The 57671-nt window shown below is 50.4% G+C and carries 48 protein-coding genes, 1 tRNA gene, 3 rRNA genes and 2 riboswitches (2 of these 54 cut by a window edge); of the genes, 9 read left to right on the top strand and 43 right to left on the bottom strand.

The features are described 5' to 3' along the window. Positions 1-410, bottom strand: partial view of a YwhD family protein gene (locus QNH46_RS00525; protein WP_283926478.1) — the 5' portion only. The gene continues 124 nt to the left of window position 1, outside the view; only the first 410 of its 534 coding nucleotides appear in the window; its start codon is at positions 408-410; its stop codon lies off the left edge, out of view. 198 nt (positions 411-608) lie between these two features. On the opposite strand from QNH46_RS00525, the gene QNH46_RS00520 reads away from it, so the two are divergent. From QNH46_RS00520 to QNH46_RS00495, 6 genes are all read left to right on the top strand, one after another. Further along, positions 609-2594: a M1 family metallopeptidase gene (locus QNH46_RS00520; RefSeq protein WP_283926477.1), complete on the top strand. Its 1986-nt coding sequence runs from the start codon at positions 609-611 to the stop codon at positions 2592-2594. A gap of 205 nt (positions 2595-2799) precedes the next feature. After that, the gene (locus QNH46_RS00515) at positions 2800-3624 is read left to right on the top strand and encodes a hypothetical protein (RefSeq protein ID WP_283926476.1); all 825 of its coding nucleotides are present in this window, start codon (positions 2800-2802) and stop codon (positions 3622-3624) included. A gap of 220 nt (positions 3625-3844) precedes the next feature. Beyond that, a riboswitch (cyclic di-AMP (ydaO/yuaA leader) is annotated at positions 3845-3982 on the top strand. A 5-nt stretch (positions 3983-3987) separates the two neighbouring features. After that, positions 3988-4479, top strand: coding sequence for a C40 family peptidase (locus QNH46_RS00510; protein WP_283926475.1), 492 nt, complete (start codon positions 3988-3990; stop codon positions 4477-4479). A 198-nt stretch (positions 4480-4677) separates the two neighbouring features. Then, a riboswitch (cyclic di-AMP (ydaO/yuaA leader) is annotated at positions 4678-4816 on the top strand. A 4-nt stretch (positions 4817-4820) separates the two neighbouring features. Further along, positions 4821-5297, top strand: a complete 477-nt coding sequence (locus QNH46_RS00505; protein WP_155613506.1) for a C40 family peptidase — start codon at positions 4821-4823, stop codon at positions 5295-5297. Between the two features lie 343 nt (positions 5298-5640). Then, positions 5641-6138 carry a GNAT family N-acetyltransferase gene (locus QNH46_RS00500; protein WP_155613507.1) on the top strand — a complete coding sequence of 166 codons (498 nt, stop codon included), beginning with the start codon at positions 5641-5643 and terminating at the stop codon, positions 6136-6138. A 245-nt stretch (positions 6139-6383) separates the two neighbouring features. Further along, the gene (locus QNH46_RS00495; protein WP_213595495.1) at positions 6384-6743 is read left to right on the top strand and encodes a c-type cytochrome; all 360 of its coding nucleotides are present in this window, start codon (positions 6384-6386) and stop codon (positions 6741-6743) included. 81 nt (positions 6744-6824) lie between these two features. Here the strand turns inward: QNH46_RS00495 and QNH46_RS00490 are convergent, their stop codons facing one another. Together QNH46_RS00490 and QNH46_RS00485 are read right to left on the bottom strand one after the other, a co-directional pair. Continuing rightward, a complete protein-coding gene (locus tag QNH46_RS00490; protein WP_213595493.1) occupies positions 6825-7133 on the bottom strand; it encodes a 4a-hydroxytetrahydrobiopterin dehydratase in 309 nt (102 codons plus the stop codon). A gap of 218 nt (positions 7134-7351) precedes the next feature. After that, on the bottom strand, positions 7352-7645 hold the full coding sequence (locus QNH46_RS00485) for a hypothetical protein (protein WP_283926474.1): 294 nt from the start codon (positions 7643-7645) through the stop codon (positions 7352-7354). A 193-nt stretch (positions 7646-7838) separates the two neighbouring features. Here QNH46_RS00485 and motA point away from each other — a divergent pair, with 193 nt between their 5' ends. After that, positions 7839-8642 (top strand): flagellar motor stator protein MotA, encoded by an 804-nt coding sequence (gene motA, locus QNH46_RS00480; protein WP_213595489.1) that lies wholly within the window; start codon positions 7839-7841, stop codon positions 8640-8642. Next, the gene (motB, locus tag QNH46_RS00475) at positions 8626-9414 is read left to right on the top strand and encodes a flagellar motor protein MotB (RefSeq protein ID WP_213595487.1); all 789 of its coding nucleotides are present in this window, start codon (positions 8626-8628) and stop codon (positions 9412-9414) included. Before motA ends, motB begins: the two co-directional genes overlap by 17 nt. A 67-nt stretch (positions 9415-9481) precedes the next feature. Here motB and QNH46_RS00470 read toward each other — a convergent pair whose 3' ends face one another. Both QNH46_RS00470 and QNH46_RS00465 read right to left on the bottom strand, forming a co-directional pair. Next, positions 9482-10186 (bottom strand): pseudouridine synthase, encoded by a 705-nt coding sequence (locus tag QNH46_RS00470; RefSeq protein ID WP_283928305.1) that lies wholly within the window; start codon positions 10184-10186, stop codon positions 9482-9484. 70 nt (positions 10187-10256) lie between these two features. Further along, positions 10257-12137, bottom strand: coding sequence for an ATP-binding protein (locus QNH46_RS00465; protein ID WP_283926473.1), 1881 nt, complete (start codon positions 12135-12137; stop codon positions 10257-10259). Positions 12138-12471: 334 nt separating this feature from the next. Between QNH46_RS00465 and tadA the strand changes: the two genes are divergently transcribed. Next, the gene (gene tadA, locus QNH46_RS00460; protein WP_283926472.1) at positions 12472-12963 is read left to right on the top strand and encodes a tRNA adenosine(34) deaminase TadA; all 492 of its coding nucleotides are present in this window, start codon (positions 12472-12474) and stop codon (positions 12961-12963) included. 100 nt (positions 12964-13063) lie between these two features. On the opposite strand, the gene QNH46_RS00455 is transcribed toward tadA, so the two are convergent. From QNH46_RS00455 to QNH46_RS00270, 38 genes are all read right to left on the bottom strand, one after another. Further along, positions 13064-14131 (bottom strand): DUF6612 family protein, encoded by a 1068-nt coding sequence (locus QNH46_RS00455; protein ID WP_283926471.1) that lies wholly within the window; start codon positions 14129-14131, stop codon positions 13064-13066. 106 nt (positions 14132-14237) lie between these two features. Beyond that, positions 14238-15065, bottom strand: a complete 828-nt coding sequence (locus tag QNH46_RS00450; protein ID WP_283926470.1) for a YitT family protein — start codon at positions 15063-15065, stop codon at positions 14238-14240. Positions 15066-15499: 434 nt separating this feature from the next. Next, positions 15500-15652 carry a small acid-soluble spore protein P gene (locus tag QNH46_RS00445; protein WP_283926469.1) on the bottom strand — a complete coding sequence of 51 codons (153 nt, stop codon included), beginning with the start codon at positions 15650-15652 and terminating at the stop codon, positions 15500-15502. A 491-nt stretch (positions 15653-16143) separates the two neighbouring features. Then, positions 16144-16232: transfer RNA gene (locus QNH46_RS00440), tRNA-Ser, on the bottom strand. A 62-nt stretch (positions 16233-16294) separates the two neighbouring features. After that, complete coding sequence (gene serS, locus QNH46_RS00435; RefSeq protein ID WP_283926468.1) at positions 16295-17578, bottom strand: serine--tRNA ligase; 1284 nt, start codon at positions 17576-17578, stop codon at positions 16295-16297. 163 nt (positions 17579-17741) lie between these two features. Next, complete coding sequence (gene pdxT / locus QNH46_RS00430; RefSeq protein ID WP_283926467.1) at positions 17742-18326, bottom strand: pyridoxal 5'-phosphate synthase glutaminase subunit PdxT; 585 nt, start codon at positions 18324-18326, stop codon at positions 17742-17744. A gap of 48 nt (positions 18327-18374) precedes the next feature. After that, positions 18375-19256: a pyridoxal 5'-phosphate synthase lyase subunit PdxS gene (pdxS, locus tag QNH46_RS00425; protein ID WP_213595474.1), complete on the bottom strand. Its 882-nt coding sequence runs from the start codon at positions 19254-19256 to the stop codon at positions 18375-18377. Positions 19257-19433: 177 nt separating this feature from the next. Next, complete coding sequence (locus tag QNH46_RS00420) at positions 19434-20846, bottom strand: D-alanyl-D-alanine carboxypeptidase family protein (protein ID WP_283926466.1); 1413 nt, start codon at positions 20844-20846, stop codon at positions 19434-19436. Positions 20847-20983: 137 nt separating this feature from the next. Further along, positions 20984-22441, bottom strand: coding sequence for an IMP dehydrogenase (guaB, locus tag QNH46_RS00415; protein ID WP_283926465.1), 1458 nt, complete (start codon positions 22439-22441; stop codon positions 20984-20986). Between the two features lie 323 nt (positions 22442-22764). Next, positions 22765-23352 (bottom strand): ATP-dependent Clp endopeptidase proteolytic subunit ClpP, encoded by a 588-nt coding sequence (gene clpP, locus QNH46_RS00410; RefSeq protein WP_283926464.1) that lies wholly within the window; start codon positions 23350-23352, stop codon positions 22765-22767. 48 nt (positions 23353-23400) lie between these two features. After that, positions 23401-24561 (bottom strand): RNA polymerase sigma factor, encoded by a 1161-nt coding sequence (locus tag QNH46_RS00405; protein WP_283926463.1) that lies wholly within the window; start codon positions 24559-24561, stop codon positions 23401-23403. A gap of 388 nt (positions 24562-24949) precedes the next feature. After that, positions 24950-25066: ribosomal RNA gene (gene rrf, locus QNH46_RS00400) — 5S ribosomal RNA — on the bottom strand. 138 nt (positions 25067-25204) lie between these two features. Then, a 23S ribosomal RNA gene (locus QNH46_RS00395) occupies positions 25205-28134 on the bottom strand. 369 nt (positions 28135-28503) lie between these two features. Then, positions 28504-30059: ribosomal RNA gene (locus QNH46_RS00390) — 16S ribosomal RNA — on the bottom strand. Together the 16S, 23S and 5S rRNA genes form the textbook arrangement of a ribosomal RNA operon. 101 nt (positions 30060-30160) lie before the next feature. Beyond that, positions 30161-30325, bottom strand: coding sequence for a hypothetical protein (locus QNH46_RS00385; protein ID WP_283926462.1), 165 nt, complete (start codon positions 30323-30325; stop codon positions 30161-30163). A 146-nt stretch (positions 30326-30471) separates the two neighbouring features. Continuing rightward, positions 30472-31980, bottom strand: a complete 1509-nt coding sequence (gene lysS / locus QNH46_RS00380) for a lysine--tRNA ligase (RefSeq protein WP_283926461.1) — start codon at positions 31978-31980, stop codon at positions 30472-30474. 140 nt (positions 31981-32120) lie between these two features. Then, entirely contained in the window at positions 32121-32597 is a 477-nt protein-coding gene (gene greA / locus QNH46_RS00375) for a transcription elongation factor GreA (RefSeq protein ID WP_155613557.1), read from the bottom strand. Positions 32598-32956: 359 nt separating this feature from the next. Then, a complete protein-coding gene (gene dusB, locus QNH46_RS00370; protein WP_283926460.1) occupies positions 32957-33958 on the bottom strand; it encodes a tRNA dihydrouridine synthase DusB in 1002 nt (333 codons plus the stop codon). A gap of 69 nt (positions 33959-34027) precedes the next feature. Next, positions 34028-34234 (bottom strand): helix-turn-helix domain-containing protein, encoded by a 207-nt coding sequence (locus tag QNH46_RS00365; RefSeq protein WP_155613531.1) that lies wholly within the window; start codon positions 34232-34234, stop codon positions 34028-34030. Continuing rightward, the gene (gene folK, locus QNH46_RS00360; protein WP_283926459.1) at positions 34186-34734 is read right to left on the bottom strand and encodes a 2-amino-4-hydroxy-6-hydroxymethyldihydropteridine diphosphokinase; all 549 of its coding nucleotides are present in this window, start codon (positions 34732-34734) and stop codon (positions 34186-34188) included. Before folK ends, QNH46_RS00365 begins: the two co-directional genes overlap by 49 nt. 8 nt (positions 34735-34742) lie before the next feature. Then, positions 34743-35105, bottom strand: a complete 363-nt coding sequence (gene folB, locus QNH46_RS00355) for a dihydroneopterin aldolase (RefSeq protein WP_155613533.1) — start codon at positions 35103-35105, stop codon at positions 34743-34745. Between the two features lie 117 nt (positions 35106-35222). After that, positions 35223-36059 carry a dihydropteroate synthase gene (gene folP / locus QNH46_RS00350; RefSeq protein ID WP_283926458.1) on the bottom strand — a complete coding sequence of 279 codons (837 nt, stop codon included), beginning with the start codon at positions 36057-36059 and terminating at the stop codon, positions 35223-35225. 19 nt (positions 36060-36078) lie between these two features. Continuing rightward, positions 36079-36966 (bottom strand): aminotransferase class IV, encoded by an 888-nt coding sequence (locus QNH46_RS00345; protein WP_283926457.1) that lies wholly within the window; start codon positions 36964-36966, stop codon positions 36079-36081. Next, complete coding sequence (gene pabA / locus QNH46_RS00340) at positions 36963-37544, bottom strand: aminodeoxychorismate/anthranilate synthase component II (protein WP_213595393.1); 582 nt, start codon at positions 37542-37544, stop codon at positions 36963-36965. Before pabA ends, QNH46_RS00345 begins: the two co-directional genes overlap by 4 nt. Next, on the bottom strand, positions 37541-39124 hold the full coding sequence (locus QNH46_RS00335) for an anthranilate synthase component I family protein (RefSeq protein WP_283926456.1): 1584 nt from the start codon (positions 39122-39124) through the stop codon (positions 37541-37543). The genes pabA and QNH46_RS00335 overlap by 4 nt, the downstream gene beginning before the upstream one ends. A gap of 181 nt (positions 39125-39305) precedes the next feature. After that, entirely contained in the window at positions 39306-40244 is a 939-nt protein-coding gene (gene cysK / locus QNH46_RS00330; RefSeq protein WP_155613538.1) for a cysteine synthase A, read from the bottom strand. 258 nt (positions 40245-40502) lie between these two features. Beyond that, a complete protein-coding gene (gene hslO / locus QNH46_RS00325) occupies positions 40503-41393 on the bottom strand; it encodes an Hsp33 family molecular chaperone HslO (protein ID WP_283926455.1) in 891 nt (296 codons plus the stop codon). Between the two features lie 70 nt (positions 41394-41463). Further along, on the bottom strand, positions 41464-42228 hold the full coding sequence (locus QNH46_RS00320) for a type III pantothenate kinase (RefSeq protein WP_283926454.1): 765 nt from the start codon (positions 42226-42228) through the stop codon (positions 41464-41466). A gap of 6 nt (positions 42229-42234) precedes the next feature. Further along, positions 42235-43101 carry a carboxylating nicotinate-nucleotide diphosphorylase gene (nadC, locus tag QNH46_RS00315; protein WP_283926453.1) on the bottom strand — a complete coding sequence of 289 codons (867 nt, stop codon included), beginning with the start codon at positions 43099-43101 and terminating at the stop codon, positions 42235-42237. Then, complete coding sequence (gene nadB, locus QNH46_RS00310; RefSeq protein ID WP_283926452.1) at positions 43091-44707, bottom strand: L-aspartate oxidase; 1617 nt, start codon at positions 44705-44707, stop codon at positions 43091-43093. The genes nadC and nadB overlap by 11 nt, the downstream gene beginning before the upstream one ends. Positions 44708-44746: 39 nt before the next feature. Continuing rightward, a complete protein-coding gene (gene nadA, locus QNH46_RS00305) occupies positions 44747-45685 on the bottom strand; it encodes a quinolinate synthase NadA (RefSeq protein ID WP_213595381.1) in 939 nt (312 codons plus the stop codon). 987 nt (positions 45686-46672) lie between these two features. Beyond that, on the bottom strand, positions 46673-48817 hold the full coding sequence (gene ftsH, locus QNH46_RS00300) for an ATP-dependent zinc metalloprotease FtsH (protein ID WP_283926451.1): 2145 nt from the start codon (positions 48815-48817) through the stop codon (positions 46673-46675). Between the two features lie 102 nt (positions 48818-48919). Next, positions 48920-49459, bottom strand: coding sequence for a hypoxanthine phosphoribosyltransferase (gene hpt, locus QNH46_RS00295; protein ID WP_283926450.1), 540 nt, complete (start codon positions 49457-49459; stop codon positions 48920-48922). Positions 49460-49520: 61 nt separating this feature from the next. Beyond that, on the bottom strand, positions 49521-50954 hold the full coding sequence (gene tilS / locus QNH46_RS00290; protein WP_283928304.1) for a tRNA lysidine(34) synthetase TilS: 1434 nt from the start codon (positions 50952-50954) through the stop codon (positions 49521-49523). A 57-nt stretch (positions 50955-51011) separates the two neighbouring features. Beyond that, the gene (locus QNH46_RS00285) at positions 51012-51953 is read right to left on the bottom strand and encodes a serine/threonine protein kinase (protein WP_430691913.1); all 942 of its coding nucleotides are present in this window, start codon (positions 51951-51953) and stop codon (positions 51012-51014) included. After that, positions 51937-52680, bottom strand: coding sequence for a vWA domain-containing protein (locus QNH46_RS00280; protein ID WP_283926448.1), 744 nt, complete (start codon positions 52678-52680; stop codon positions 51937-51939). The genes QNH46_RS00285 and QNH46_RS00280 overlap by 17 nt, the downstream gene beginning before the upstream one ends. 153 nt (positions 52681-52833) lie before the next feature. After that, a complete protein-coding gene (locus QNH46_RS00275) occupies positions 52834-56574 on the bottom strand; it encodes a non-ribosomal peptide synthetase family protein (RefSeq protein WP_283926447.1) in 3741 nt (1246 codons plus the stop codon). A 77-nt stretch (positions 56575-56651) separates the two neighbouring features. Beyond that, positions 56652-57671 carry the 3' portion of a methyl-accepting chemotaxis protein gene (locus tag QNH46_RS00270; protein WP_283926446.1) on the bottom strand. It continues 744 nt past the right edge of the window, so 1020 of the gene's 1764 nt are visible here — the last part of the coding sequence; the start codon falls outside the window, past its right edge; it ends in the stop codon at positions 56652-56654.

The raw sequence follows: 57671 nt of genomic DNA, 5'->3' as shown, positions 1-57671 counted from the left end.
CTGCGCTTTAGAGCATAGTCCATCTTGTTGACATGATCGGCGAGAATCTTCCATCCGCGGCGCGCTTCCGTATCGATCAGCATTTCACAGGCGGTCATCCCGCCGTAAAATTGCCCCAGCTCCAGCGTCCGGTCCACGGCTACCCATACGATCCATACTTGGCGTCCGTTAGGAACGTCCTCCTTATTCGTCGAGAACTTGATGCCCTTCTCCACCTTACTCTTGGCATGCATGGCGCCGATATCGATGTAAGCTTCGTTCCCGTCGATGATGACCGGCGACATGCTGTTCAAATCGATGGAGCCTGCACCGAATCCTTTATGCTTGCTTTTGTCATCGTTACTAATAATATTTAAGGCGAATATCTTCTTGCCCGTCTTCTGTGAAGTATCTTTATCTTTATTATCCATAATTCCCTCCACCTGGCTTGAGCGGTCGCTTGATCAGAACCTGAGCAGCGTTCGCCGAAGGCAGTTTCTGCATGTTTTCTTTCCCTATAGAGAATGCTTGTTCAGCCGACGTACACATTAATTTTATTTTAGCTAATAATCTCCCAAATGCAAACATATACATGCTGTAGATGCTTGTCAACAGGAGGTATCCATGGTATGACCCGTCGATCGATAATAATTAGTATGGCTATTCTTACCTTGTGTCTTTTAGGCGGTTCCATCATGTACATGCTTCATGACGACCACACGGACGCCCCCTCATTTGCCCCGCAGCAGAGCAAGACCGCCTCAGTGAAAGCCTCTTCTCCCCCGCAGGAGAGTATACAGCAGCCGACAGCAGAAATACTCAGCAACCGGGTTACAGAATACCATATTGACGTCAAGCTGAATGAACAGGAGCGAACGCTGACTGGCACCCAGACGCTATCCTGGACCCATCCCGGGAAAAAAACGGTGAACGAGCTCTACTTTCATCTATATCCCAATGCCTTCGCTTCCTCAGAAACTACATTTATGAAGGAATCCGGAGGACGCCTGCGTGGAGATGTTATGCCGAAGGATGGCTGGGGCTCCATCGAGCTGACCGATATCCGGACGATGGACGGCATTTCCCTCCTGCACCGAATTCAGTATGTCCAGCCCGATGACGGCAACACCAAGGACAGGACGCTTGCCAAAGTGCGTCTGCCCATGTCGGTGCAAGGCGGCGAGACCATTACGCTCAAGATGAGTTTCACCGTGAAGCTTCCTAAAGTTTTTGCGCGAATGGGCACCGCCGGTGACTTTGTGATGGCCGGACAATGGTTCCCCAAACTGTGCGTATACGAACCTGTCTCAAGAAGGGGAAGAAGCACGGAGGGCTGGAACCTGCACCAGTATCACGGGAATTCGGAGTTCTATTCCGATTTTGGCATTTACAGCGTGAATATCGACGTTCCCAGCGAGTATAAGGTAGCTGCTACTGGATTTCCGACCAAACCTGCGATACAGCGGGGCGAACGCAAAATCGTCCAGTATTACGCGGATGATGTGCATGATTTCGCCTGGGCCGCTTCGCCAAGCTTCATCTACGCCGAAGAGCCGTTCTCTTCGGAGGAGGTGCCAGGGGTGCGGATCAAGCTGTATCTCGATCCAATCCACAAGGACTTGAAGGATCGTTACTTCTATGCCGCTAAGGTTGCATTATCCAATTTCAGCAAATGGTATGGAAGCTACCCCTACTCCACTTTATCTATCGTTGTACCCCCGGCTGACGGGAATGGTGCAGGGGGAATGGAGTATCCGACCCTGATTACGGCGTTCGGGGCGACTGGCGACTCCCCGGGCTATGACGAGCTGGAGCGCACGGTCATCCATGAAATCGGGCATCAATTTTTTTATGGAATGGTGGCCAGTAATGAATTTGAAGAAGCCTGGCTGGACGAGGCCTTCACTTCCTATGCCGAGGACCGCCTGATGGAGCAGGAGTTTGGGATCACGACCAGCCTGCCGATTCAAGCTGCATTGATCCCCGACCCCAAGCCGTTGACTCTGCCTTCCTGGGAGTTCGGCACAGCGGATACTTACGCTAGGAATGTCTATCACCGCGGCAAACTCGTTCTTCTGGACATCGAGCGGCAGATCGGCAACAAAGCCATGAATCGGGCGCTGTCCCTCTATGCGCGTAAATATCGGTTCAAGCATCCGACCACGGCGGATTTTCAGCGGGTGCTTGAGCAAACGACGGGACGCTCCTGGAAAAATTATTTTAACCAGTATGTATATGATGGAAAAATGGCGGACTATGCCATAGAGAACATCGATATCTATCAGGTCCGGCAGGACAGCAATGCTCTGTACGAGGCCGTCGTAGACATCGCCCGCAAGGGCGGAACCTATGCGAAGGTGCCGATCCTCTTCACCTTCCAAGACGGGCATACCGTACGGAAGGTACTAGACGGGAAGGAAGAGCGTTCCCAATTGAAATTATCCTACAGGGAACCCCTCGCCTGGGCCATGCTCGACCCGGATTACACGCTGGTGCTGGAGAACAAACATATTAATAACTACTTTAAAGCCAGCCTGGACGAGAAGGTCAGCACACGCGCCAATGTCACCGTAACGAAGCTGCTCGAAATGCTGACCAGCTCATTCCTATGGTAAGCAGCTTACGATGCAAGTTTTGTTCGATGCCTATTCGGAGCAGTGTTGCTCACAAAACTTAGGTTTACGCTTCCGATGCAAGTTTTGTTCGATGCCTATTCGGAGCAGTGTTGCTCACAAAACTTAGGTCTATGCTTCCGATGCAAGTTTTGTTCGATGCCTATTCGGAGCAGTGTTGCTCACAAAACTTTGAGGAGGGAATACCATGCCCTATATTCGCAATGGGTGGAGCAGCGTCAAAAGACAGTTCCCCTCCGTCATCATTCTGTTCCTATATCAACTGCTGTGGGGAGTATTTCTATATCGGCTGGTCAATACGGCCGTGGTGCAGGTGCTGCACCGCTACCCTGACCCTCCCCCCCACGATCTAAGCCGGATTCTGTTTGTCATCGAGGGGCAGAATAGATTTTGGCAAATTCCCGAGGTTCATCATTACTTATGGATAGTCATCGGCATGGTTTTGCTTCGCCTGCTGCTCACTCCACTTGTTCAAGCGGGAATCTTGTATGGACTGCTTCCTGGGGAGGAACGGGCGCCTGGCCTCCCGCTTTTCCGGGGCATGCAGAAATTTTGGAAACCTGTGACGCTGTTCTACTTCATAGAGCTAATGTTGATTCTAATCCCGATGCTGTGGCTCTTGCCCAAAGCTTACGCATCCCTGTCTCCCATTCTCCAGGGAAACGGCAGCCACATCTCAGCTGCCCTCATCGCTATGCTTTATGCTGTCGGCTGGCTCTGCTATAGCTGGTTCATCCGCCAGACGGTGCTGTTCCTGCAATTCGGCTACTTATTTAGAGGCAATGCCTGGCCGTCCCTGCTCCTTTGCTGGAAGCATCTTCTTCCCGGACTTGGCATCTCCTTTATTCTCGCAGCCACTTGCTCTATCATATTTATCTTATTCGGTACAGTATCCTGGATCTGGACGGGTCTGCTGGCCCTTATTTTGCAGCAAGCATACCCATTCTTCCGCAGTTTTTTCAAAATATGGAAAATATCCTCGCTATATTGTCTATGGCAACAAAAAAGTTAAAATTTCTTCATCTTCTTTCCTCCTTAGAGCCACAAGGCCTCCGCGCAATCGCGGGGGCCTTATTCTATGCTTGCTATATAATTCTCGCAATTTAACCATTGCCAAATGATCCCTGCCTTGTTACAATAACAACAGTACTTTTTAAGTAACAGATTTGTAATCATTTCTGTCATAATTCACAAAGATGCAGACAGCATTGTCGAATAAGTTACAAAGGGTGTTAAAATCACAGCCGAATTCCCGTCACCGGGGAAACGGGGGAACCACTTTGGGTGAATTGATCTCGCTTCAGAGGGATCATAGGGGACCTTCAAACCGAATCCTTAAGCTAACCTCGTAGGCATTGGAAGGAGCATAACTTCTTTGAAGAAAAAGTTGGCTGTAGCTGCTGTAAGTTTGTCCATCCTGTTCACCTTAGGGGCTGGCAGCGCTTTCGCAGACTCTAAACTGGATTCAACCATCGAGTCCGCACTGGGCACGAAATATGTATCTGGCGGTACGAGCACCGACGGCTTTGATTGTTCCGGATTTACCTCTTACGTTTTCAAGAGCCTTGATATCAAGCTTCCTCGCACATCAGCATCCCAATACAACATGGGAACAGCTGTCAAGAAGGATGAGCTGAAGGCTGGAGATCTCGTATTCTTCAACACTTCCGGTAATGGAATATCCCACGTTGGTGTTATGGTTGATGGCGAGAGCTTCGCTCACGCTTCAACGAAGAAAGGCGTAATCATCAGCAAATTAAGCGAAGATTATTATGTCAAACGTTATGTCGGTGCCAAACGCATCCTGAGTACAGACAAGTACGAAGAGGTTGCAGTGGATAGCCACGATCATGACGATGTAGAATAATACGTCCAGAAAACCTGTAACGGTTCTTGCCGAACCCACCTACAGGTTTTTTTTATTCCTAAATGGCACAGGATAACTTTACCAACATACTGCAGCAGAGCCTTTCTTGCAAAAGATGGCCGTTTTTGTTAGAATAACCAAAGTGATAAGTTACAATCTTGTCATTATTGTTGCAAGTCGTTTCGTTTCGGGTGCATACAACTTGATAAGCCGAATTCCCGGCACCCGGGAAACGGGGGAACCATTTATGGGTGAATTGATCTCGCTACATAAGAGATGATAGGGAACCTTCAACCGAATCCTTAAGCTAACCTCGCAGGCCTTGGAAGGAGCACAACATCTTGAGAAAGACTTTGACAGCAGCGGCGACGAGCTTGGCTATTCTTCTTACGATGGGGACAGCAAGCGCATACGCCGACTCGGACACGACATTGAACAAGGCGGTTAATGCCGTCTACGGAACACCTTACAAGCTCGGAGGAACGACCGCAAAAGGTTTTGATTGCTCCGGATTTACAAGCTACGTCTTTAAGAAAATGGGTGTTAAACTAGCCCGCGTCTCGGCGGCGCAGTACAAACAGGGTACGCCTGTTGCAAAGGATCAGCTCCAGGAAGGAGATCTCGTATTCTTTAATACCACCGGCAAAGGAGTATCTCACGTCGGTATTTATATCGGCGATGGAAAGTTCGCTCATGCCTCTTCTTCTAAAGGAATCCGCACTGACAAATTAAGCAACAGCTACTACAAGAAACGTTACGTCGGAGCGAAACGGATCCTCAGCAAATACGGCTATGCTACCCACGCCGCTCAATCCTAATCACTCAACCTCATTTATGTCTACTGCTTTTACTTCACCGCCGCGACAATTCCTGCCAGAATTGTGGCGGCATTTTGTTTGGAATTCCATCGGTCTACCTTAATAACGAAGAGCTAGGGAAAAAGGTTGCAGTCATCCGCGCCATAGGTACTATTTTTTTGACGCCTTGCTAAACCGTTTACACTATAAATGGATGACCCTTCCTCATAATTCCCTTGACCATCAAAAATCTCTTGGCTAGAGCCTTTACAATAAAATAAAATCCCGTTACAGTGGTGGTAAAACGTTCGCGCCGGCGAAGTTCCATGGCACGGCATTTCCCATTTGTACAAGGAGGCGCAAGATGGATAAACGAGATATTCAGTTTCAGATCGTTCCTATGGAAGAGCATCATGGGGAAGCAATCAGTACTTGGCGCTACGATTCTCCCTATGATATCTATAGCTGGCTGCCTTGGGAACAAATGAAGGCTCTTGATGTTGAATTCGGCAATCCGGTCTTACGGGCCGAGCAGTATGTATCCGTTCTGGACGAGGAAGGAAATTTGGCTGGATTCGCCCAGTATTTTCCCATGGAGAATGTCACCAGACTCGGAATCGGAATGCGGCCCGATTTATGCGGCCAAGGTTTGGGTAAGTCGTTTGTATTAACGATCGTTAAAGAGGCGCAGCGGCGCGCACCGTCCAACGTCATCGATCTTGAAGTGCTCACCTGGAATACGCGGGCCATCCGCGCTTATCAGAAATCGGGGTTTGTTATTACCGATCTGTACGAGAAAATGACCCCAGGAGCAATATCCAAGCCGTATTATTGTATGGTATATCGGGGTGAGCGTTTATAGCATGGTCTGCCAAAGCGTCTGAGGACGCCTTTAAGGCGGTTCAGGCATAGATATGCCCATCTTACACTTCCCTTCCGAAAGACGCCGTATGGCTTGATTCTGGCGCGCTGTGAGGATGCTCATAATATATTGTGAATTTTGAACGATTATACGTGGAATTCGTTGCTTTTTTTGTCACAAATGCTATGATCAAAGGGCGTGTTCCGTTATAATAATAAGGTAGCTTACATAGGAGGGACGATTAAATGCAAAAGTGGGTTATGAGCGGGCTATTCTTTGTCGCGTGTGCACTAGCCCTGGTGCTTATTTTTACTTTGCCCGGCAAAGATCAGGTAGCACAAGAAAATAAGACGCAAATGCCTGAAGTCACGTTAAACGCAGAGCAAGCGGAAGCCGTCATCAAAGCAAACTGCATCAGCTGTCACGGGGATCAACTGGAAGGCTTGGCTGGGCCGAATTTGCAGCATATTGGGGCCACCTTGTCAACCGAGCAGCTTTATAAGATTATTTCGAAGGGTAAAGGCTCTATGATGCCTGGCTTCAAAGATAAGCTGCAGGATGAGGAAATTGCGAACGTCGCGCTCTGGCTTGCAGAGAAGAAATAATGAGCATGATACAAATACGCCCACTAGGAAACGAAGCGTTCCCGGTGGGCGTGTCTCGTATTTAATCCATGACCATCACAGCTATAAGCTTTTTTCGGGTGAATTCATTTTATCGTATGCTTCATTGTATTGCTCGGCTTCCTTAATATCTATGGCCGTGATTCCACCTGCTTCCCATGATGTCAAACGAAGCGTAACCGTTTTGTAATCAATCGTAATAAAAGGATGGTGGTTAAAGGCCTCTGAGATCGCCGCGACCTCGTCCACAAAGGCTATGCCCTTCATATACTCGGAGAAGGTAAATTTGCGAACGATCCAGCGTCCCTCCTCCAGCTCCCATCCCTCCAACTTTTCCAAATGCGCCTCAACTTCTTGTGGTGTAAACGGCATGTTTTTTTCCTCCCTGTTCTTTTTCAAGAACTTCCAAAACTATGTAGTACTTCCTGTACCTTTAATGCACACGGCTTTATTAGGTAGTTATTAATTTTACTTTTGGATTATTGTTATTCTTCCCAGGCCATATTCATGCCTAAACCAGGAGATGATTGGCTGTTCCTAACTTCATATTTTACCACGCCCCAAGGCGCATGCAAAATCATTTCATTCCGCTAAACCAGCTTCACCGATGTCAGTTCCTCTTCGCCGATCAATATGTTAATGCGATGTGCCTCCGGGTCATAAATAACAACCGCGCTGCCCACAGTGATCACCGGCTCGGAGCCAAGTCCGAAGAACAAATCCTCAGCCAGCGCCTCCAGCACCTCATGCTTCTCTTCCTTGGACAGACCCTCCCATTCTGCAGGCTCCATCTCAAAAAAAACATAGCAATCCGGAATACGGCCAACTGCCTCCGTAAATTCCGCCAAAATATATTCATATTCCCTTCCGTGCTTTACTCCCACGGGCGATTCGCTCCCTTCACGATCTCCTAAATAAGCCATTGTCTTATTATAAACGAAATTACCACTTAAAAAAAAAAGGATTTCTGTCGATAAAAAAGATAACCGTTTATTTTATAGGATGGTTTCTGTCTTTTCGCAAGGATGCTTAAGGACGAAAGCACGGTTTCAATTTATCTCAAGGACGAGGTGTATAATGGAAATTTCATCACTCATCGGTATTATTCTCGGTTTAGTCGCCGTAGTTCTGGGGATGTTCCTTAAAGGAGCTCCAATCGTCAACTTGGTTAACAACCCGGCGGCGTACATCATTATCTTGGTAGGAACCGCAGCGAGCCTGTTCATAGGCTTCCCTTCCTCGGAATTGAAGAAGATTCCAAAGTTGTTCAAGAAATTATTCGTCAAGCAAAAAATGATCAGCAAGGCAGAGCTCATCTCGCTCTTTATGGAATGGGCTACCGTTACCCGGCGCGAGGGGCTCCTGGCGCTCGAATCCAAGGTCGAGGAAATTGACGATGATTTCCTGCGCAACGGTATGCGCATGATCATTGACGGCAATGACCAGGAGTTTGTCAGCGATGTACTTGCGGAAGATATTGCAGCGACCGAAGAACGGCATCGGGCAGGTGCGCTCATCTTCTCCCAAGCCGGAATGTATGCTCCGACCCTCGGGGTACTAGGGGCCGTTATCGGGCTGATCGCTGCCCTTGCAGATATGTCCGATATGGATTCATTAGCCCATGCGATCGCAGCCGCCTTCGTAGCGACCCTGCTCGGTATATTTACCGGTTATGTGCTATGGCACCCTATTGCGAATAAGCTGAAGCGCCTTTCGAAGCAGGAAATCGAAATCCGCCTGATGATGGTGGAAGGACTGTTGTCCATTCAATCTGGTGTCTCAACGATTGCCATCCAACAAAAGCTGGCTGTATTTCTGACTCCATCGGAGCGCGCCGGTCTATTAGACAAGGTAGGTGAATCCGGTGAGCAAAAAGACTAGGCATGAGCCTCACGAGGAGCATGCTGACGAATCCTGGCTAATTCCTTATGCTGACCTGATGACGCTCCTGCTGGCTCTATTTATTGTCCTCTACGGCATGAGCTCTACGGATGCCAAGAAATTCGAGGAAATGAGCCAAGCGTTCAGCAGCGTCCTTACCGGCGGAATTGGCGTGCTTGATCAGAACGCCTTCGAAAGCAACACCAAAACGAATCCGATAGCTAAAGACTCATCCGAAGGCTTGATGAAGAAAAATGAGCTCATGCGCAAAGAGCAAGCGAACCTGGAGGCGCTCAAGAAGCGTCTGGACAATTACATTAAAGAAAACGGACTCACGACACAGCTTGATACGCAGCTCAATCATTCACGCCTTATGATTACGATTAGCGACAACGCCTTGTTCGCGTCCGGCGACGCTGAAGTGAAGCCGGAAGCCCGGAAACTCGCCAAAGCCATTTCCACGATGCTGGAGCAGTTCCCGGACTACGAGGTCGTTGTATCTGGACATACAGACAACATTCCGATTTCGACGAGCGAGTTCCCGTCGAACTGGGACTTGAGCTCAGGCCGCGCCCTGAATTTCATGAAAATTCTGCTGCTTAACGATAAGCTCAATCCGAAAATGTTCAGCTCGACCGGTCAAGGGGAATATCACCCTGTCGCCTCGAACAAAACAAGCGAAGGACGTGCCAAGAACCGCCGAGTTGAAGTATCGATTATCCGGAAATACCAAGAAGAATCGAAAACAGGCATTCCGGCGATTAACAAATAACCGCTTGCCAAGCTGATGAACACTCAGGCCCTGTTAGAGGCCTGGGTGTTTTGTTATGAACAGCTCCTTATTTCAATTCATAATTTAGCGCAGCCCCGAGCTCCTGCTTCTCTTGCGACGTCAAATCACGCCATGTCCCGACCTGCTGGTTCCCCAAATGAATATTCATAATCCGAATGCGCTGCAGCTTCCGCACTTCATAACCGAGCGCACTACACATCCGGCGGATTTGACGGTTCTTCCCCTCAGTCAGAATAATCCGGAATACCCGTTCCGTCATTCGGGTGATTTCGCACGGCCTGGTCTTCGTGCCGAGAATCCGCACCCCTTCGCTCATTGCTTTCAGGAAAGACGGGGTAATGGCTTTATTTACTGTAACGATATACTCCTTCTCATGCCGCCCCTCAGAGCGCAAGATTCTATTCACAATATCCCCATCACTGGTCAGCAATATTAATCCTTCAGAGTCTTTATCAAGACGCCCAATGGGAAATATCCGCTCCTCATGCCCTACGAAGTCCACAATATTCCCTTGGATATGCTGCTCCGTCGTACTCGTGATCCCGACGGGTTTATTGAGGGCAATATACACATGCTTCGATGACTTCAGCGTCAGCGGCTTCCCGTTAATCCTTACGTCGTCTCCCTTCTCGGCCTGGCTGCCAAGCTCAGCGGGCTTCCCGTTAATCGTAACTTGACCGGACTCTACCAGCTTGTCTGCTTCCCGCCGGGAACAATATCCCGTCTCACTAATGAACTTGTTGATTCTCACCTTCGTTGTCACCCCGTATGCGATCTCTGATCTCTTGCTAGAACTTCATGTCTCAATAACCCTGAAAATACTATGCATCCTGTGAAAGCCCTTCCTTACCGAGCCTTCGCGGCAAAGTAATCGTGACGACTGTTCCTTTGCCGACCTCGCTCTCGATATGAAAACAGCCCTTATGGGATTCGATGATTCTCTGGCTGATCATCAGACCAAGCCCCGTTCCCTTCTCCTTATTCGTATAGAAAGGCTCTCCAAGCTTCTGCATCCGTTCTTTAGGGATGCCTTCGCCTTCGTCTATTACTCGAATGACAGCGAGATCCGGCTCATCGGAATAGAGCATTAACGTAATTTTTCCTCCGGACGGCATGGCTTCCATGGCATTTTTCAGAACATTGATGAACACCTGCTTTAATTGGTTCTCTTCACAGTGTACCAGAATCGCCTCCGACGAGAAATGAACACTAAATTCAACGTTATGTAAGTGAGCCTCACTATCCAGCAAGGAAACGACGTCACCGAGAGTATAGCGCACATCCTTGGTTTGATAGTTTACGGCCTGCGGCTTGGCTAAAATCAAAAACTCACTTACGATCAGATTGATTCGATCCAGCTCGGACAGCATAATGTCCGTATGGAGCGGGTTGATCGTTTTGGAATGCTGCTGCATCTGCAGGAAGCCCCGAAGCGTTGTTAGCGGATTACGGATCTCATGAGCTACGCCGGCGGCTAATTGCCCTACCGTGGTCAGCTTCTCTGACCTCCGCAGCAGTTCCTCCATCCGGTTATGCTCTGTCATGTCTCTGGAGATGCAAATATAAGCCGATATCCTTCCGAACTTGTCGAAGATCGGAGACTCGCTGATACTGACCTCCACGAGACTCCCATCTTTGCGTTTGCGTACGGTTTCGGACAGAATAACGGATCTGCCCCGTTCCAGCTCCCGCTGCCACTCTTTCCTATCCTGCTCTAAAAATGGCGGAATATAATCCAGCTTCCGATCTACGATCTCCTCGCTCTTCCAGCCGTACAAACATTCAAAAGCCGGGTTAACCCGCAGGATTCTTCCCTCCAGATCAATCAAGTGTATCGCATCAGCAGTCTGGCTAATTATGGACTCCAGGTATTCATTCATGGAGCGGATTTCTTCATTTTTCTGCTCCAGCTCTGCTGTATAATGGCCAAGACTAACCGCCATAGTATTGATTTTCTGACCGAGCAATCCAAGCTCATCCCGGCGATTTACCCGCATCCTCGTCTCAAATTTTCCCGATGAGAGCTGGTTGACCTTAATCAGAATATCCTGAATCGGCCGAATAATTTCACCCGCCAGAATATAACTTGCAAAAATGACGATTTGCAACAGCACTAGGGAAATCGTAACCTGGCTGAACATCTGCTTGGAAATCACCGATGAGATAGGCTCATAGCTGGACACGATCCGGATAACGTACGGCCCTTTATTTACAGGCGAAATGGGGACAAAACTCTCCAGCACCCTTTCCCCGTTGATCGTGGTGTCATAAAGAAGGCTCTCCCCCTTGCGGATGATCTCCCTGATCGCCGTTTGGTCCATCCTGTCATTTACATAGCTATAAGTCCCAAATAACAGCTTGTCGCCGCCTTGGAAGGTCTCGGGATCCATGCCCGTTATCTCAAGCAGGTGCTCGTTAGAACGTAAAGTCTCCTGAGTAATTCGTTCTGGACTAGTCATCTGAAGCATGCCTTCCGCCATGACGCGACTGATATTCCCCTGATTGTGCCTCTTTATGTACTCATTGACGGAGCGACTCTGTTCGACAGCCAGCGCGATCTGGCGGGCGGTAACCATCATGTTGGCCTCGCTCAAATTCCTTAAGTTATCCCGGGTTGAGAAGTAACTTAAAGCAATATTTAAAGAAAGCAGAATTAATGCGAAAAACGACATGATCAGAGACAGCTTTGTTTTTATTGACAAACTTCCCCCCACCCTTTTGAACCGTTTGGTGATTTTTGGAATTAATCTATTTCTATCATCATAACTGTAACGACATGTTTTGCAAAGACGTTGATATTCCCACTCTCTTTCCCTACAATAAGTAAAAATACCTATAAATCAGCCTAAATTGACTGGGCTCAAAAAGTTATGCACATGTTATGAACATATCAACAGATATAAAGTCCTTGTTGTGTATAATAGTGGGGATAAATCGGCGGTTATGCACAGACTTACCCACAACATGTTAACAACGAATATTTGTTCGTTGGACAGGTCTTTTTTCTCATTATTTTGAAGGAGTTGACCGTTTCCCATGGATTCATCTTATCCTGTTACCCCGCCTGCCTCTACTTATTCCGATGAACACTGGATGCAGGAAGCGATTAAAGAGGCGCGCAAGGCCGAAGCGATTGGGGAAGTCCCCATTGGCGCTGTGATCGTGCTTGGCGATGAAATTGTCGGAAGGGGACACAACCTGCGCGAAAGTATCCGTGATGGCACGGCACATGCCGAAATGATCGCCATCCGGGAAGCGAGCCAGACTTTGGACGCTTGGCGCCTGCTGCATTGCCGGCTTTATGTGACCTTAGAGCCCTGTCCGATGTGTTCGGGGGCGATCGTGCAATGCCGTATTCCCCGCGTCATTTACGGGGCTGCTGACCCCAAGGCGGGATGCGCAGGAACGCTTATGAATTTGCTCCAGGAGCCCCGTTTTAATCACCGTACCGAAGTGACCTCGGGGATATTGCGGGAGGAATGCGCTTCTTTGCTTACGGAGTTTTTTCGGCGGTTGCGCAGGAAGTAACCCCATCCATAATGAAAAAGAAGGGCGCCTCACGGTCTATGCAGACCGTGGAGACGCCCTCTTTGTTGTGCATGTTCGAACTGTTTTGCTTATTTGGCTCTTAGTAACCTAGCGCATCCATTTCCTGCAGGAATTCATCCATTGTCATGACATCCGTAGGGATACCGATGCTGAATGTCGGCTTTTGGTTAATGCTCGTAAATTGGCTCTTCATTTGCAAGGCCAACTGGATTTTTTCCTTCGTATCCGGATCACTGAATGCCACATCCATGTTCATCTCTTGATAAGAAGGATAGTTGTCCTTATCGATGGCCGTGTTCATATTGAACTGGTTAATTGTCAGGTAGCGCTGCATTTCGTCCAGAGTTGTCTGGAGTTCGTTTTGATCCATTTCTTCGAGGCCCTTCTTCGCTTCCTCGATATCCTCCGGCGTTAACTGCATCATGGCGCGGTATTCATCCTTAGCGATAATATCCAGTACCTTCGGCAGCGCCTCTTGCAGCAGAATGCTGATTGCTTCCTTGGCCGTATCATTCGTTACGTAGAATTGAACGACCTGCTTAGCCTTAAAGCCTTCTGGAAGTTCAATGTCTTTCGGGTCAATATCCTTGATAAATTTCTCATTGTCATACTCAGATAGAATTACATTCGCAATTTCGGCCACAAATTTTTGCGTTTTTTCGGTGTCGAGCAAATCCGGGTCGAACTCTTCCCCGCTGTACTCCGCCAATTCCTTCAGATCAAGCTCAAGGAATTTGCCAACGGCTTTCTCCGGCAGAGGGAGGAATGGAATGCTTGGTATTTTAACATAAATCTTGTCCTTGGTCGTTACGAATTGCAACGTAATTGTTGTTGAGAAATCGCCTGTCAGCTTCACTTCCAGCGAAGCTTCCGACTGCATCGGCTCTTTCTGGTACACCTGAGTTAAGTTAATCTCAGCGTCCTTCAGCATAGAAAAAACTACACCCATCTCGGGAGACGATTCCCCCTCGAGCTTAAGGTCGGTAATTTTGATCTGGCTCTCAGAGACATAGGAATCCATGTTGAGCGCAGTTACTGCCGCGCTTTTCAGCGCTTCTTTCGGCTCCTTCTTTGCGCCGCACCCGGTTAGAACCAGCGTCACAGACATAAGTAAAATAAGGACCGACATAAAAAACTTTCTTGACATACTAATTTCTCTCCCCTTCAAAGATGACAATACATAATATTTTTGCTAAACCACTTGCTATATTAACCATAATTGCGAAGGATTGAAACATAAATTATGAATAATTCTAATGAATCGCCTTTTTCTTAAAACGTCCACCCTTCACATCATGGATATTCCCCACTGCCAGAAAAGCATTTTCGTCAAAATGGTTCACGATATCCTTAAGCTTGGCTTCCTCTAATCGGGTAATGACGCAAAATATCACCTTCTTTGGATCGCCCGAAAAACCGCCTTCTCCTGATAGGTAGGTTACTCCCCGTCCTAAACGACTCAAAATCGCTTCGCCAATCTCATCAATCTGATCGCTAATGATCCACACTGATTTGGATTCGTTTAAACCATCCACAACGATATCTATAGTCTTAAAAGCAATATAATACGCCAGGAGCGAGAATAGTGCCCTCTCCCAAGTAAATACGAAGCCTGCTGAGAGCAAAATGAAAAAGTTCATGAACATGATGACTTCCCCGACCGAAAACGGCGTCTTGCGTGACACCAGGATCGCGACGATCTCCGTGCCATCGAGAGATCCTCCAAAGCGAATAACCAAGCCCGTCCCGAGTCCAAGCAAAATGCCGCCAAACACGAATGCCAGCAAAGTATCCTTTACAAAAGGTTCCACCGGATGCAGCACCGCCGTGCCTACCGACATGACCGCAATCCCAATCAAGGTGGAAATCGCGAAGGTTTTGCCGATCTGCTTGTATCCAATAATCAGAAAAGGCAGGTTGAACAGAAACAAGAACATACCTAAAGGGACACCCGACAAATAGAAAGACATAATGGAAATGCCCGTAATACCGCCGTCTGTAATTTTATTCGGAACCAGAAACAATTCCAGGGCCACCGATACAATCAATGCGCCGATTACAATAAAAAAGGCTCTGAGCATAATGCTGCCAATTGAACGCTGCTTATGCTTACGAATAGATTGAGGTGAAATGGAGACCGGAGGAATAGAACCTGCATTGTCAAATTCCAATACGCATCACTATCCTTTCACTTTGACTACGAAAAGCTTCTCTTCTATTATGACATTATTTGAACCACATGTCCTGTAATTATTGCAAATTAGAAATAAACCCCTCAGCCAGAGGCTGAGGGGTCGAGAGGAGCGGATCGTGGTCTTTCCGATTGGATTCAGTTTCAGACCAGATTCAGAATTCAATTTGACCTCGATTCAATGGTTGGTGATCGGTTATGCTGTCATGCGATTACAGCCGTTTACCGTATAATTCGTTCTTTTAGAACTCGCTAACGTTTGACCTTTGCTCCTCTTCGTCCTGGTATAACAGCGTTGCGCAACAGGAATTAACTACATATTGCTTAACTGCCCTGAGGATTGTTATGACTAACGTGATTCCGGTTCTTGACCTTTTTTGAACCCGCTAACGGCTCAGGTCCCCCGTTTCCTCGCTCTCGGCCCTGATTGGTGTCGGGCTGGGTTCCCGATGTGGTATAGGACTTTGGTTTACTCATGTACGCTGCATCCCCCTTTGCTTATCGAGTTTGGTTGGTTTCATTTACCCTTAAGGTGTGGGGAACCCGATCTATTTATGCATGGTGATCCTTGGATGGCTTCTCGGGGTAGATTCCTTGGAATGGACCCTTGGGGTGGCATTTCTAGGCCCAGTACCTGCGTGGCGAAGTGGCGGCTCGACGAAAGGGCAACCTTTCGTAGTAGTTTGTAATGTCGTGCCCCTTCTCCTTCGCTCCCTGCGTGCGATCCGAGCCACGGGGCTTGCCTTCCCGCACCATCATATCAAACGGCCTACCGAGGTATTGCAGAGAAGACATAGCCTTACTAAGCGGTAATTCTCTTACGACCATCAGCCCCTTGACTCTAGGTTAATACTTTCTAATATCAGCAAAAAACCGCCTCCCCAGCGGGAAGCGGCATAATCACTATTTCTAAGTTATCGCTAACGAAGCCGACGCTCCGACGAACCTTCGCGAGTTCTCAATAAATCTGGCGGAGAGGGTGGGATTCGAACCCACGTGGGCTTGCACCCTAACGGTTTTCAAGACCGCCCCGTTATGACCGCTTCGGTACCTCTCCAAAAGGTGAATCTGATTAGCGTAACAAATCAGATTCTACCATAGAGTTTATTCGCATGCAAGTTATTTTTTGCTGGTAATGTATTCAATATTACCCATGTATGGACGCAGAACTTCCGGTACTTCAACACGGCCGTCTTCCGTCTGGTAATTCTCCAGAATAGCGGCAACTGTGCGTCCTACGGCGAGTCCAGAACCGTTCAAGGTATGCACGAATTCTGGTTTGGCTTTAGCCTCCGGACGGAAACGGATATTCGCACGGCGAGCCTGGAATTCCTCTACGTTAGAGCAGGACGAAATTTCGCGGTAAGCGCCCGCCTCCGGTAGCCACACTTCGAGATCGTATGTTTTGGCGGCTGTAAAACCTAGATCCCCCGTACAGAGTGCCAGCACGCGGTATGGAAGCTTCAACAGCTGCAGAACGCGTTCTGCGTTAGCTGTCATTTTCTCCAGTTCTTCATACGAGTGATCCGGATGAACAATCTTGATCATCTCCACCTTGTTGAACTGATGCTGGCGAATCAGACCGCGAGTATCGCGGCCAGCCGCACCCGCCTCCGACCGGAAGCAAGAGCTGTATGCCACATAATTCCGGGGAAGATCCTCTATGCCCAGTATTTCATCGCGATGGAAGTTCGTTACGGGCACCTCTGCTGTCGGAATCAAATAGTAACCATCCTCAGTCAGCTTAAACAGGTCCTCCTCGAACTTCGGAAGCTGACCCGTACCGTACAGGCTGTCGCGGTTGACGATATATGGCGGCAGCATTTCTTCGTAACCGTGCTCATTACTGTGCAAATCCATCATGAAGTTGATCAGCGCACGCTCAAGACGAGCCCCCAGCCCTTTATAAAAGGTAAATCTCGAACCAGCTACCTTCGCTCCTGCCTCGAAATCCAAAATCCCGAGATCCGTGGCGATATCCCAATGCGCCTTTGGCGTGAAATCGAACTGCCGGGGCTCGCTCCAACGGCGAACCTCCACATTCTCTTCCTCGGAGCCGCCAACTGGAACATCTGCATGAGGAATGTTAGGAATGGAGAGCATCAGCTCATCGATCTGTGCTTCAAGAGCCCGGACTTCGTCATCCAGCTCCTTAATACGGTCACCCACCTCACGCATTTCGATGATCAGCTCGTCCGCATTTTCCTTATTTTTCTTGCGCTTGGCGACTTCGGCCGATACCATGTTACGACGGTTCTTCAGCGATTCGCTCTCCTGCAGCAATTCGCGGCGTTTGCCGTCCAGCGGGGCGAAGCCCGATATAAGCTCCAGCGACTTACCTCTGTCCTTAAGCGCCTTCTCGACGCGTTCGAAATCATTTCGCATTATTTTTACATCTAACATGGGTTGTCCCTCCTAGAATCGTCCCCCGGACCGCCTCGCTCGGCTCGCATGCTTCAATGGAGCAAGACAGGCCGTCATGGGATCACCAGAGAACTCGGGTGTCCTCCGTTAAAACAAACAAACCTTAACCCTTGGGAAAGAGTCAAGGTGTCTGATCAGCCCTTTACTTGGCAGCCGTTTTGTTAGCCTGAATCATTTCTGTAAAATATTTATGCAGCGAGGCATCGTCCGTCAGCTCCGGATGAAATGATGATACCAGCAAATGCCCCTGACGTGCCGTTACGATTTCATCGTTATAAGTCGCCAGCACTTCGACGCTTTCGCCAACCTCCGTGATTAACGGCGCACGTATAAAGACTGCGCGAAGCGGCTCCTCAAGACCTTTGACCTCCAGGTCAGTCTCAAAGCTCTCCCGCTGACGCCCAAACGCATTACGCGATACGCTGATGTCCATCACACCCAGATGAGGCTCTTCGCCGCCTTCGATCTTCTTCGCCATTACTATCAAGCCAGCGCAGGTGCCAAAAAGAGGCTTGCCCTCGCTGGAAAATTGCTGAATAGCTTCGATGAAGCCATACTTTCTCATGAGCTTGCCGATGGTTGTGCTCTCCCCGCCGGGGATGATCAAACCATCGATATCCAGGAGCTGCTCGGGCTGCTTCACAGCAACGCCCTCAGCTCCCGTGCTCTCAATGCTTCTTATATGCTCCGCAACAGCGCCTTGCAGCGCCAGTACTCCCACCTTCATGGAGAAACCTTCTTTCTATCTGACTCAAAAAAGGGATTGCTCTGCCAATTACCAGCCGCGATCCGACATGCGCTCGGCCGGGGACAATTTGGAAATTTCGATGCCTTTCATCGGCGTGCCCAGGTTCTTGGACACTTCAGCAATCAATTTATAATCGGTATAGTGCGTTGTAGCTTCAACGATCGCACGAGCGAATTTCTCAGGGTTTTCGGATTTAAAAATACCTGAGCCTACGAATACACCGTCAGCGCCAAGATGCATCATCAACGCCGCATCAGCCGGAGTGGCTACACCGCCAGCTGCGAAGTTCACGACAGGAAGCTTTCCGTTCTCATGAACTTCAAGCAATAGCTCATAAGATACGCCCAAGTTCTTAGCCTCTGCATACAACTCATCCTTGGACATATTCTGTACGGAACGGATTTGGCTGTTAATCAGGCGCATATGGCGAACAGCTTCGACAATGTTGCCTGTTCCCGGCTCACCTTTCGTACGGATCATGGATGCGCCCTCGCTGATGCGGCGCAGCGCTTCGCCGAGATCCTTCGCTCCGCAAACAAATGGAACGGTGAACTCACGTTTGTCAATGTGGAACACCTCGTCTGCCGGCGTCAGCACTTCACTCTCGTCCAAATAGTCTACCCCGAGAGATTCCAAAACTTTCGCTTCTACGTAATGCCCGATCCGTGCTTTGGCCATAACCGGAATAGAAACGACTTTCATGACTTCTTCAATAATCGTAGGATCAGCCATACGGGCTACGCCGCCAGCCGCACGAATATCAGAAGGAACGCGCTCCAATGCCATGACAGCCGTTGCTCCAGCCGCTTCGGCGATCTTCGCTTGCTCCGCATTCATGACGTCCATAATGACGCCGCCTTTTTGCATTTCGGCCATACCTCTTTTTACACGTGATGTTCCTGTTTCCATGTCCACGCCTCCCGATTTTAATCTAAATATATCCCCATGTTAGGAGGCCAAGGCGCAAGACCTTGTCCCCATAAACATTACTTCTGTCTCAATATCGCAAGCGATAATCTAACTTGATATTTTACAATATTTACGCCAAATATACAACCCGTTTACTCGGGATTTATGTTTCACTTACTAGAAAAGATTTTTGATTCCGTTAAACAGATCCTTGAAAAAATCCCCGATCGCACGCAGAAACAGCTTGAACCAGTTCGCCTTATCCGCATCCTGGGCGGTAATTAGCTTCACTGTCTTCTCTACAGGCTCATCAGAGCCCGGAACTTTGTAGGAGTACGTCACAGTCCCCACTTCTGTTCCTTGCTTCAGAGGCGCCACCAAAGCCGTCTCCTCATTCAGAGACACCGTTGCTTGCAGGCTGCTCATATCCGCACCCTTAGGCACAACGAAGCTTACGCCTTGATCCGTAACGACAGGAACATCCACATTCTTCGCTTTCTTAACGGTAACCGTCTCGGCTCCTTCTACCGTCGTCTTAGGGGCAACGACCTGCTTAATTTCAAAATTGTTGAACCCGTAATCCATCACTTTGCGCGTTTCAACGAAACGTACATCCTCGGCCTTCATCGTCTTTGTAGCCTGCGTTCCCATAACGACACTGATCAGCCGCATTCCGTTCCGCTCGGCCGTGCCGGTAAAGCAGCTGCCTGCTCTGGAGGTATGCCCGGTCTTCAAACCGTCCATCCCCTCATAGGCAAATTGTCTGAAGTTGGTTACATTCTTGTTCGCTTCGAGCATGTAGTTCCAGTTCACCATCGGCTTCTTGTCGCGAGGGCGGAACGTATATTCTTGAATCGTTGTAAATTCAGTAAAATCTGGATGGTCAGTCACGATGTATTTAGCAAGAATTGCTGCATCCATAGCCGACATTACCGTTTCCTTGTCATTTGCCGGCTGAAACTCCTTAGGCATATCTCCAATATCCAAACCTGTAGAGTTTGCAAAATAAGTGTTGGTCATTCCCATGCGCTGGGCTTCGTCATTCATCATCTTAACGAATGCTTGCTCAGAACCGGCGACATGCTCTGCCAGCGCTACAGTTGCATCGTTCGCCGATCCCACCGCCATGGCAATGTATAATTCCCGGATTGTATGCTGGTCGCCTTGCGCCAGGAAAATCCGTGAACCAATCGTCTTCGATGCGTTCTCCCGTACGGTTACTACGTCGTCCCAGCTAAACTTCCCTTGCTTGACTAAGTCTGCAACAATGTATTCCGTCATCATTTTGGTCATACTTGCCGGAGGCAGCGGTGTATCTCCATTCACATTTAATAGAACTTGGCCGGATACCGGCTCCATTAATATCGCAGATTTAACATTAAGTTCAAGAGATTCCACGGATGGAATGCTAGAGCTGATTTGCTCTACTACAGGTTTGGTAGACGTCGTCGCTTCGGTTTGCTGACCTTCAGCAAGAACCATCGCCGGCACCGTAGATAGACATAACATATTCAGTAAAAGAACAGAGGCGACGCTTTTACGAAGGATTTGCCGTTTCGATGTTCTAGGTTTCTTTTCTTTCAATTTCACTGCACTTAAAGCTCCCCTCATACTCGTTCGATGTTCGATTGCTTTATCTATTCTATCACAGCGCAATACGCAAAAAAAGACAGGCCGGGCAGAATTCGCCCAGCCTGTGTTGGAAAATAGTGGTGTGGTGATTATTTTTACAAGGAATAGTTCGGTGCTTCCTTCGTAATTTGCACGTCGTGCGGATGACTTTCGCGAAGGCCTGCTCCCGTAATACGGATGAATTTCGTATCGTTACGAAGCTCATCCAAGGTAGCTGTTCCGCAATATCCCATTCCTGAACGTAAACCGCCTAACAGTTGATGAACCGTGTCGGACAATGGCCCTTTGTAAGCGACGCGCCCTTCAATGCCTTCCGGTACCAGCTTCTTGTCGTCATCCTGGAAGTAGCGATCCTTACTGCCTTGCTTCATTGCTCCAAGGGAGCCCATCCCTCTATACACTTTGAATCGGCGGCCTTGATAAATCTCCGATTCACCAGGGCTTTCTTCCGTACCGGCAAGCAAGCTTCCCAGCATAACTGCATGTGCTCCGGCAGCAATGGCCTTCGTGATCTCTCCGGAATATTTAATGCCTCCGTCGGCGATGATCGGAATGCCATATTCGCGAGCAACCGATGCGCAGTCGTATACGGCGGTAATTTGTGGAACACCGATCCCGGCGATGACACGTGTCGTACAAATCGAACCTGGTCCGATACCTACCTTGACGACAGAAGCGCCTGCCTCGATCAAATCGCGGGTTGCTTCGCCAGTCGCTACGTTGCCGGCGATAATTGTAAGTTCCGGATACCGTTTGCGAAGCTCACGTACTGTGTCCAAAATGTTAATATGATGCCCGTGCGCGGAATCAACCGTAATAACGTCAACGCCTGCCTTAACCAAAGCCTCCGCCCGTACAAAGGAATCGGAGGATACGCCGATAGCCGCTCCGACAAGCAGTCTGCCTTGCTCATCTTTTGCCGCGTTCGGGAATTGGATCGCCTTCTCGATATCCTTGATTGTGATCAAGCCTTTAAGCGTATTGGATTCATCCACCAGCGGCAGCTTCTCGATTTTATGCTGCTGCAGGATAACTTCGGCCTCTTGAAGGGTCGTGCCCACAGGAGCTGTGACCAGATTCTCGTGCGTCATGACTTCGCTAATCTTGATGTTATAATCATGCACAAACCGCAGATCCCGGTTCGTCAAAATTCCGACTAACTTCTGCTCCTCGTTTACGATAGGTACACCGGAGATCCGGTACTTGCCCATCAACTCCTCGGCATCCGATACCAACCGATCCGGCGTAAGGGAGAATGGGTTTGTGATAACGCCGCTTTCCGAGCGCTTAACCCGATCTACTTCCTCAGCCTGCTGCTCTACTGGCATATTCTTATGAATGATGCCGATGCCGCCTTCCCGGGCAATGGCAATCGCCATAGCCGCCTCCGTTACTGTATCCATTCCGGCGCTGATGAGCGGCATGTTCAGCTTAACCTTATCGCTCAGCTTCGTAGACAAATTTACCTCTTTCGGAAGGACCTCCGATTTACGAGGGACGAGCAGCACGTCATCAAATGTTAAGCCCTCTTTGTCAAATTTACTTTCCCACACCTTAGTTTTTCCTCCCTTATATTCTATTCCTCGTCGACCGAATTCCCTTATATATCAAGGCCGGAAAGACACTTACGAAAATATATTATTGTACATCTTAGCAAAGGGCATATAGCCTGTCAAGGACAAGCGCCAGGAAATTACACCAGACTTTCACAGGCACACGAGTGTCCACGGGAGGGATACAATACACTGTTTTCCGGTATTCTCCGCCGATCTATTGTTCCCCTATTGCCGCTAATATCATTCCAGTTAAGAAAATCGTCCACCCTTGCATATGAAAAAGAGCACTGTCAAAGACAATGCTCTCGTACAAACCCTGCTTACCCGGCCTTTGAAATCACCTGATCGATGACGCCATATTCAATCGCTTCTTGCGCGGACATGAAGTAATCCCGATCCATATCTTTGGCTATGCGCTCCAGCGACTGGCCCGTATGCTCGGCGGCAATCGCGTTTAGTCTCTCCCGGGTACGTAGAATCCGTTTAGCGCTAATTTCGATGTCACTGGCTTGCCCTTGGACACCGCCATGCGGCTGATGAATCATTACCTCGCTATTTGGCAAGGCGAACCGTTTTCCTTTAGTGCCCGACAACAGTAGAATTGCCGCAAAAGAAGCAGCCATGCCGGCGCAAATCGTCTGAACGTCAGGTTTGATGTACTGCATTGTATCGTAAATGGCAAACCCTGCTGAAGTGGAACCGCCAGGGCTATTTATATAGAAATGGATATCCTTCTCGGGATCCTCAGCCGCAAGCAAAAGCATTTGTGCAGTTATGCTATTGGCCACCTGGTCATCAATCGCTGAACCGAGAAATACGATTCGATCCTTAAGCAGCCTGGAATAAATATCATAGGAGCGTTCTCCGCGGCTCGTTTGTTCGATGACGTACGGAATAAATGTACTCATTTAATCAACCCCTTGGATAATTAATATTTAAGACATGTACGTCCTTCTTTAGGCAGCTGCCCATACGAACATTTGCCTGGAAACCGCGGCTTTTAGATCATCCTGATGTCGAGCATTTTGCTGCCTATGCTTCTGCAGAACGGGTGGCTGCAGCTGCTCGAGCGCGGTGGATTCATTCATGAGCAGGAGCAGTGCCCGTGGATTATGCTCCCGGAATGCCTTTAAGTACGCATATACGATTTGCTCATTATGCGGGGTCGCATGTGCTGAGCCGCTTCTTTTTCCTAACCGTGAGCCTTTATCTGTTTCCATACTCTCTCGCTCCGATCTAAGCTTCGTCCGGGCGCGGTGAAGCAATGCTTTAACAGCTCCTTCGGTCGTAGAGAGCAGTTCCGCCGTTTCTGCGGCCGTGTAACGAAATACATCTATAAGCATTAACGTAATGCGCTGATTGATAGGGAGGCGGTTTACGATTGTTTCCATGGCCGTCCAGAGGGAGGCTACATCCGCCTCATCTGCCTGGAGCTCATCAGCTGCTGTCTGGTCCATCGAATACAACTCTGCACCAGTTCTATTTTTGCGACGTCCATCAATGTATATATGGTTAGCAATTTTGTATAGGTACGACTTATTGACGCTGAAGTCGCTGCCCTTTTCAAGAGAAATTCTCCAAACCTTCAGCCAAGTTTCTTGGACAAGATCTTCCGCCTCCCAGGATGTAGCGACCAGGGACCGGCAATATTGACTCAGTGCCCCCTGATAAGATTGAACCCATTCCAGAAAGCTGTCATGCCTTGTCTCCAATTGGAGGCTAGCAGTGGATCGCTGATCTGCACCCACAAGGTTAAGGTTTGGTTGCTGGTGCTGCTTTGACTGTTGATGATGCGGGTTTAATCGCTGTTGTTGCTTGAATTGTTGACGTGGCTTCAATTGTCGGGATTGTCGGCGGATATTGGATTGCTGCAGTGCCTTTGATGGCTGCATGGATCTTGCATCCTGATGCAGCTTCGGCATCGGTTGTTTCATATGTTTGACTTGTGGCACGAACTTCGTTCTCGACAAAGGTTTGTATGGGTGCACAATTACTGTGCCTTTTACGGGCCTCATATTCTCCAGCTGCTTTGGTTCTTGCAAAAGCTCCGCTTCCTGTACGGACTTCATTTGTTCTAGAGTTCTAAATGGCTGCATCGTTGTGTACTTGCTGCTCATTACGCTTTACACCTCCCTACACACTTAATCATTTTTCTATTTACTTATATAAACGACAAAAATGCATAGATCGATACGATCATAATTATAAAATATTTTCGCCATTCATTTTGATTGCCCTCTTTCGGACCCTGGTTCCGCTATTTCGCAAAAATGCTGGCTTTTCTGGACCTAACGGACACAAGGGAGCCTATTGATGGAAAATCCATGGCTTCGACGGCTATTTCCACTGAATAGCGCCTTCTGTGTCCGTTGGCTTGCCGATTTAACATAAAAACAGCAAATAGCGGATCTCTTGTCCGTAAGAACGTGTTCGACGCAATGCAAACAACACTTAGAAAAACAAAAAAGCACTGCTGATCTTTGGATCAACAGTGCTTTTTCAGTTGCTTGGCGACGTCCTACTCTCCCAGGACCCTGCGGTCCAAGTACCATCGGCGCTGGAGGGCTTAACGGTCGTGTTCGAGATGGGTACGTGTGGAACCCCTCCGCCATTGCCACCAAACGTGTTCAGATGACTTGATCACCTGAAAACTGGATACGAAACTTCATTTGCGTGTTAGCCCTTACTTGGTTCACCGGGGCCCCCGAAAAGTATTCGGTATACTCTTCGAAGCCTCCGCTTCACTTTTTGGGGTAAAGTTTGGATAAGCCCTCGACCGATTAGTACCTGTCAGCTCCATACATTGCTGCACTTCCACCTCAGGCCTATCAACCTCGTCGTCTTCAAGGGGTCTTACTAAATTGGGAAATCTCATCTTGAGGAGGGCTTCACGCTTAGATGCTTTCAGCGTTTATCCCATCCGCACGTAGCTACCCAGCTATGCTCCTGGCGGAACAACTGGTGCACCAGCGGTGCGTCCATCCCGGTCCTCTCGTACTAAGGACAGCTCCTCTCAAATTTCCTACGCCCACGACAGATAGGGACCGAACTGTCTCACGACGTTCTGAACCCAGCTCGCGTACCGCTTTAATGGGCGAACAGCCCAACCCTTGGGACCTACTTCAGCCCCAGGATGCGATGAGCCGACATCGAGGTGCCAAACCTCCCCGTCGATGTGGACTCTTGGGGGAGATAAGCCTGTTATCCCCAGGGTAGCTTTTATCCGTTGAGCGATGGCCCTTCCATGCGGTACCACCGGATCACTAAGCCCGACTTTCGTCCCTGCTCGACTTGTCAGTCTCGCAGTCAAGCTCCCTTTTGCCTTTGCACTCTGCGAATGATTTCCAACCATTCTGAGGGAACCTTGGGGCGCCTCCGTTACTCTTTAGGAGGCGACCGCCCCAGTCAAACTACCCACCTGACACTGTCCCCGAACCGGATCACGGTCCCAGGTTAGAACTTCGATACGATCAGGGTGGTATCCCAACGGCGCCTCCACCGAAGCTGGCGCTCCGGATTCCTAGGCTCCCACCTATCCTGTACAAATCGCATCAAAGTTCAATATCAAGCTGTAGTAAAGCTCCATGGGGTCTTTCCGTCTTGTCGCGGGTAACCTGCATCTTCACAGGTATTAAAATTTCACCGGATCTCTCGTTGAGACAGCGCCCAAGTCGTTACGCCATTCGTGCGGGTCAGAATTTACCTGACAAGGAATTTCGCTACCTTAGGACCGTTATAGTTACGGCCGCCGTTTACTGGGGCTTCGGTTCACAGCTTCGGGTTACCCCTAACCGCTCCCCTTAACCTTCCAGCACCGGGCAGGCGTCAGCCCGTATACTTCGCCTTACGGCTTCGCACAGACCTGTGTTTTTGCTAAACAGTCGCTTGGGCCTTTTCACTGCGGCCCCCTCGTGCTATTCACACTACCGGGGCACCCCTTCTCCCAAAGTTACGGGGTCATTTTGCCGAGTTCCTTAACGAGAGTTCTTCCGCGCGCCTTAGAATTCTCTTCTCGCCTACCTGTGTCGGTTTGCGGTACGGGCACCTTCTCCTGGCTAGAGGCTTTTCTTGGCAGTGTGAGATCATGACCTTCGGTACTGTAAATTTTCCCTCCCCATCACAGCCCAGCCTTAACGATGTGCGGATTTGCCTACACATCAGCCTCACTGCTTGGACGAGCATCCATCAGCTCGCGTCACTACCCTACTGCGTCACCCCATCGCTCATAACGGATTACGGTGGTACAGGAATTTCAACCTGTTGTCCTTCGACTACGCCTTTCGGCCTCGCCTTAGGTCCCGACTTACCCTGAGCGGACGAACCTTCCTCAGGAAACCTTGGGCTTTCGGCGGATCAGATTCTCACTGATCTTTTCGTTACTCATACCGGCATTCTCACTTGTATGCAGTCCACCAGTCCTTCCGGTCCAACTTCAATCCGCATACAACGCTCCCCTACCCCTGATGCAAAGCATCAAGCCATAGCTTCGGTGGTGTGTTTAGCCCCGTTACATTTTCGGCGCAGAGTCACTCGACCAGTGAGCTATTACGCACTCTTTAAATGGTGGCTGCTTCTAAGCCAACATCCTGGTTGTCTGTGCAACTCCACATCCTTTCCCACTTAACACACACTTGGGGACCTTAGCTGATGGTCTGGGCTGTTTCCCTCTTGACAATGGATCTTAGCACTCACTGTCTGACTCCCGGTTATAAGTCTATGGCATTCGGAGTTTGACTGAGCTTGGTAACCCTTGGCGGGCCCCGCACCCAATCAGTGCTCTACCTCCACGACTCTATTCACCGAGGCTAGCCCTAAAGCTATTTCGGGGAGAACCAGCTATCTCCGAGTTCGATTGGAATTTCTCCGCTACCCCCACCTCATCCCCGCATTTTTCAACATACGTGGGTTCGGGCCTCCAGTGCGTGTTACCGCACCTTCACCCTGGACAGGGGTAGATCACCCGGTTTCGGGTCTACGTCCACGTACTCAATCGCCCTATTCAGACTCGCTTTCGCTGCGGCTTCGGCTCTTCACCTTAACCTTGCACGGGAACGTAACTCGCCGGTTCATTCTACAAAAGGCACGCCATCACCCATAAATAGGGCTCTGACTTCTTGTAAGCACACGGTTTCAGGTTCTTTTTCACTCCCCTCCCGGGGTGCTTTTCACCTTTCCCTCACGGTACTGCTTCACTATCGGTCGCTAGGGAGTATTTAGCCTTACCAGATGGTCCTGGCAGATTCATACGGGGTTTCACGTGCCCCGCACTACTCGGGATCCGTCTCGGAGGGAACAGACTTTCGATTACAGGGCTTTTACCTTCTATGGCCGGCCTTTCCAGACCTGTTCGTCTAATCGGTTCCTTTGTAACTCCATGTGAGACGTCCCACAACCCCAGAGAGCAAGCTCCCTGGTTTAGGCTAATCCGCGTTCGCTCGCCGCTACTGACGGAATCACTTTTGTTTTCTCTTCCTCAGGGTACTTAGATGTTTCAGTTCCCCTGGTATGCCTCTTCACACCCTATGTATTCAGATGTGAGTGACTGCGTATGAACACAGCCGGGTTTCCCCATTCGGACACCCCCGGATCAAAGCTTGCTTACAGCTCCCCGAGGCAGTTTCGTTGTTCGCCACGTCCTTCTTCGGCTCCTAGCGCCTAGGCATCCTCCGTGTGCTCTTAGTAGCTTAACCATAATGCTTCGGTTTTGCGCCTGGCGCTCTGTTGTTCGCCGATTTCTTGATCAAGTAAATTCATACAAGGTAGAAATCGTCTCACAAAGGATCTCCAGTACCAAAACCTACGCTAGCCACTTTTAATTCAAAACTTGTTAGACACAAGTTTCAGCTAAAAGGAATTTTCTAAAACGCAAATTTCGTTTCGTTATCCAGTTTTCAAGGATCAATCTCGTTTACTTTTGGATCGTTCACAAACCGTGTTAACCTAAAGTAACGAGGGTTTTGAGAGTTGAACTCTCAAAACTGACCAACGAGTGAGCATCCGGCGACTTTCGTCGTCCGTAATATTTGAATGTTCTCGTTGCAGAGAACGATTCTCCATAGAAAGGAGGTGATCCAGCCGCACCTTCCGATACGGCTACCTTGTTACGACTTCACCCCAATCATCTACCCCACCTTCGGCGGCTGGCCCCTTGCGGTTACCTCACCGACTTCGGGTGTTGTAAACTCTCGTGGTGTGACGGGCGGTGTGTACAAGACCCGGGAACGTATTCACCGCGGCATGCTGATCCGCGATTACTAGCAATTCCGACTTCATGCAGGCGAGTTGCAGCCTGCAATCCGAACTGAGACCAGCTTTGATAGGATTCGCTCCACCTCGCGGTTTCGCTTCCCGTTGTACTGGCCATTGTAGTACGTGTGTAGCCCAGGTCATAAGGGGCATGATGATTTGACGTCATCCCCACCTTCCTCCGGTTTGTCACCGGCAGTCGATCTAGAGTGCCCACCTTTATGTGCTGGCAACTAAACCTAAGGGTTGCGCTCGTTGCGGGACTTAACCCAACATCTCACGACACGAGCTGACGACAACCATGCACCACCTGTCTCCTCTGTCCCGAAGGAAAGGCCTATCTCTAGACCGGTCAGAGGGATGTCAAGACCTGGTAAGGTTCTTCGCGTTGCTTCGAATTAAACCACATACTCCACTGCTTGTGCGGGTCCCCGTCAATTCCTTTGAGTTTCAGTCTTGCGACCGTACTCCCCAGGCGGAATGCTTAATGTGTTAACTTCGGCACCAAGGGTATCGAAACCCCTAACACCTAGCATTCATCGTTTACGGCGTGGACTACCAGGGTATCTAATCCTGTTTGCTACCCACGCTTTCGCGCCTCAGCGTCAGTTACAGCCCAGAGAGTCGCCTTCGCCACTGGTGTTCCTCCACATCTCTACGCATTTCACCGCTACACGTGGAATTCCACTCTCCTCTTCTGCACTCAAGTCACCCAGTTTCCAGTGCGACTCGGAGTTGAGCCCCGAGTTTATACACCAGACTTAAATGACCGCCTGCGCGCGCTTTACGCCCAATAATTCCGGACAACGCTTGCCCCCTACGTATTACCGCGGCTGCTGGCACGTAGTTAGCCGGGGCTTTCTTCTCAGGTACCGTCACTCTCAGAGCAGTTACTCTCCAAGACATTCTTCCCTGGCAACAGAGCTTTACGATCCGAAAACCTTCATCACTCACGCGGCGTTGCTCCGTCAGACTTTCGTCCATTGCGGAAGATTCCCTACTGCTGCCTCCCGTAGGAGTCTGGGCCGTGTCTCAGTCCCAGTGTGGCCGTTCACCCTCTCAGGCCGGCTACGCATCGTCGCCTTGGTAGGCCATTACCCCACCAACTAGCTAATGCGCCGTAGGCCCATCTGTAAGTGACAGATTGCTCCGTCTTTCAGCACTCCGCCATGCGGCGAAATGATTTATCCGGTATTAGCTACCGTTTCCGGCAGTTATCCCAGTCTTACAGGCAGGTTGCCTACGTATTACTCACCCGTCCGCCGCTAAATTATTTCGGAAGCAAGCTTCCAAAATAATTCCGCTCGACTTGCATGTATTAGGCACGCCGCCAGCGTTCGTCCTGAGCCAGGATCAAACTCTCCATTAAAGTTTGACTTGCTCATTTTGAATCTGACGAGATCAGATTTGCATCTGACTCTATTATTTAGATTTCACTTCCGTGAAACCCGCTCACTCGTTGTTCAGTTTTCAAAGATCAACTTTGTTCTCATTCGTTACCGCTGTTTCAGCGGCAACTTTCTTATCATACAACATCCAGCGATCAATTGCAAGCTTTATTTTTTGTTGCCGTTTAAGCTCTCCATAAAGCTTGTTATTAACGACCGGATATTTAATATACCATCTTTTCAACATAGGCGCAAGCCCTAACACCTATTTTTATGCTTCCAATTTCGTCCACCCCCCGCTCCGTTATTTGCATCGTTAATAACATAGCCCGCATTTCTCCATCATGACAAAACGAGCCCGGCTTTTTTAAGCCAGGCTCGCTCCTATCTATATTATTCCGAACGCATATGCGGGAACAACAACACATCGCGGATCGACGCAGAATTCGTCAGCAGCATCACCAGACGGTCAATGCCAATTCCAAGTCCGCCAGTTGGCGGCATACCATATTCAAGGGCATGGATGAAGTCATTGTCCATCTCATGAGCCTCATCATTGCCGTGCTCGCGCTCAATCAGCTGAGCTTCGAAACGTTGACGCTGATCAATCGGGTCATTCAGCTCGGTAAATGCGTTGGCATGCTCGCGAGCTACGATAAACAACTCGAAACGATCCGTGAACCGCGGATCTTCCTCATTTTTCTTCGCCAGTGGAGAAATCTCCACCGGATGTCCGTAGACGAAAGTCGGCTGAATCAGCGTCTCTTCTACGAATTCTTCGAAGAAAGCATTCAATATATGCCCAAACGTCATATGAGGCTCAACCGGAACTTTGTGTTCTTTCGCCAGGCGGTGTGCTTCCTCATTGCTCATTTGGACGCCGAAGTCTACGCCGGTAACTTCCTTAACAGCATCAACCATTGATACCCGGCGCCATTGCGGCGTAAGGTCTACTTCATGCCCTTGGTAATGCACAACCTTCGTACCCAGCACTTCTTCGGCGATATGAGCGATCATATTCTCCGTCAGCGCCATGATATCCTTGTAATCCGCATAAGCTTCATACAATTCAATCATCGTAAATTCCGGGTTGTGGCGTGTAGACACACCTTCATTCCGGTATACACGGCCGATTTCGTACACTTTCTCCAGCCCGCCGACAATAAGACGCTTCAAATGAAGCTCGATCGCAATTCGCATATAAAGCTCCATATCCAGCGCATTATGATGTGTAATAAACGGACGCGCCGCAGCGCCGCCGGCGATGCTATGCAGTGTCGGGGTCTCTACTTCCAGGTATCCCAATGAATCCAGATAACGGCGCATCGATTGGATTATGCGGGAACGTTTAATAAATGTTTGCTGTACCTCAGGGTTCACAATCAGGTCCACATAACGCTGACGATAGCGGAGCTCAACATCCTTCAGGCCATGGTACTTATCCGGCAGCGGATAAAGCGATTTGGACAGCACTTCAAGATCGGTCACTTTAATGGTTGTCTCGCCGGTCTTCGTCTTAAATACTTCACCGCGCACCCCTACGATATCGCCCAGGTCAAGAATGCTGAAAGCAGCATACTTCACTTCCGGGACACTATCCTGACGGACGTAAATTTGGATTCTGCCGCTCAAATCTTGAATATGAGCGAAGCTTGCTTTCCCCATTCCCCGTTTGGCCATGATCCGTCCGGCAACTGATACCTCTACCTTCTTCTCCTCAAGCTCTTCCTTCGTCATGCCGTCGTAGTCCTGCAGAATTGCACCTGCCATATGAGTACGCACGTACTTCTTACCAAAAGGGTCGATCCCCAGGTTCCACAGCTCGTCCAATTTATCGCGTCTGATTTGTAATAGCTCGCTGATTTCGACTTCCTGCTCCTGAGTGTTGTGTTCCTCGCTCATGTTGATACTCCACTCCTTCTACAACTTTATTATACAGCTTATATTAGCTGAATCTTGCATAAATGCTCACTACTGGAAAGTATTCGACAACAGTGAAAAAAGCCTCCCCTGGGGAAGCTCTTCCAACTCAAAATACCGCCCTATTTCTTAATATCTACGATTTTATATTGAATCACACCCGCAGGGACCGTTACATCGACGATAGCACCCTTTTGCTTACCGAGGATCGCCTTGCCTACTGGGCTTTCGTTTGAAATTTTATTTTGCAGCGGATCGGATTCAGCCGTACCGACGATGGCGTATTCCATCGTATCGCCGAACTCCAAATCCTCTACGGTTACCGTGGAACCAATGCTCACCGTGTCCGTATCAATTTCGTCGTTGTTAATGATACGGGCGTTGCGCAGCATTTTCTCAAGCGTAATAATACGGCCTTCAATAAAAGCCTGCTCATTCTTGGCATCCTCGTATTCCGAGTTTTCACTAATATCGCCATAACCAATGGCAACCTTAATGCGCTCCGCAACCTCACGACGTTTCACGGATTTCAAATTTTCAAGCTCTTCTTCCAACTTCTTCAAACCATCTTGTGTAAGAATAACTTCTTTATCGCTCATCTCAACCGATTCTCCTGTCATGGAAATAATTTTCGCACTATGCGCGCGGTCATGGGCTCCTTCAATATGAATACCTTCCGCCACGGATGGATCTAACCCATTCTCTAACAAGCCCTCAAGGGTCCGAGTTGCCGCATGCCACGGCCGTGAAAATTCACGCATCATTTGAGAATATCATATGCAAACTCATGGAGCTCAGACCACCCCATGTCGTGGAAGTTATCTCCTGAGGCGAATTTATACTGAGAAATTATAGGTGAAGCCTCTCGAAATGTCAATGACAGTACAATTTTCAAATGTAAACGTTTCATGAAGGATGTTTACGTGGCGAATCTTCCTTTTATAATCATTTTCGTAAATTAAGCGGATTCCGCTTCTTTAGCATTCTCAATGGACAGATTAGCGACAAAATTCTCGAGAATTCGTACCATCTCGTCCCGCTTGGTCTCTTCCATGATAACATCCTTGATCCGTGCCGCACCTTGCATGCCTTTCAAGTACCATGCCAAATGCTTGCGCATCTCGCGTACCGCCACGCTCTCTCCCTTGAGAGCGGCCAAACGATCCATATGAAGGATTGCAATGCGGATTTTCTCTTCCGGATCCGGTTCAGGCAGCAATTCCCCGGTTCTCAGATATTCTACCGTCCGGTACAGCATCCACGGGTTGCCCAACGCACCCCGGCCGATCATGACGCCATCGCATCCGGTTTGCTCCAGCATGCGCTTCGCATCCTCTGGGGTCGCAACATCGCCGTTCCCGATGACTGGAATAGACACGGCTTCCTTGACTTGCTTAATGTAGCTCCAGTCGGCTTTGCCGGTATACAGCTGCTCCCGGGTACGGCCGTGTACACTGACCGCCTTGCCTCCAGCCTGTTCTACCGCCTTGGCGTTATCCACCACATAGATATGCTCGGCGTCCCAGCCGATCCGCATTTTGACCGTTACCGGCTTGCTGACAGCATCCACCACGGCGGACACCATTTCATAAATTTTATTCGGATCAAGCAGCCAGCGTGCCCCGGCATCGCATTTCGTCACTTTAGGTACAGGACAGCCCATGTTAATATCGATGATATCGGCATTCGTCTCCTGATCGACAACCTTGGCCGCTTCTACCAGAGAACCCCGATCCCCGCCAAAAATCTGCAGACTAAGCGGCTTCTCCCGCTCATCTACGAACAGCATTTCCTTCGTGCGCTTGTTTCCATGGATGATCGCTTTGTCGCTAACCATCTCCGCACAGACGAGGCCGGTGCCGAACTCCTTGGCAATCAGCCGGAAGGCAGGATTGCAGACGCCCGCCATCGGTGCTAGCACGACCTGGTTCTTCATTTCAATATCGCCAATTTTCAGCATAACATCCCTCCCTAATCATATTGTTGTCGAACTTGCTCGTAACTTGTAGCATTATCCCTGCCAGTCAATTTATTCTGAGGATTTCAATTCAGACATCGAAATGCCCAAAGCATCCACAATTTTAATTAAAATTTGATCTTCTGCACGTCGGTTCCCACGCTCGATCGCTCCGAGGACGGCTAGCGATACGCCGGATCGCTCCGCAAGCTGCTGCTGTGTGAACCCCTTTAGTTTTCGGTAAGCCCGGATTCGCTGCGCCAGTTGCAAATTTTCCAAAAACGTACGCCTTCCTTTCCATCCATGCTGGTCAAAGCTTCTTGGGTGCGCCGGTATAAGCCGGAAGACTCCTCCTCGGCAACGATGTCCGCCAAAGGGACAAGTACAAAGGCACGCTCCATCATCCGCGGATGTGGCAGCGTCAGCAATGGGGTATCTATCTCTTGCCCCTCTACCCATAGCAGATCCAAATCAACGGTTCGCGGCCCATAGCGAATTTTGCGCTCACGCCCCAGCTCAAGCTCAATTTGCTGCATGACAACCAGCAGCTCCTCAGGACCCAGCGTCGTCCGTAGCGCTGCAGTCATATTCAGGAAGCAAGGCTGATCAAGATATCCTACAGGATCGGTCTCATATAGACGGGAGCAGCGGAGCACCTCTATCTTCGGGTGGGCATCCAGCCGAGCCAGCGCCTCCATCAAGGTCGCTTCCCGGTCGCCGAGATTGGCCCCTAAAGCAATATAAGCCTCTGTAGTTCCAGAGGTCGGATGTGTATTCATCGCACGTCTCACTTTCTAGAGCGGTACAACTGCACCGTCACACCTTCAAAATGAATATCAAATGGCGGATGCGGCTTCGTGACATGAACCGTTAACGCATCTACCATAGTATAAGTGTCCAAAACCGAGGATGCAATATGTTCTGCGAGGGCTTCGATCAATTTGAAGCTTTTTCCTTCGACAATGCCCCGCAGCAGCTCATGAATTTCGGCATAGTTCACCGTCTTGCTCAAATCATCGGTCTGTCCGGCTTCCCGCAAATCAAGTTCTAATTCAAGATCGACATAGAAGCGTTGACCAAGCTTGCGCTCTTCCTCAAAAACACCATGGTACCCGTAATATTCCATGCGCCGAAGCACCATTTTATCCATCCATTACCCAACCTTTCCGTCATATAAAATAAACCAGAAGCAGCCAGCAAACCTTAGAAAGCTCAATTTCACGCGCCAGAGCAAGCTAAGGCTATTCACAAAGCTACACGCAAACAATTAAGCATAAACAATAGCATCGCACATTTTGGCCAGTTGTTTGATTTCCTTCACGTCGTGAACCCGCACGATCTGGCAGCCTTGAGCAATGCCAAGAGCTACCGTCGCAGCGGTACCCATAACCAGTTCGTCCACCGGCAAGTCCAGCGTGGTTCGGATAAATCTTTTACGGGACGTGCCGAGCAACAGTGGAAAGCCCAGCTTCATCAGCCGATCCAGTTCCTTCATCACCCGCAAATTCTCCTCATAGTCCTTCGCAAACCCGATCCCCGGATCAAGGATGATCTGCTCATCCCTTACTCCAGCCCGCCGCGCGATCTCTATGCTGTCCAGCAGGTCCGCTTCTACGTCCTGTATTAAATCACGGTAATCCCGATCATGCCGATTATGCATCAAAATAACGGGAGACTTGAATTCCGCCGCCACCTCGGCCATGAGAGGGTCCGCTTTGCAGCCCCATATATCATTGATCATGTGAGCGCCCGCAGCAAGGGACTGTCTCGCCACCTCCGCTTTGTATGTGTCTACCGAAATAGGAATATGGGGGGATTCGCGATGGATCGCTTCTACGATAGGGACCACCCGCTCCAGCTCCTCGTCCAGCGATACAGGCTCATGGCCCGGCCTGGTCGATTCCCCGCCGATATCGATGATATCAGCCCCGTCACGGACCATTTCCAAAGCATGGGCAACCGCCCGTTCCGCCTCATTATAACGTCCACCATCGGAGAAAGAATCCGGAGTTACATTTAAAATACCCATAATCAAAGTCCGTTCACCAAGCTTCAGCTCGGTTTCGCCGCATTGATAAGTCCGCTGATATAGCGTAGGCTGCATGTTATCGTCCCCCTTCTATCTATACACCGCAATTACGTCTATAACTATCTAAAAGCATTTCCGTAACGGGACCGATCATTCCGTCCCCGACCGAATATCTCGACCCCCCCGGCTCAACCAATGCCGTCACTGGCACCAGCTCTTGGATCGAATTGGTCAAAAATACTTCTTCCGCCGCGACCAGCTCATCCCAGGTATAGCGTCCTTCTATAAACGACAGCCCTGACCGCTCCGCAAGTTCTAATACGAAGGAGCGGGTAATTCCCGGCAAAATGCCGGTCCCAATCTCCGGCGTATATAATGTCCCCTCGCGCACAAAAAATAAATTACTGACGATGCCTTCCGCCAAATGTCCTTGGGCTGTCAAAAGCAATCCCTCGGGTACGCCCCCTGGATGGGCACCTCTGATAAGTTCCTCCAGCTCCCGCTTGGCGAGAATATTATTCATATAGTGAAGCGACTTGAGCCTGATCTTCCCCTCAGGGGTATTGCGAGGCGTAGATAAACGCCATAATTCCTTGCCATGGGTATACAGCCCCGAATCAAAGGACGGCAATGGCTTCACATAGATAATAACGCACGGCTCCGTATAATCTTCCGGCGGCAAGCCAAGCGGCCCGGCGCCAGCCGATACAGTCAGCCGGATATACCCATCCAGCAGCTCATTCGCCTTCAGCAATGAGGCGATTTCATATCGCAGCAGTTCCTCCCGGGCCTCGTAACGTATGCCTAATTCCCGGCAACCGCCCCGAAGCCGCTCCAAGTGCCGCTCCAGAAGAAAAGGCTGCCCCCCGTACGTCCGGAATGTCTCGAACAGCCCCATACCGTACATGAAGCCGTGATCCATTACGGATATCACGGCTTCAGCGGATGGGGTCGGAACTCCGTTCACCCCGATATAATTCATACCCCTGCCCCGACCTTGCGGCTAAGGAAGTTGCGGAGAATTTGATGGCCATGATCGGTAATAATCGACTCCGGATGGAATTGAACCCCTTCCACGGCATAGGTTTTATGGCGCAGGCCCATGATTTCGCCTTCCTCGGTCTCGGCGGTAATCTCAAGGCAGTCGGGAAGGCTGGAGCGTTCCACGATCAGCGAATGATAACGGGTTGCCGTAAACGGCGAAGGAAGCCCCGTAAATACGGATTCGCCCTTATGGCGAATCGGCGAGGTCTTGCCATGCATTAGCCGCTCCGCCCGAACGACCTTGCCCCCAAAGGCTTGACCGATAGCCTGATGACCCAGGCAGACGCCAAAGATCGGGATCTTGCCCTTGAATCGGTCAATGACATCAAGAGTTATCCCTGCCTCATTTGGCGTGCACGGACCCGGAGACAGTAGAATGTGATCCGGCTGCAGTTCCTCGATGCCTTGCAAATCAATTTCATCATTTCGGCGTACAACAACTTCTTCCCCAAGCTCGCCTAAATACTGCACGAGATTGTACGTAAAAGAATCGTAATTATCGATAACCAGTATCATAACTTCATCCCCTGTCCTTGGCCTTCGGCGGCGAATTCCTGACTTAACCCGACCGCCATCGTTATAGCTCTAGCTTTATTATGGCATTCCCTGTATTCCCGATAAGGCACGGAGTCGATTACAATGCCTGCCCCGACCTGAATATGTCCTACGCCATCCTTAACGACCAGTGTACGTATAATAATATTTAATTCCATATTTCCGTTGTAGTCAATCCATCCCATAGCACCCGTGTATGGCCCGCGGGTCACAGGCTCCAGCTCCTCAATAATCTCCATTGTCCTTACCTTCGGAGCGCCGGTAATCGTTCCCCCCGGAAATACAGCAGCAATTACGTCAAATGGCGTCTTTCCTGCGTCCAGCAGGCCCTCTACCTGCGAGACCAAGTGCATTACATGCGAGTAATATTCAATAACCATCAACTCACTGGCCCTGACCGAACCAAACTTGGACACACGACCCAAATCGTTGCGAAGCAAATCGACGAGCATGATATGCTCCGCCCGCTCCTTCTCGCTGCTCAGCAGCTCTTGGGCCATGGCCTCATCCTCCTCCGGTGTAGCGCCCCGGCGCCTCGTGCCGGCGATAGGGCGTGTTGCCATCTTCCCCTGCTCCAGCTTCACAAGGAGCTCTGGCGAAACGGAGACAAGCTGAAAATCGGGAAAGCGGAGAAGCCCCATATATGGAGAAGGATTCAGCAGCCTCAGCCATTCATAAATCTCCTCTGGCGAAACTGTAAGCGGAAGCCCTCGTCGCAATGACAAATTCACCTGAAATACATCTCCCGCCGCTATATATTCCTGTACCCGGCGTACCGCCGCTTCGAAATCATCCTGGGCAAAAGAAACGGAAGCGGAACGCTCTAAAATGTCATCCCACTCGGCGGATGAGACATCCCTTGTCGCCAACGCCATTTGGCGGCTCCTTGTCTTCTCAGCTATCGTCCCGTGTTTGGCCTCATGGATGATTTCATTCCAGCGATCAAGCATCAGCGATGCCCGCCGCTTCGCTTTCTCGAAAGCCTGGGCCAGTGACATTGCAGACTGCTCTGCTCCAACAGGACAATGGACGATTGCGTATATCTCTTCCAGCTCATGATCGAACACCCACAGCTCTTCCATGCGCATCCATATATAATCATCGATTCGGAGGTCATCCTCTGCCATCACAGGAAGACGCTCCAAAGAGCGGGCCACATCATAACTGAGATATCCTACGCCGCCTCCGCTGAATTTAGGCAGTCCAGGTACCGCTGGCGACTTAAATGGCTTTAGCCATTCATGCAGCACGTCCAAAGGACATCCTTCAACTTCTACGATATGGCCCGTGGAGGTGTCCTCGATTTGTGCAACAGTTCCTTTTCCCCTTATGACGGACAAAGGCTCCAAACCGAGAAAGGTATAGCGGCCGTCCTTGCCGCTCTCTAACACAAAGGAGTATGGCCGCGCTGTGTTCCAGGCCTGCGCCCAGTCGCCCGGCAGACGGGAATCCGATTTCATTTTGACGGCGCAGGGCAGCATCGTCCAACAGCCCTCCGCTGCCCAGCTCTCCCATTGCTCCCATCGTGTAATGGTAATCATGCTATGTCACTACCTCCAGCCCTTGATGCGTTCTTGTTGCTAGCTAGTATACTAGAACCTCATTCCGTTGAACATCCCCAATAACATGCAACAAAACAATCATAAAACAAGCAACAACCCCCACACCGTCTGATGCAAGCGGTTGGGGGTTGACTCAATATATACAAGCCGCAGCTAGAAATTAAGCTTCGAAATTGTAGAGCGGCGTGCTCAGGTAACGCTCGCCGTTACTTGGAACGACTGCGATTACGCGTTTGCCTTTGCCAAGTTGTTTGGCTACTTTAAGCGCAGCGAAGATGGCTGCACCGGAAGAAATTCCGGAAAGGATGCCTTCCTCTTTAGCCACTTTACGCGCTTGCTCGAATGCTTCCTCGTTCTCTACGTGAATGATTTCATCGTAGATTTCACGATTCAGAATTTCAGGAACGAAGTTGGCGCCGATCCCTTGAATCTTATGCGGTCCAGGTTTGCCACCGGATAGAATTGGCGAAGCTGCCGGCTCGACGGCGTAAATTTTAATGTCAGGGAAACGTTTCTTCAGCACTTCACCTGCACCGGTAATCGTGCCGCCCGTTCCGATTCCTGCCACGAAAGCGTCCAGCTTGCCGTCAAGCGAATCGATCGCTTCAACGATTTCCGGACCTGTCGTCTCGCGGTGGATCTTCACGTTAGCTTGCGTTCTGAATTGATCGGCCAGGAAATAGTCCGGATTTTCAGACAGAATTTGTTCAGCTTTCTTAACGGCACCGTTCATGCCTTCTGCCCCTGGAGTCAGGACAAGCTCGGCTCCATAAGCACGCAGGAGGTTACGGCGCTCAATACTCATCGTTTCAGGCATAACGATAACCGCCTTGTATCCTTTAGCAGCGGCAACAAGCGCCAGTCCGATACCGGTGTTTCCGCTGGTTGCCTCGATGATCGTACCGCCCGGTTTCAACTTGCCCGCTTTCTCAGCTTCTTCCACGATGCTGATCGCAATACGGTCTTTCACGCTTGCACCCGGGTTCTGGTACTCCAGCTTTACATAAATTTCAGCGCTATCCTCGGGGACGATGCGGTTCAAGCGAACAAGCGGTGTATCCCCGATGAGATCTGTTACGTTATTAACGATTCTAGCCATACGAAAACCTCCCTGAGTAATAAAAATAATAAGCTGCAGATAATCTAATCTAGCTGTGATCTGGTTGTAAAAAAACGAAAGCGGAGTCGGATTTACCGCGGTTCTCCTGCCCTCATTTATTTCCGAGTAAATAAGTTGGTATTCTTCTTTCATTATCTTAACAATCAGCAGCGGCAGTTGTCAAGAAAGGATAGAAAAAATACTTTGCGCAATCCGGAAATTTCCTAGGCTCGGCAAAGTATTTTAACAATTTCGACCTTATTTCTTGGTCTGGGCTTGAAGCTCGGCAATACGCTCCGGGCTTATTCTATAAGCCTCGTTGCAGAAGTCACAAACGACTTCAATCTCTTTATTCTCCTCGGCCATCTCGGCAAGCTCGCTGTGACCCAGGCTAACCAGCGTACGTTCAACGCGCTCTAACGAGCAGTTGCAGGCGAACACGACCTTCGATTCGTCCAGCAGCTTAAAGTCCGGTACGATCCAGCCTAGCAGCTCCTCAAGCTCCAGCCCCTGATCCAGAAGAGAGGTAACCGGAGGAAGCTGGCCGATGGCCCGCTCAATCACGTCAATCTCCTGATCGCTCAGCCCAGGCAGCAGCTGAATGATGAAGCCGCCAGCCACGATGACCGAAGAATCTGTATCGACCAGAACGCCTAATCCAACGGCAGACGGAGTTTGCTCCGAGACAGCAAAATAATAGGTAAAATCCTCGGCAAGCTCGCCGGAAATCAGCGGAACACTTCCCCGGTAAGGCTCCTTAAGTCCAAGATCCTTGGTTACATGGATAAAACCCGTCGTTCCGACCGCTCCGGCTACATCGAGCTTGCCCTGACTATTGCTCGGCAGCTGTACATGCGGATTCTTGACATAGCCGCGAACCTCGCAGTTTGCATTCGCATCGGCGATGATCTGCCCGATCGGTCCGTCGCCCTTCACCTGAACCGTGAGCTTCTCATCCCCCTTCAGCATAGCGCCCATCATCGTGGCTGCCGTTACAGTCCGCCCCATCGCCGCTGTTGTTGTAGGATAAGTATCATGACGGCGGCGCAGCTCTTCTACCAGCGCAGTCGTGCGGACGGCAAACGCTCGTACCTTGCCGTTCATGGCCGTCCCGCGAATTAAGCGGTCTTTTTCTTGTTCCGTTCCCATAGATGTGAAGCCTCCTTTTCTGGATGTAATGACTACTCATTGACAAACTGCACTTATTACTGCCTGTCTCCTACTGATTACGCTCGTATATGATACGCAGCCCTTCCAAAGTAAGAAGCTGGTTCACTTCCTGAATCGATTCTGCCTCGCTGGCAATAAGCTCTGCCAGCCCTCCGGTTGCGATTACCTTAGGCTCGGCATGCATCTCCCGGCGAATCCGGTTCACGATGCCATCCACTTGACCCGCATACCCGAAAATAATACCCGACTGCATAGCATGGACCGTATTGCGGCCGATGACCTTCCTCGGCTTCTCCAGTTCGATCCGCGGGAGCTTGGAAGCGCGCTGATATAGCGCTTCTGTGGAAATTCCGATGCCCGGCACAATAGCCCCGCCCAAATAATTGCCGGCAGCATCGATACAATCGAAGGTCGTGGCCGTTCCAAAGTCGACGACAACGAGCGGACCACCATATTGCTCTACCGCGGCCACGGCGTTGACGATGCGATCCGCGCCGACCTCTCGCGGATTCTCGTACCGCAAATTAAGTCCCGTCTTGATGCCCGGTCCAACGATAAGCGGCTTCTTGCGCAAATATTTCTCGCACAGCTCTTCGAGTACATGCATCAATGGAGGGACAACCGAGGAAATGATGACCCCCTCAATATCGCCTACTGCGATCTTGGACATTTGAAACAAATTATGAATCTTTACCCCATATTCATCGGCCGTAGACTGCCGGTTGGTGCTTAGTCGGAAATGGTGAAGCAGCTCTCGGCCCTTGTAGATTCCCAGTACGATATTCGAGTTGCCTACATCTACCACAACGAACATGCTGCCTTACCCCTCTTTCTTCTCGTTCAGATCCAGGCTAATGTCCAGACTGTCAAAGGAATATGTCAATCTTCCGACGGAAATGACATCCACGCCAGTGTCGGCGATTCCGTAGATCGTCTGCAGCGATACGTTGCCTGAAGCCTCTACCGTCACATGCGGAGCTCTCGCCTTAATCCGGCGCACCGCTTCCTTCATCAGCTCGGGCGCCATATTATCCAGCATAATAATATCTGCTCCAGCCGACAAAGCCTCGTCCACCTGCTCTAAATTCTCCGTTTCAACCTCGATCGTCATCGTATGAGGAATTGCCGCGCGCGCACGCTGCACCGCTGGGGCTATGCCACCCGCACCCTTAATGTGATTGTCCTTAATCATGACCGCGTCATACAACCCGAAGCGGTGATTGGAACCGCCACCTACGCGAACTGCATATTTCTCGAGCATTCGATGCCCGGGCGTAGTCTTCCGCGTATCCACGAGCCGTACAGGCAGCCCTTGCAGCGCATCGACATACTGCCGCGTCCGCGTTGCAATTCCGGACAAACGCTGCAGCAAATTCAAGGCAAGCCGCTCTCCCGTCAGAATGCTGTGCGTGCTGCCCTCCACCTCGGCCAACACCGTTCCCTTGCTTATAGTATCGCCGTCCTGCACCAAGGGATTAAACGTAAGCGAAGGATCCACCATCTCAAAGACAAGAGAAGCAATCGGTATGCCCGCCGCAATCCCTGTCTGTTTAGCATGGATGATTCCCTTGGATTGATGCTCAGCAGGAATCGTTACAGCTGCTGTAATATCGCCTGAGCCGACGTCCTCTTTCAGCCAGTGGCGAATGGATTCCATCAAGCCTTCATTATAACCGTTAAACATCATCGCTTATTTCCTCCAACATTCCTTTTTCCCGCTGCTGCAAAATATGCTTCCTCCACACCGCATCATCCCGCTGCGGATAATCTTCGCGATAGTGGCCGCCACGGCTTTCCTTCCGGGCTAGCGCAGATTCAGTCAGCAATAAGGCACATGTTAGCATATTAGCATATTCCCACTGCTCTCGGGTATGGAGAGCTGCATTGAATATCGACAGCTGGCGGCGCAGCTCATTTAGTCCTTGATTCAGACCCTCTTCACTGCGGCGTACACCGGCTTTTCGCACCATAAGCTTCTGCAGCTCCAGCCGCCGTTCTGCGATCGGCCATGTGACGGCATCCTCGCGTGCCCCTCGGCATTGTATGCCTTCGCCTGTTCTCTCCAGTGGAGACAGCTCCGAGATCCGTTCAACGATACGCCGCCCGAATACGATTGCTTCCGACAGCGAATTGCTCGCCAGCCGGTTTGCGCCATGAACTCCTGTCGAGGATACCTCGCCGCAGGCAAACAAGCGATGCACGCTCGTCTCTCCGTGAAGCCCGGTACGGACTCCTCCCATCATATAATGCGCAGCAGGCGCTACAGGAATCCAGTCGGCCGTCATATCAAGCCCGTATCCGAGACAAGTATCGTATATTGTCGGAAAGCGGTGCTTGATCGTCTCAGGAGCCTCGTGCGTTATATCCAGAAAGACGAAGCTCGACTTCGTCTCATCCATCTCGCTGACAATGGCGCGCGCTACGATATCACGCGGTGCAAGCTCCAGCAGCTCATGGTATTTCTCCATGAACCGCTCTCCTTTCACATTGCGAAGCACTGCGCCTTCCCCGCGGACCGCCTCGGATATTAGAAAGCGCGGCGCGCCGGGATAACATAACGATGTCGGATGAAACTGAATGAACTCCAGATCCCGAAGAACGGCTCCAGCCCGGTAAGCGATAGCCACCCCGTCCCCGGTAGCCACATCAGGGTTCGTGGTATACCGATACAACTGGCCCGCCCCGCCGGAACACAGGATTGTAGCCAGCCCTCGCAGGAACACTCGCTGTCCGTCTGGACGCTGCACCAGCGCCCCAATGCACTCATTACCCTCCGTAATCAGATCAATGACAAAATGCTCATTCCATATCTCTATATTAGAGTGGCCGGCTAACTGCTCGGATAACGCACGCACAATCTCATAGCCTGTGGCGTCGCCGTTGGCATGCAGAATGCGCCGGTGGCTATGGGCCCCCTCCCGTGTTAATGCCAGCTCTCCGTTCTCCACATCAAAAGCCGTGCCAAGGGTGATTAACTCCTTCACACAGACAGGCCCCTCATTTACTAGAATATCCACCGATGACGAAGAACATAGCCCTGCCCCGGCCATCAGCGTATCCTGTCTGTGATACTCCGGCGAATCTTCTTCGGAAATGACTGCGGCAATACCTCCTTGCGCATACCGGGTATTACTCTCCAGCAGTGCTTTCTTAGTAATGATGATAACGCGGTGACGCTCACTAGCTTTAATAGCGGTATACAGTCCGGCGATGCCTGACCCGATCACGATGACGTCCGTCTCCACGGCAGGCAGCTCACTTAAATCAAAATCAACCAAATATCGTGGTATCATTACACAGGTCACCTATCTTGAACAAGAGAGTAGCGCATGCTACTTGACTTGTAACATGCGCTCTAGGGAAGTTCTGGCTTTGTCGGCTACGGCAGGCGGCACGTAAATTTGCGGCTGCATCGTCTCCAAGCATTTGACCAGTTTTTTCAAGTTGTTTACTTTCATATTTGGACAGACGAGGAACTTCGTGGCGAAATGGAATGTTTTGTCCGGACTATCCTTACGCAATTGATACCCGGTTCCATCTTCCGTGCCCACGATGAATTCCTTGCTGTTGGAATTTTTGCAGTATTCTAAAATAGCTGTCGTACTTCCGACAAAATCACCCATGGCAACTACTTCAGGACGACATTCCGGATGAACGACGAATTCCGCGTTAGGGTGCTTCGCTCTCATCTCTACGACGTCCTTCACGGTTAGCATGTCATGCGTATTACAGTAGCCTTCCCAGATGATCATCTTCTTGTCGGTATGCTGTTGTACGTAGTGACCCAAGTTTTTATCCGGCACCCAGATGATTTCATCAGAGTCGATCGAATTGATCACCTTAACCGCATTGGATGACGTACAGCAAATATCCGTCTCGGCTTTAATCTCGGCGGAAGAGTTAATATAAGTGACGACCTTGGCGTTTGGATGCTGTGCCTTCAATTTGCGCAGGCCATCCACGTTGACCATATCCGCCATCGGACAGCCCGCCCGCTCGTCGGGAATCAGCACCGTCTTGTTTGGCGCCAAAATCTTTGCGCTCTCCCCCATGAAATGGACGCCGCAAAATACGATCGTATCTGCATCCGTCGAAGCAGCCTTCTGAGCCAGCAAGAAAGAGTCGCCCCGAAAATCGGCAACCTCCTGAATTTCGTCACGCTGATAATAGTGCGCTAAAATAATTGCATTACGTTCCTTCTTCAACTGCAGCAATCTCTCCCGCAGCTCGCGGTTCATTTCCGCTTTCCGCTCTAATGCCAGAGCTTCCACGATGATCCTCCCCCTTAATCCTTCATCCGCCTTTTCTATCTATATAGCGGGATTTTGCACGCCTGCACTATTGATCATAATTCCATCATAACTCCCTGGCAGCTAAGAAGAACGTATAAATTTTCACGTTGCTTGCCATGTAGTTGACGAGGATGTGAAATTCGGTACGTTCTTATTCATGAAAATACCGATCGGTTCACTCCATTGTCACATTACGTTGTTTAACAACTAATTTACACAAGGTCGGTATCCCTGTCAATCGACCTGAACCCTAATACATTAAATTTAAAGGATTACGGTCTGATTTTTTGGTTATTCTCGCCTGGCTGCCAATAACCTTTCTTAGCAAATGCTCCTTCGCCAATCTCACTAGCAAACCATAGCTCCAACGCGCGCTGGCTGGCGTCTCTATGACAGCAGTTGCTAGTCGAAAACGGCAAACTAAACTATTGTACCGAACCTGCAGGCTCCCCGGGATCAGAGCAAGACTAGATCGAAAACTGGGAATTCATTCGTATAGCCGAGACGTAAGATCAGATACGTCAAGCTTAACCGAAGCCAGAGTGAGGATAGACTCTAGACCAAGAAACCGAGAGCCCAAAACGAAAACGAGTCATCAGCCACGAATTAAGAATTCTTAACGAATCTCACGATCGCTATTTATCTAGAAACAATCCCATTTAAAATGTAACGAAACCAGGGAGCGTTAATTCATCCTATGCTGCTCCCAACAGCAGATTTACCGTTAAATAGCGCGGATGAGATTCGTTAGATCTATAATCATAGCAACTATGTGCAATCAACGTGGATGAGATTCGCTAGACTTAAATAACAAGCAAATGCTTCCTTCAAATCGCCTTTCGTGGTTATAGAACTGTTCAGCCGCTCTAGAACTTATTAATTATACGCACATATACGCACGGGAAAAAAAGAGCAGCCCCTGGTAAACTATCCAAGGGCTGCCCTGATTCATTTGCAATCGACCGACTATACTGTCGGGTTATTGTTTCCATTGCTGCCGTTGCCTTTGGTTGGGTCATCCCCATCAGGACGGTCAGCATTCGGCAGATCGTTAACTGTTCCATCCGGCGTATCCACAACCGGATCGCTTGTCACATCATTCGCCGATCCATTAGGCACATCATTAGGAATGTCCCCGGTTGGGATGCCCGAGGCGCCTGAGGAACTGTCCTCTGGCTTGCCTTGGATACGAACGCGCACATCACCGATATTATCGACGATCGGCTCGCCCGATTCTCCCGAATTATCGCTGCCTTCGCCGCCTTCGCCAGGCTCAAGCAATTTCCCATGCTCGATCAGTTGCTTGATTTGATCCAGCTCCAGCGTCTCCTTCTCGAGCAAAGTCTGCGCAATAAGATGCACTTCCTTGGAATGCTCGGTCAGAAGCTGCTTACACCGCTCATACATCTCTGTAATGAAGCGCTGCATTTCCTGATCGATCTCATAGGCGATTTGATCGCTATAGTTCTGTTCATGGCCAATATCGCGACCCAGGAATACCTGGCCTTGCGATGTGCCAAATTGCATCGGTCCAAGCTTCTCGCTCATACCGTATTCTACAATCATGCTGCGCACGATGCTTGTCGCTTGCTGGAAGTCACTGTATGCTCCAGTACCGATTTCGCCGATGAATAACTCCTCTGCCACGCGGCCGCCCAGGAGGCCCGTTACCTTGTCAAGCAGCTCCTGCTTCGTGACAAGCATCCGGTCTTCCTTCGGAAGCATAATGACATATCCGCCCGCACGTCCGCGCGGAATAATAGTTACCTTATGCACCATGTCCGCATGCTCCAAGAAGTAGCCTACAATCGTATGGCCTGCTTCATGGTAAGCTACGATACGCTTCTCGCGATCGCTGATGACGCGGCTGCGCTTCTCCGTACCTACGATGACGCGGTCGATCGCTTCATCAACCTCTCTCATCGAAATATCCTTGCGATTGCGACGTGCCGCGAGGAGTGCCGCTTCATTGAGCAAGTTCTCGAGGTCAGCACCCGTAAAGCCTGTCGTACGCTTCGCAATAATATCCAGCCGGACATCATTCGTCAGCGGCTTGTTGCGGGCATGTACCTTAAGTACTGCCTCGCGGCCTTTTACATCTGGACGATCGACCGTAATTTGACGGTCAAAGCGTCCCGGACGCAGCAGCGCCGGGTCCAGAATATCCGGACGGTTCGTTGCCGCAATAATGATAATGCCTTCATTCGCTCCAAATCCATCCATCTCAACGAGCAACTGGTTGAGCGTCTGCTCCCGCTCGTCATGACCGCCGCCAAGGCCAGCGCCACGCTGACGGCCGACAGCATCAATCTCATCGATAAAAATAATGCAGCTAGCTGATTTCTTCGCATTCTCAAACAGGTCCCGTACCCGCGACGCACCGACACCGACGAACATTTCCACGAAGTCAGAACCGGAAATGCTGAAGAACGGAACGCCGGCTTCGCCCGCAACCGCACGGGCAAGGAGCGTCTTACCGGTACCCGGAGGACCTACGAGCAGTACCCCCTTAGGAATACGTGCCCCAACAGCGGAGAATTTGCGCGGATCTTTCAGGAACTCGACAACCTCGACAAGCTCCTGCTTCTCCTCATCCGCCCCGGCAACATCCTCAAACGTCACCTTCTTCTTCTCCTCGTTGTAGAGACGCGCCCGGCTCTTGCCAAAGTTCATGACTTTGCCGCCGCCACCCTGCGCCTGGTTGAACAGGAAGAAGAACAGAATAAACATAATCGCAAGCGGCAGCAGCGAAGTCAGGAACGTAAGCCAGATGCTCTGCTCCTGCATCTTCTTCCAGTTCAACTGAAAGCCATTCTGCTCGCTTAAATCCACGATTTCCTTCAACACATTCGGGTCGTAAGGAATATAAGTCGTGAAATTCGTCGTTTTGCTCTCTCCGACGGCTTGCTTATATTTACCGGTTACCAAGTAAGCGTAACCGTCAAATTTCCCTGTCATTTCCTGGACGTTATCGGCTTTCAATTGCTGACGCAATTGATCGAATCTAGGGGTGTCGGCCGTTTCATTTGTGCCGGTTAGGATTTGGACGATGCCCACCACGACTAAGAAAAGTATTAAATAAAAACCAGAATTCCGGATGAACCGATTCATCCCCTGCCTCCTCTCAAAACAACTTAAGTTATTTTACCATAGTCCCTTACTCATTATCAAAAAAGTCGCAGGCGATGTTCGGCCAAAGGCCAGATATGGGCTTTAGCTCTTGTACACTTCTGGCTTCAAAACTCCGATGTAAGGAAGGTTCCGGTATTTCTCGGCATAATCAAGCCCATAACCGACAACAAATTCATCCGGAAGCACGAATCCTGACATGTCAGCCTCCAAGTCGACCGTGCGTCCAGCCGGTTTATCAAACAGAGTAACGATCTTGACGGAATTGACCTTCCGCCGTTCCAGAACATCCACCAGATAGCTGAGAGTCAGGCCGCTATCGATAATATCCTCTACGATCAGAACATCGCGTCCCTCCACAGAGGTATCCAAATCCTTGATGATCTTGACTTCGCCGGACGATTTCGTTGATGCTCCGTAGCTGGATACAGCCATGAAATCAAGCTCAAGCGGTACGGTAATTTCTTTAACGAGATCCGCCATAAAAATAAAAGCGCCCTTCAGAATGCAAATGACGAGCGGATTGCGTCCTGCATACTCTTCACTAAGACGCTGTCCTAGTTCTGCTACTTTATCCTGAATCTGTTCCCGGGTAATTAAAATTTCCTTAATGTCGTTCTGCAAAATAAGTAGACCTCCTACGTTATACTATGAATGTCTTACCCCGGCGATAACCCGATGCTAGTTACTCAGCATCCCGTACTACAGTCATCAACAAGACGGAGGACGTATGCTGTCCAACCGCAGCGATCGAAGACCTTCGAATGCCGGGAATCCATAAAATCCGGCCCTGGCCATCGGTGACTATAGGTATGCGGGAACGAAGAGAGGGAGGTACTTTCTCATCGATGAAGATGTCCTTCACCTTTTTGGTGCCGTTTAGCCCCATGACTTTCATCGTATCCCCCGGCTGACGGGAACGCACTGTAAGCGGATAGACCAGCTCATCCGCATCAAACACAGCACTGTCTTTACCGTGCGTCATCTTACTCATAGCGTCTTGCCCGGCCGCGGTCTGCGTAAACAACAGGTTGGTGCCTAAACCCTGAATCTCAACTTCCGCAGGAATGGAGTCCACGCGGTATGTATAGCGAAGGTCTTCGATCCCCCCCGCTGCATTAGGTATAAACCTGACGGTGTCGTATTCACGAACACACTGCAGCCCACCCCCGAGATCAAGACTCCATGTCGTGGGAGCGCTCTGAATCGCCCCTTGACGAACACGTTCAATCTTGACAAAATCGCTTTCTTCCAAGCAGAAAGGCAGATAATTTAATATTAGTTTAATCAACCTCCGTTGTAAAGCGGCATGTAAGGTGCCAAACGGCTCGATTTGAAAGGCCAAGCCTTCACCGTCCGAGGTGACCAGCTCCTGATATGCCCGGTCGGTCAATTGCTGCAAATAATCATCTTCCTCGCCAAGCGTGTCTGCCAGACGATTCAGCGACTCAGCCAGTTGTCCATTATATTGCCCCAAAAATGGCAGCACATCCAAACGAATTGCATTTCGCGCATATTTATTTTGCAGATTGCTGCTATCTATGCGGTAAGGAATTTCTGCATCCTGACAAGCCTTCAGGATTTCCGCTTTATAAATCCGTAACAAGGGTCGAATCAGATTCACATTCTTCTCTCGCCGCTTCATCCTCATGCCCGCAAGCCCGGACGCGCCGCTTCCGCGCAAGATGCGCATCATCACCGTCTCTGCTTGATCATCCGCATGATGAGCCAAGGCAATAGAAGCCGCTCCGTATTTGCATGCTACCGCATGCAGAAATTCATATCTCTTCTCCCGTGCCGCCAGCTGCGCCCCTTTTCCAGATTCCTTCATATATGTAGGGATATCCAGATTCGCTAATTCAAAGGGCATATCAAGCTGCCTGGCCAGGCTCTGCACGAACTCCGCTTCCTCACGAGACGCTTCTGGCCGGAACCCGTGATTGATATGCGCGCAGACGAGGTTCAGCCTCTGATCCGTCCGTGAGGCTATGGCATGCATGATATGAAGCAGCGCAACCGAATCGGGTCCCCCGGACACCGCGACAACGATACAATCTCCGGGAGACCACAACCCGTATTCCTCCCCGGTACGGCGAACTCGTTCCACCAAGGGGTACATGCTGTAATCGTCCAATTGTCTCCCACCTCACCCACTAATTCATCCAAGACTCTTGGATTAGAACCGGAAAGCCATGTATAACGCATAAACCAGCAGCGTTACAGATATTGCGAAAGCGCTAATGATCCAACGTGGCGTCGCTGCCTTCTTCGCCGGTTCCGGCCGGGACGCCGTCACAAGTTCCTTCCATAATAAGCAGGCCTCCGCCGTATCGCGGAATTCCCCCTGAATCGCCTTCTGCAGCCACTCTCTGTAGGGTGCTAGCGAAGGGGCTTTATACACGATATCAAGCAGATCGCCGGAGCTTCTCATTTGCGGCAGCTGCGTTGCGGCATGCTTCAATGGCTGCTCGGCAAGCAGGTGAATGCATACGACGGCAAAGCTGAACCAATCATAGGAAGGCTCTGCCGTCCGGCCTCCGGCATTCCAGAAGCCGCGATCATACCACTCCGTAAACTGCTTGACACTGCGGCCAATACTGCTGACACCGCCATAATCGATCAGCTCTACTTCCCCGTAAGTCCCCACGAGAACGTTCTCCGGCTTTAAATCGCCGAATACCCAGCCCGACTCATGCAGGCGGCGGAGCTGCCGTAGCAGATTCATTCCGGCGGCATCCATCCATCGGCTCCCGCGCCTCGCAAGAAAGGCCCGTAAAGGTTCCCCCTTTATATACCGCATCACATAGAAAGGGATCTCCTTGCCCTGGAAAGAATAATCGTCTACCTCGACCAAATAGCCAGGATTGTCCCGCCTAACGGGATGATGTCTTCGTCCTTGGCGCTGCAAAGCTTTTAACACATTAATTTCCGACTGAATATCTACGGTATCGAAACCCATTTTGAGCGCGTACAGCCTTGCGCTGTCCACCTGCTTCACCAGATACACGACCCCATTGGCTCCCTGGCCTAACAGCCGCTGGATAAGGTAACGTCCGCCTCTCCATCGGCCGGTAATCAGCGTGCCCTGCGGCAGATTCAGCTTAAACGACGTAGTCACCGAGCATTCCTTCTCCTTCATCGGATTCCTCCGGCCAAGCCACTTTTCCGTTTCTATCCAGTGTACCATACCGGAAGAATTCCATCACCTTCTTGATCGCAGGCCCGGTAGGCGTTGCGCCCCTCATTACCAATCGCTGAAAGATCGACCTGGCGCCGCCGAGATCCACTGTCCAATCCAGATCAAGCACAGCATCTTCGCCCCTTGGCCCCGGAAAGTGAAATACCGCCAGCTGGCTTTGTCCTTTCCTTGCTCCCAAACTGAGCATCATGTCGCGAATTGCCTCCTCGACAGCGGCAAGCTTGGGTTTCATGCTCGCACTGGCATCGATAAGCAGCGCAACCTGCAGGGGACTGCTTTCACTAAAGTCATCGATAACATCGACGACTTGGGAACGTTGATCGGGAGGCAAATCTACAATACTCCCATTTCCCAAAATTTGCCTCAACTCTCTATTAACCGCTTGCTGAACCGTCTGAACCACCGTCTTGCGCGTCAACATTTGCATCGTCTGGGCAAGACGATCCGTTCCGGTGAGCTGGCTCATTCCGCCGCCGGCCTTGGCGATTTCCGCAATTTCCTGACTGCCCAGCTCACCGATTGTTCCATAGTCGATGATACCGACAACATTGACCGTGATTCCCTCCTGCCGGGCCAGAGCCGCTGCTAGAACCGGGCTCTCGCCCACATTGGAGCATCCGTCCGTAATCAGCATAATCTGCCGCATTGCACAAGCCTCCTTCCAATCTCTCTTCTCTATCATTTCCAGAGAAATCGTGATTCAAACCAGGATACCGGCCGCTTCTCCGACAAATTGCAAAAAGGCATAGATACTGGGCTATCTCCCGTACCTATGCCTTCCGTTTCTATTTCCATGCACTCATTTCGGAGGATTGAAATATCCTACCGTTACCGCGTGATCGATTAACTTCTTGAATAAGAAGCGATCCGGTGCGGCGCAGGTGATGCCCCTGATATATTCCAGCGTTTGCGGACAACTGAAGCGATACACGGAGTTTTTAGCGCCGTCTCCCTCCAATTGAGCCATCGCCAGCTCCGTTCCCTTCTGATCCTTTGGCTGGCTGGAGTCCAGCAGCCATGCTTCATAATCGGGCCAATCCAGCAAAGAGATGTTGTAGCCGTAATCCCTAAACTGGTCGATCATATCTTCATATGAGATTTGCACGGGATTACATATATGGAACATTCGCCCTGCGGTTCGATCCAGCAGCAGGAGCGTGGCTATGGCCTCACCAGCGTAATCAATCGGCGTAATATCAACCTGCCAGCTTACGCGAGGCGCCTTGCCCAGCAGTAGCATCGCCTTAAGCATACGGTAAAATGCGTTGCTGTCCATGTTCGTCTGAAAGATTCCGCTCCTCGAATCGCAGGACAGATTCCCTACGCGATATACGGTAACGGGCACGCCGTCCTCTTCGCATGCTCTAACGGCCAGCTTCTCCGCCTCCAGCTTGCTGTTCGTGTATACATTGTCAATGCTGAGGGAGTAATCATATGTCTCGCTTGCCGTAAAAGAGTCCCACAGTCCGCTCATGGCCAAATCCTCCGGAATACCGATCGTAGAGATATAATGAAAACGAAAGTTGCCCTTTCCTTTCCCCAGCGATAACAGGCGTTCCGTACTGTCCACATTCACACGTCGAAAATATTCCGGTTCCCCAAAATGCCGCACTTCCGCACCGCAGTGCACCACCGAGTCAATCTGCTCCCGCAGGAGAGCGTATTCCCTGTCGCTTAGACCCAAGTTATCCTGCTGCAAATCGCCTGCTACAGCAATTACGCGTCCCTCCATTTTGCTTGCGCTCTTGTCCCCGAAATAGGCCGTCATGACACGCAGAAGACGTTCATAAGGCTGACTTCCGCTAACGGGACGAATCAAGCAGTAGATCATGGCCTCACTCCGCTCGAGCAGCTCATGCAGAAGCCTGGAGCCGAGATATCCGGTAGCCCCCGTCAGCAGAATATGCTGCTGGCTGTACGAAGCCTCCGCAATACCCTTCCCGCCAAATTGCACAGGATGCTCCGCCAAGTCGACAAGCTCGGAGCCTTCCACTCCGACCGATATGCCTGTGCCCTGGTCAACCGCAAGGGACGCTATTCGTTCAGCCAGCATCGCGATCGTCGGATTAGCAAAGAAATCGCCAATTCTCAGCCCGGGGTATTTCGGTTTTAACAGCACGAGGGCTTCCAGTATTTTCAGAGAATGCCCCCCCGCCTCGAAGAAGTCCTCGTGTATGCCGATCCGGGTCCGGCCAAGCACCTTTTCCCAGGCAGCCGAAATCTCTAGCTGCAGCTCATTTTCTGGAGGGATATAATCCGTCTCTTCTTCATCTTGCATATCGTATTCAAAGAACGCCAGCTGCTTGCGGTCGATTTTACCAGTAGGCGACACGGGCATTGCATCGATCGGAACGAAATGGCTTGGAACCATGTATGCTGGCAGCTTGCTTTTCAAAAACGACTGCAGCTCATTCCGGCTTAGCCCGCCTCCGTCCCGTGAGGTATAGAAGGCAACCAGCATTTTGGAGCCGTCCGTACCGTCCTTGGCGATAACCGCCACATCCCTGATGCCTTCATATTTCGCCAAATTATCCTCGATTTCTCCGATTTCTATCCGATATCCCCGAATCTTCACCTGGAGGTCTTTGCGTCCCATATACTCGATAACATCATTCTGCAGGCGAACCAGGTCGCCTGAGCGGTAGTATCTTTTGCCGGATTCCGGATGAACGGGGTCGAGGATAAACGCTTCATTCGTCTTGTCCTGCTGGTTCAAATAACCACGAGCCAATCCCACGGAACTGATCAGCAGCTCTCCCGCTACATTCTGAGGGCAAAGCTGATTATGCTCATCCACGATTAATATTTCATAATTCGCAATAGGGCGGCCAATGCCTATCGTAGAAACATAATCCGGCACTACCTCCTCGAAAGGGTTGACGGTTGTGACTACGGTTGCTTCCGTTGGCCCGTAGGCGTTAACGATCAGCGGACGATGCTTCAGCTTCTTCTGGAATGCCCGTACGGCCGCTCCCGCAAGAGCCTCCCCGCCGATGACGAGGCTGCGGATAGACTTGTATTTATCGGCCTCTTCCTCATTTAAATAGGTGGATAACTGATTAAAAAAAACCGTAGGCAATATGCCGAAACGCGTTGCCCCTGTGTACTCGATCGCCGCCGTGAACGCTTCTACCGAATACCGCTCGTCCCCCGATAATAAATGCAGCCGGGCCCCCGCATGCAAAGCGCTGAATATATCGTAGACCGAAGCATCGAAGCTAAAGGTTGAATACTGCAAAATAACGTCCCGTTCATGGAGCCCCAACTGCTCCACCGTAGCAGCAGCTAAGTTGATAACGCCGATATGCGGAATCAACACTCCCTTTGGTCTGCCCGTTGTGCCTGAAGTATAAATCACGTAGGCGATATCATCTGCTCCAACAGCAACCCTTGCTGGCTTGGCAGGGTAATCGCTGAGATTGCCATCCAGGCAAAAAACCTGATATGCTGGCCGGCTCTGCTCCCGATCAGGCCGCCTCTCTTGCTCTTCCAGCAGGGAGGCCACTCTAGATGCATACTGCTTCTTCGTCAGGACAATAGCCGAGCGGGTATCCTGAACAATATACATGTTTCGGTCGTCGGGATGCTCGGGATCGAGCGGAACGTAGGCCCCGCCGGCTTTCAGTACACCGAGCATGCTGATGACTGCCTCCAGGCTCCGCTCCATAAAGATTGCCACGAAATCGCCCGGAACGAGCCCGGAGCTTAGCAGCATTTGCGCCACCCGGTCCGATTCTATATCAAGCTCCGCATAGCTTATTTCCCGCTGGCCGGACGACAGGGCGATCCGATCAGAGAACCGCTTCAGAGACAAATCCAGCAGCGCCGGAATGCTGGCCGCCTCTGGCAGCGCCTTTGCGGTGTCATTCAGCCGGGCATACGCCTCGACGTCTTCCTCCGTCAACAAAGGTATCCTGCCGATCACGACGTGTTCATCCGCCAGCACAGCATCCGCGATTTGTTGAAATAGCGCGCCATATCTCCGAATGGTCGATTCCTTAAATAAATTGCCAGGATAAGCAATATGAATCAGCGGTTGACCTTGTTCAACCCTCACATCCCAGTGAAGCAGACCTGGTCTGCTGCTTTCATTCCGGCCATAAACCGCCTCCAGCTCGGGAATGGGGCCAGTAATGCCCTCAATTTCCTCTAACGGCATACTGGCCGCCTCAGCCTGAACAAGCCTGTCCGCAATTTGCTTATACAGGTCGCAAAATTGACTGTGGCTCTCGAGTACTATCCTTACTGGCAGCAGATGACCCCGGCTGCATCGAACGCCGAAGATCAACTCCTGCTCACCCGTCATTCTATGCAGGAACACGCAATAGCAGGCGATCATCCATGCCCGCAGCTCATCCGTACCCCTTAGCACAGCGTTCAGCTGTTTCATATTTAAATCCAGTGCATAAGTCGTTTCGCGCAGCTCTCTGATCTGTCCGTGTTTAGGAAAGTCGGTGTACATATCCAAACCGGACAACGGAGGCTTCAGTTCATCCAGCCAATACTGTCTGCTCTGTTGCGTTACCAGTATGGTATTCATCGTATCTACTCCTTCAAGCGATCTCTCTATTTAACAACCAGTGAGCCTGGCCCGTTATGCCTGGAACAACGCCGTGCTTATAATTTCAAACCGGCGACGAGCTCCTCCAGCTTATCGGAAATCTGATTCAGTTGTTCAGCGGCATTGACAATTTTATTGGAGGAATTCCGCTGCTCCATCGCCCCCGCTTTGATCTCCTCGGACACGGCCGCATTACGCTCAGCCAGTTCAGCAAGCTGCTTGATGGCCGCCGTGATTTGTTCCGTCTCCGCCACCATTTCCTCGGTAGCCGCGGATACCTCCTGAATTTGACTGGTTACCGCATCGGTAGCCGATAGTATCGAGCCGAACAGCTCTCCCGTTTCTTGGACAATGCCGATGCCGACCGCAACATTATGCTCACCCTCGTTGATTGCCTGGACGGCCTGAAGGGTCTCTTGCTGAATATGCCGGACAAGCTCAGCAATCTGTTCCGCTGATTTCGCGGACTCCTCGGCCAGCTTCTTGACTTGGTTAGCAACCACGGCGAAGCCGCGGCCTTCTTCCCCTGCCCGGGCAGCCTCAATGCTGGCATTGAGGGATAGGAGCTGCGTCTGCGTGGCAATCTGCGTCATGACCTGGACAATTTCCTCAATTTCGCCTGAGCGCTTATGCAGCTGCTCAATGGAATCGACCGAATTTTTGACCGATTTATGTATGGAGCCCATTTGCGTCATGACCTTCTCTACTTTATCGCCGCCTTGCTCGGATTGCTCCTTCATCTGCATCGCCGCTTCCGATACAGCGGAGGTATTACCGGCAATCACATTCGCTCCAGAGGCGATATCCTCCAGAGAAGTGGCGCTCTCCGTAATCGATTTGCTTTGGAGGGATACCTTCTCGGAGATTTCTTCGATATTATTCGTAATCGTAAGTGAACTCTCATGATTATCTTCCACGGTAGAGAACAACACCTTGGATTGCTCTGCGGATTGGATCGACACATCCTTAATCGTCGCTACCAGACGGTTGATGTTGCTTACCGTGGAATTGAATTTAGCATTGATCTGGCCAAGCTCGTCCTGACTCGTCTTCAGCTGGACGCTGAAGTCCCCTTG

This window comes from Paenibacillus woosongensis, from assembly GCF_030122845.1.
GTDB classification, from domain to species: domain Bacteria; phylum Bacillota; class Bacilli; order Paenibacillales; family Paenibacillaceae; genus Fontibacillus; species Fontibacillus woosongensis_A.
Note: the sequence above shows the minus strand (reverse complement) of the source record. Positions and strands in the feature narration are given on the sequence as shown.

What these genes read in the sequence shown, in the direction of transcription:
- QNH46_RS00335 (WP_283926456.1), bottom strand. Translation starts at nt 39,124, where the DNA reads ATGATTACCATTACACGATGGGAGCAATGGGAGAGCTGGGCAGCGGAG.
- QNH46_RS00445 (WP_283926469.1), bottom strand. Translation starts at nt 15,652, where the DNA reads ATGAGTAAACCAAAGTCCTATACCACATCGGGAACCCAGCCCGACACC.
- greA (WP_155613557.1), bottom strand. Translation starts at nt 32,597, where the DNA reads ATGAGCGATAAAGAAGTTATTCTTACACAAGATGGTTTGAAGAAGTTG.
- pdxT (WP_283926467.1), bottom strand. Translation starts at nt 18,326, where the DNA reads ATGAAGGTGGGAGTACTGGCGCTGCAAGGCGCTGTTGCGGAGCATATA.
- nadC (WP_283926453.1), bottom strand. Translation starts at nt 43,101, where the DNA reads ATGATGTTTAACGGTTATAATGAAGGCTTGATGGAATCCATTCGCCAC.
- QNH46_RS00275 (WP_283926447.1), bottom strand. Translation starts at nt 56,574, where the DNA reads ATGAATACCATACTGGTAACGCAACAGAGCAGACAGTATTGGCTGGAT.
- QNH46_RS00450 (WP_283926470.1), bottom strand. Translation starts at nt 15,065, where the DNA reads ATGCTCAGAGCCTTTTTTATTGTAATCGGCGCATTGATTGTATCGGTG.
- tadA (WP_283926472.1), top strand. Translation starts at nt 12,472, where the DNA reads ATGGATTCATCTTATCCTGTTACCCCGCCTGCCTCTACTTATTCCGAT.
- QNH46_RS00320 (WP_283926454.1), bottom strand. Translation starts at nt 42,228, where the DNA reads ATGTTCGTTGTGGTAGATGTAGGCAACTCGAATATCGTACTGGGAATC.
- QNH46_RS00515 (WP_283926476.1), top strand. Translation starts at nt 2,800, where the DNA reads ATGCCCTATATTCGCAATGGGTGGAGCAGCGTCAAAAGACAGTTCCCC.
- clpP (WP_283926464.1), bottom strand. Translation starts at nt 23,352, where the DNA reads ATGAGTACATTTATTCCGTACGTCATCGAACAAACGAGCCGCGGAGAA.
- pabA (WP_213595393.1), bottom strand. Translation starts at nt 37,544, where the DNA reads ATGATACTGGTTATCGATAATTACGATTCTTTTACGTACAATCTCGTG.
- lysS (WP_283926461.1), bottom strand. Translation starts at nt 31,980, where the DNA reads ATGAGCGAGGAACACAACACTCAGGAGCAGGAAGTCGAAATCAGCGAG.
- serS (WP_283926468.1), bottom strand. Translation starts at nt 17,578, where the DNA reads ATGTTAGATGTAAAAATAATGCGAAATGATTTCGAACGCGTCGAGAAG.
- QNH46_RS00405 (WP_283926463.1), bottom strand. Translation starts at nt 24,561, where the DNA reads ATGAGCAGCAAGTACACAACGATGCAGCCATTTAGAACTCTAGAACAA.
- QNH46_RS00500 (WP_155613507.1), top strand. Translation starts at nt 5,641, where the DNA reads ATGGATAAACGAGATATTCAGTTTCAGATCGTTCCTATGGAAGAGCAT.
- nadB (WP_283926452.1), bottom strand. Translation starts at nt 44,707, where the DNA reads ATGATACCACGATATTTGGTTGATTTTGATTTAAGTGAGCTGCCTGCC.
- folB (WP_155613533.1), bottom strand. Translation starts at nt 35,105, where the DNA reads ATGGATAAAATGGTGCTTCGGCGCATGGAATATTACGGGTACCATGGT.
- QNH46_RS00280 (WP_283926448.1), bottom strand. Translation starts at nt 52,680, where the DNA reads ATGCGGCAGATTATGCTGATTACGGACGGATGCTCCAATGTGGGCGAG.
- tilS (WP_283928304.1), bottom strand. Translation starts at nt 50,954, where the DNA reads ATGTACCCCTTGGTGGAACGAGTTCGCCGTACCGGGGAGGAATACGGG.
- pdxS (WP_213595474.1), bottom strand. Translation starts at nt 19,256, where the DNA reads ATGGAAACAGGAACATCACGTGTAAAAAGAGGTATGGCCGAAATGCAA.
- QNH46_RS00345 (WP_283926457.1), bottom strand. Translation starts at nt 36,966, where the DNA reads ATGAATTATATCGGGGTGAACGGAGTTCCGACCCCATCCGCTGAAGCC.
- dusB (WP_283926460.1), bottom strand. Translation starts at nt 33,958, where the DNA reads ATGCTGAAAATTGGCGATATTGAAATGAAGAACCAGGTCGTGCTAGCA.
- folP (WP_283926458.1), bottom strand. Translation starts at nt 36,059, where the DNA reads ATGCAGCCTACGCTATATCAGCGGACTTATCAATGCGGCGAAACCGAG.
- motA (WP_213595489.1), top strand. Translation starts at nt 7,839, where the DNA reads ATGGAAATTTCATCACTCATCGGTATTATTCTCGGTTTAGTCGCCGTA.
- hslO (WP_283926455.1), bottom strand. Translation starts at nt 41,393, where the DNA reads ATGGGAACGGAACAAGAAAAAGACCGCTTAATTCGCGGGACGGCCATG.
- cysK (WP_155613538.1), bottom strand. Translation starts at nt 40,244, where the DNA reads ATGGCTAGAATCGTTAATAACGTAACAGATCTCATCGGGGATACACCG.
- folK (WP_283926459.1), bottom strand. Translation starts at nt 34,734, where the DNA reads ATGAATACACATCCGACCTCTGGAACTACAGAGGCTTATATTGCTTTA.
- QNH46_RS00490 (WP_213595493.1), bottom strand. Translation starts at nt 7,133, where the DNA reads ATGCCGTTTACACCACAAGAAGTTGAGGCGCATTTGGAAAAGTTGGAG.
- ftsH (WP_283926451.1), bottom strand. Translation starts at nt 48,817, where the DNA reads ATGAATCGGTTCATCCGGAATTCTGGTTTTTATTTAATACTTTTCTTA.
- QNH46_RS00520 (WP_283926477.1), top strand. Translation starts at nt 609, where the DNA reads ATGACCCGTCGATCGATAATAATTAGTATGGCTATTCTTACCTTGTGT.
- QNH46_RS00455 (WP_283926471.1), bottom strand. Translation starts at nt 14,131, where the DNA reads ATGTCAAGAAAGTTTTTTATGTCGGTCCTTATTTTACTTATGTCTGTG.
- QNH46_RS00495 (WP_213595495.1), top strand. Translation starts at nt 6,384, where the DNA reads ATGCAAAAGTGGGTTATGAGCGGGCTATTCTTTGTCGCGTGTGCACTA.
- QNH46_RS00385 (WP_283926462.1), bottom strand. Translation starts at nt 30,325, where the DNA reads ATGTTGAAAAGATGGTATATTAAATATCCGGTCGTTAATAACAAGCTT.